Annotated in this window: 35 protein-coding genes (1 of these 35 cut by a window edge); 26 read left to right on the top strand and 9 right to left on the bottom strand. The window is 71.9% G+C overall.

Annotated features, from left to right (window positions below; translation table 11 throughout):
* Positions 1-140: 140 nt before the first annotated feature.
* Positions 141-422 (bottom strand): antitoxin, encoded by a 282-nt coding sequence (locus AC069T_RS13990; protein WP_478782958.1) that lies wholly within the window; start codon positions 420-422, stop codon positions 141-143.
* A gap of 25 nt (positions 423-447) precedes the next feature.
* Positions 448-708 (bottom strand): hypothetical protein, encoded by a 261-nt coding sequence (locus AC069T_RS13985; protein ID WP_478782957.1) that lies wholly within the window; start codon positions 706-708, stop codon positions 448-450.
* Between the two features lie 182 nt (positions 709-890).
* Between AC069T_RS13985 and miaA the strand changes: the two genes are divergently transcribed.
* The 6 genes from miaA to hflX all read left to right on the top strand — a co-directional run bounded on the left by miaA (position 891) and on the right by hflX (position 9,071).
* The gene (miaA, locus tag AC069T_RS13980) at positions 891-1,829 is read left to right on the top strand and encodes a tRNA (adenosine(37)-N6)-dimethylallyltransferase MiaA (protein ID WP_478782956.1); all 939 of its coding nucleotides are present in this window, start codon (positions 891-893) and stop codon (positions 1,827-1,829) included.
* Between the two features lie 107 nt (positions 1,830-1,936).
* Positions 1,937-2,476, top strand: coding sequence for a hypothetical protein (locus tag AC069T_RS13975; RefSeq protein WP_478782995.1), 540 nt, complete (start codon positions 1,937-1,939; stop codon positions 2,474-2,476).
* Between the two features lie 65 nt (positions 2,477-2,541).
* Positions 2,542-3,435 carry a diaminopimelate epimerase gene (gene dapF / locus AC069T_RS13970; RefSeq protein ID WP_478782955.1) on the top strand — a complete coding sequence of 298 codons (894 nt, stop codon included), beginning with the start codon at positions 2,542-2,544 and terminating at the stop codon, positions 3,433-3,435.
* Between the two features lie 217 nt (positions 3,436-3,652).
* Complete coding sequence (locus AC069T_RS13965; protein ID WP_478782954.1) at positions 3,653-5,815, top strand: RelA/SpoT family protein; 2,163 nt, start codon at positions 3,653-3,655, stop codon at positions 5,813-5,815.
* 106 nt (positions 5,816-5,921) lie between these two features.
* The gene (locus AC069T_RS13960; protein WP_478782953.1) at positions 5,922-7,406 is read left to right on the top strand and encodes a M1 family metallopeptidase; all 1,485 of its coding nucleotides are present in this window, start codon (positions 5,922-5,924) and stop codon (positions 7,404-7,406) included.
* Positions 7,407-7,574: 168 nt separating this feature from the next.
* Positions 7,575-9,071: a GTPase HflX gene (hflX, locus tag AC069T_RS13955; protein WP_358851449.1), complete on the top strand. Its 1,497-nt coding sequence runs from the start codon at positions 7,575-7,577 to the stop codon at positions 9,069-9,071.
* A 121-nt stretch (positions 9,072-9,192) separates the two neighbouring features.
* Here the strand turns inward: hflX and AC069T_RS13950 are convergent, their stop codons facing one another.
* Both AC069T_RS13950 and AC069T_RS13945 read right to left on the bottom strand, forming a co-directional pair.
* Positions 9,193-10,392 carry a trypsin-like serine peptidase gene (locus AC069T_RS13950; RefSeq protein ID WP_478782952.1) on the bottom strand — a complete coding sequence of 400 codons (1,200 nt, stop codon included), beginning with the start codon at positions 10,390-10,392 and terminating at the stop codon, positions 9,193-9,195.
* Positions 10,393-10,616: 224 nt separating this feature from the next.
* Positions 10,617-11,846, bottom strand: a complete 1,230-nt coding sequence (locus tag AC069T_RS13945) for a trypsin-like serine peptidase (RefSeq protein WP_478782951.1) — start codon at positions 11,844-11,846, stop codon at positions 10,617-10,619.
* A gap of 370 nt (positions 11,847-12,216) precedes the next feature.
* Here AC069T_RS13945 and AC069T_RS13940 point away from each other — a divergent pair, with 370 nt between their 5' ends.
* From AC069T_RS13940 to AC069T_RS13925, 4 genes are all read left to right on the top strand, one after another.
* On the top strand, positions 12,217-13,755 hold the full coding sequence (locus AC069T_RS13940; RefSeq protein WP_478782950.1) for a diaminobutyrate--2-oxoglutarate transaminase family protein: 1,539 nt from the start codon (positions 12,217-12,219) through the stop codon (positions 13,753-13,755).
* A 554-nt stretch (positions 13,756-14,309) separates the two neighbouring features.
* Positions 14,310-16,334, top strand: coding sequence for an IucA/IucC family protein (locus AC069T_RS13935; RefSeq protein WP_478782949.1), 2,025 nt, complete (start codon positions 14,310-14,312; stop codon positions 16,332-16,334).
* Between the two features lie 30 nt (positions 16,335-16,364).
* Positions 16,365-17,144: a GNAT family N-acetyltransferase gene (locus AC069T_RS13930; RefSeq protein ID WP_478782948.1), complete on the top strand. Its 780-nt coding sequence runs from the start codon at positions 16,365-16,367 to the stop codon at positions 17,142-17,144.
* Between the two features lie 94 nt (positions 17,145-17,238).
* Positions 17,239-19,278 carry an ATP-dependent DNA helicase gene (locus tag AC069T_RS13925; RefSeq protein ID WP_478782947.1) on the top strand — a complete coding sequence of 680 codons (2,040 nt, stop codon included), beginning with the start codon at positions 17,239-17,241 and terminating at the stop codon, positions 19,276-19,278.
* Between the two features lie 151 nt (positions 19,279-19,429).
* On the opposite strand, the gene lexA is transcribed toward AC069T_RS13925, so the two are convergent.
* Positions 19,430-20,206, bottom strand: coding sequence for a transcriptional repressor LexA (gene lexA, locus AC069T_RS13920; protein WP_478782946.1), 777 nt, complete (start codon positions 20,204-20,206; stop codon positions 19,430-19,432).
* A 517-nt stretch (positions 20,207-20,723) separates the two neighbouring features.
* Between lexA and nrdR the strand changes: the two genes are divergently transcribed.
* Entirely contained in the window at positions 20,724-21,275 is a 552-nt protein-coding gene (nrdR, locus tag AC069T_RS13915; RefSeq protein WP_478782945.1) for a transcriptional regulator NrdR, read from the top strand.
* A gap of 164 nt (positions 21,276-21,439) precedes the next feature.
* Positions 21,440-24,334, top strand: coding sequence for a vitamin B12-dependent ribonucleotide reductase (locus tag AC069T_RS13910; protein WP_478782944.1), 2,895 nt, complete (start codon positions 21,440-21,442; stop codon positions 24,332-24,334).
* A 170-nt stretch (positions 24,335-24,504) separates the two neighbouring features.
* On the opposite strand, the gene AC069T_RS13905 is transcribed toward AC069T_RS13910, so the two are convergent.
* Positions 24,505-25,080 carry a TerD family protein gene (locus tag AC069T_RS13905; RefSeq protein WP_478782943.1) on the bottom strand — a complete coding sequence of 192 codons (576 nt, stop codon included), beginning with the start codon at positions 25,078-25,080 and terminating at the stop codon, positions 24,505-24,507.
* A gap of 114 nt (positions 25,081-25,194) precedes the next feature.
* On the opposite strand from AC069T_RS13905, the gene AC069T_RS13900 reads away from it, so the two are divergent.
* From AC069T_RS13900 to AC069T_RS13885, 4 genes are all read left to right on the top strand, one after another.
* Complete coding sequence (locus tag AC069T_RS13900; RefSeq protein WP_478782942.1) at positions 25,195-25,800, top strand: YdbC family protein; 606 nt, start codon at positions 25,195-25,197, stop codon at positions 25,798-25,800.
* 127 nt (positions 25,801-25,927) lie between these two features.
* A complete protein-coding gene (locus tag AC069T_RS13895; protein ID WP_358851460.1) occupies positions 25,928-26,587 on the top strand; it encodes a histidine phosphatase family protein in 660 nt (219 codons plus the stop codon).
* Positions 26,588-26,599: 12 nt separating this feature from the next.
* Positions 26,600-27,505, top strand: coding sequence for an ADP-ribosylglycohydrolase family protein (locus AC069T_RS13890; RefSeq protein ID WP_478782941.1), 906 nt, complete (start codon positions 26,600-26,602; stop codon positions 27,503-27,505).
* 837 nt (positions 27,506-28,342) lie between these two features.
* A complete protein-coding gene (locus tag AC069T_RS13885; RefSeq protein ID WP_478782994.1) occupies positions 28,343-29,824 on the top strand; it encodes a DUF4153 domain-containing protein in 1,482 nt (493 codons plus the stop codon).
* 105 nt (positions 29,825-29,929) lie between these two features.
* On the opposite strand, the gene AC069T_RS13880 is transcribed toward AC069T_RS13885, so the two are convergent.
* Entirely contained in the window at positions 29,930-31,477 is a 1,548-nt protein-coding gene (locus tag AC069T_RS13880; RefSeq protein WP_478782940.1) for an MFS transporter, read from the bottom strand.
* Positions 31,478-31,651: 174 nt separating this feature from the next.
* Between AC069T_RS13880 and AC069T_RS13875 the strand changes: the two genes are divergently transcribed.
* From AC069T_RS13875 to AC069T_RS13865, 3 genes are all read left to right on the top strand, one after another.
* Positions 31,652-32,275, top strand: coding sequence for a TetR/AcrR family transcriptional regulator (locus AC069T_RS13875; RefSeq protein ID WP_478782939.1), 624 nt, complete (start codon positions 31,652-31,654; stop codon positions 32,273-32,275).
* 93 nt (positions 32,276-32,368) lie between these two features.
* The gene (locus AC069T_RS13870; RefSeq protein ID WP_478782938.1) at positions 32,369-33,070 is read left to right on the top strand and encodes a ribonuclease HII; all 702 of its coding nucleotides are present in this window, start codon (positions 32,369-32,371) and stop codon (positions 33,068-33,070) included.
* 68 nt (positions 33,071-33,138) lie between these two features.
* Entirely contained in the window at positions 33,139-33,765 is a 627-nt protein-coding gene (locus tag AC069T_RS13865) for a hypothetical protein (RefSeq protein ID WP_478782937.1), read from the top strand.
* A gap of 420 nt (positions 33,766-34,185) precedes the next feature.
* Here AC069T_RS13865 and AC069T_RS13860 read toward each other — a convergent pair whose 3' ends face one another.
* Complete coding sequence (locus AC069T_RS13860; protein WP_358851467.1) at positions 34,186-34,821, bottom strand: hypothetical protein; 636 nt, start codon at positions 34,819-34,821, stop codon at positions 34,186-34,188.
* Positions 34,822-35,045: 224 nt separating this feature from the next.
* Positions 35,046-37,226 carry a RecQ family ATP-dependent DNA helicase gene (locus AC069T_RS13855; protein ID WP_478782936.1) on the bottom strand — a complete coding sequence of 727 codons (2,181 nt, stop codon included), beginning with the start codon at positions 37,224-37,226 and terminating at the stop codon, positions 35,046-35,048.
* Between the two features lie 643 nt (positions 37,227-37,869).
* Here AC069T_RS13855 and AC069T_RS13850 point away from each other — a divergent pair.
* The 7 genes from AC069T_RS13850 to AC069T_RS13820 all read left to right on the top strand — a co-directional run.
* On the top strand, positions 37,870-39,372 hold the full coding sequence (locus AC069T_RS13850) for a DUF4192 domain-containing protein (RefSeq protein ID WP_478782935.1): 1,503 nt from the start codon (positions 37,870-37,872) through the stop codon (positions 39,370-39,372).
* 688 nt (positions 39,373-40,060) lie between these two features.
* Positions 40,061-40,339: a hypothetical protein gene (locus AC069T_RS13845; RefSeq protein ID WP_478782934.1), complete on the top strand. Its 279-nt coding sequence runs from the start codon at positions 40,061-40,063 to the stop codon at positions 40,337-40,339.
* 130 nt (positions 40,340-40,469) lie between these two features.
* Entirely contained in the window at positions 40,470-41,228 is a 759-nt protein-coding gene (locus tag AC069T_RS13840; protein ID WP_478782933.1) for an NUDIX hydrolase, read from the top strand.
* Positions 41,229-41,366: 138 nt separating this feature from the next.
* Positions 41,367-43,124, top strand: a complete 1,758-nt coding sequence (locus AC069T_RS13835; protein ID WP_478782932.1) for an ABC transporter ATP-binding protein — start codon at positions 41,367-41,369, stop codon at positions 43,122-43,124.
* Positions 43,125-43,286: 162 nt separating this feature from the next.
* Positions 43,287-44,174: a FadR/GntR family transcriptional regulator gene (locus AC069T_RS13830; RefSeq protein ID WP_478782931.1), complete on the top strand. Its 888-nt coding sequence runs from the start codon at positions 43,287-43,289 to the stop codon at positions 44,172-44,174.
* 404 nt (positions 44,175-44,578) lie between these two features.
* On the top strand, positions 44,579-46,120 hold the full coding sequence (locus AC069T_RS13825; RefSeq protein WP_478782930.1) for an RNA polymerase sigma factor: 1,542 nt from the start codon (positions 44,579-44,581) through the stop codon (positions 46,118-46,120).
* 132 nt (positions 46,121-46,252) lie between these two features.
* On the top strand, positions 46,253-46,693 hold the 5' portion of the coding sequence (locus tag AC069T_RS13820) for a S1 family serine peptidase (RefSeq protein WP_478782929.1). It continues 378 nt past the right edge of the window; 441 of the gene's 819 nt are visible here — the first part of the coding sequence; its start codon is at positions 46,253-46,255; its stop codon lies beyond the right edge, outside the window.

Here is a 46,693-nt window from a genome sequence, read left to right as displayed (position 1 = left end):
GGAGGGGGACAAAGGAGAGGCGGAAGCAAAGGGGGAGAACAAACGAGGGGGGGTTCGTGCTGGGGGGGGGAGCGCCTAGCAGCTGGGGGGGGGGGGGGGGGCGCGGCCGCCCCCCCCCCCCCCCCCCGGTGCGCCGAGTCTCAGGAAGCCGGAGGATGCGCGGGTGTCTTGTCCGGCGGAGGCGTCGCTCCGCGCTCGTCCCGGTGCGCGAGCCGGTCCATGGCGTCCTCGGCCTGGCCCGTACCCGTCCGGCCCGTACCCGTCCGGATCCGGTCGCTGGACTCGTCCTTGGTCGTCTCGCCGGCCACGCTCGCGGCCCTGTCCAGACCGTGCCGGATCGTGTCACCGTGCCGGTTCGCGAGGTCCGGGACCTGGTCCCCGGCCGGGACGGGCCTGGAACTCAGCTTGTCCGGAAGACCCACGGTCCGCCTTCTCGCGCGGGTGCGGTCACTTGCGGGCGCCCTCGCCGGCCTCGCTGTCGGCGGCCTCGTCGGCGGACTGCTGCTTGGGGATCTCCACGCCGTCGGACGCGGTGGCCTCCAAGGACTCCTCCGGAGCGGCCCCGCCCCCGCCCCCGGTCCCGGGCGATTCCTTCGCCCCCTCCGCCGCGTCCGCGTCGGCTCCGGCCGTCACCGTGCCGGCCGCCTCGGCGGCCGACGTCTCCTCCGTGGCCTTCGACCTCCGAAGAAGTCGTGCAAAAACGCCCATATTCACTCCATGCGCTACTCGTGCGGGGGAAATCCCGCGCTGACCGGTGTGCCTGTTCGCGCCGCCCGGGCAACCGGCTCTCGAAATCGGCGGCCGAAACCACGCAACAGGCAACGACCCCGGACCGGTGGCGTCACGTAGCTCGTTCGAGGAGTGGTCCCGGGGTTTGCGAGACTGGGGCGGTGAGCAGCGCACCCCCCGCCCCCCGCGTCATCGCCGTCGTCGGCCCCACCGCGGCAGGAAAGTCCGATCTCGGCGTCTTCCTGGCCCAGCGCCTCGGCGGTGAGGTCGTCAACGCCGACTCCATGCAGCTCTACCGAGGGATGGACATCGGCACCGCCAAGCTGACGCGCGAGGAGCGCGGTGACGTCCCGCACCACCTCCTGGACATCTGGGACGTGACGGTCACCGCGAGCGTCGCCGAGTACCAGCGGCTCGCCCGCGCCCGCATCGACGCGCTGCTCGCCGAGGGCCGCTGGCCGATCCTCGTGGGCGGCTCCGGGCTCTACGTCCGCGGGGCGGTCGACCACCTGGAGTTCCCCGGCACCGACCCCGACGTGCGCGCCCGGCTGGAGGAGGAGCTGACGCTCCGCGGCTCCGGCGCGCTGCACGCCCGGCTGGCCGCCGCCGACCCCGGCGCTGCCCAGGCGATCCTGCCCAGCAACGGCCGCCGGATCGTCCGCGCCCTCGAGGTCATCGAGATCACCGGCAAGCCCTTCACCGCCAACCTGCCCGGCCACGACTCCGTCTACGACACCGTCCAGATCGGCGTCGACGTCGCCCGTCCCGAACTCGACGAGCGCATCGCCCGCCGGGTGGACCGGATGTGGGACGCGGGGCTCGTCGACGAGGTGCGCGCACTTGCGGCGCAGGGGTTGCGCGAGGGGCGTACGGCGTCCCGGGCGCTCGGCTACCAGCAGGTACTCGCCATGCTCGCGGGGGAGTGCACCGAGGACGCGGCACGTGCCGAGACCGTGCGCGCCACCAAACGCTTCGCGCGCCGCCAGGATTCCTGGTTCAGACGCGACCCCCGGGTGCACTGGCTCAGTGGGGCTGCGGCGGATCTCACAGAACTCCCCGGGCTCGCACTGGCGTTGCTCGAACGACCGGTCACAGCCTGATCACGTCATGGCATCGGGACGCTCAGGCCGTCATCCCGGCCTCCGGCGCCGTGCCATCATCGAGCTTCGATCGACCAGTGAAGTCCGAGTTGGGAGGGCGCGTGGCGATGGAGGCCGGCCCTCGTGACACCGCACGTGACGCTGAGCACGACGCCGATCCGGACGGACCCCGTCCGGGCCTCGGTCCGGACGGAGCGAGCCTGGGCACCGACCCGGACGCGGAGCGTCTGAGCGCCGACGGGCCCGAGGACATCCTGGACGGGGTGACCGCCGACGGCCCGACCCCGGACGAGCTGTCCGCCCAGGCCGAGGTCGAGGTGGTCGAGCTGCGCCCGCAGCGCCGGCTGCGGATCTGGCAGCTCGCGCCCATCGTGGCGCTGGCGGCCGTCGGCTCGCTGATGTTCGCGTTCCCGCTCGCCTTCGAGTTCGGTGACGGCGGAGCCGTGGTCGCCATGCTCGGTCTGCTGATCTGCGCCTGCTCCGCCGGCTGGGGCATGATGGCCGCCCGCCGGGTCGGCCACACCTGGCCCGGCCTGCCGCAGCGCGGCTCCGGACGGCGGCCCGACTGGCGCGTGGTCATCGCGTACGTGGTCGTCGTCGCCGCGGTGGCGGTGCTCGCCGTGTGGCGCGTGGCCCGACTGCGCTGACCGGGACGGTTCCGCCCCGTGGACCGACGCCGACCGCTGTCGTACGCACCCCGTACGATCGAGGGATGAGCACGCGGATCGCCTTCCTCAAGGGTCACGGGACCGAGAACGACTTCGTGATCCTCCCGGACCCGGAGAACGCCCTCGACCTGCCCCCGGCCGCCGTCGCCGCCCTGTGCGACCGCCGCGCGGGCATCGGCGGTGACGGCCTGCTGCACGTCGTCCGGTCCGCCGCGCACCCCGAGGCCCGGGAGATGGCGGCCGAGGCGGAGTGGTTCATGGACTACCGCAACGGCGACGGATCCGTCGCCGAGATGTGCGGCAACGGCGTGCGCGTGTTCGCCCGCTACCTCCAGCGGGCCGGACTGGTGACCGAGGGGGACCTCGCGGTCGCCACGCGCGGGGGCGTGAAGAGCGTCCACATCGCCAAGGCGGGATCCCCCGGCGGCTCCGCCGCGGGTGACATCACCGTCGGCATGGGCAGGGCCGTGTTCCCCGCGGGCGACGTCACCGTGAGCGTCGGCGAGCGCAGCTGGCCCGCGCGCCACGTGAACATGGGCAACCCGCACGCGGTCGCCTTCGTGGACGATCTCGCACACGCCGGCGACCTGTTCACCCCGCCGCCCTTCAGCCCGGCGTCCGCCTACCCGGACGGGGTGAACGTGGAGTTCGTCGCCGACCGCGGCCCCCGGCACGTCGCCGTGCGCGTGCACGAGCGCGGCGCGGGCGAGACCCGATCCTGCGGCACGGGCGCCTGCGCCGTGGCCGTCGCCGCCGCCCGGCGGGACGGCGCCGACCCGGCCGGGACCGGCACCCCGGTGACGTACACCGTGGACGTGCCCGGCGGCACGCTCGTGATCACCGAGCGCCCGGACGGCGAGATCGAGATGACGGGCCCCGCGGTGATCGTCGCCGAGGGAGAGATCGACGCGGAGTGGTTCGGCGCCGGGCGCGCCTGACCGGCCGTGCCGTCCCGCCTCGCGCAGATCCGAACCGTAAACCCGAAAACCTTCGCTCGAATGGGTGATCCGTTTCACGCTCGGCGGGAGGCGGTCAGCCGGGCGTGGTGGGCTCGGTAGCATCAAGCACCGGCCCGGACGGGGGAACGACATCAGCCCCTGAGCCGTGTACGCCCTGGGGCACCCCGTCCACCGGTCTACGCAGCCGGAGGTGCCCATGAGTGCGGAGGCGACGAATCCCGCGACGCCAGGCCCAGCGCAGCCGTCCCCCGAGCCCGCGCTCCCGCTCGGGCGCGAGGCGGCCCCGGCACACCGCAGGAAGGGCCGTCCGCGGATCGACCTGCGCCGCCTGGGCCGGGCCGCACTGCTTGGACCCGCGGCCCGGGACCGGCTGCCCGACGCGATCGGCCACGTGGCCGAGGCCCACCGCGCCCACCACCCCGACGCCGACCTGGAACCGCTGCGCCGGGCGTACGTGCTCGCCGAGTCCTCGCACCGCGGCCAGATGCGCAAGAGCGGCGAGCCCTACATCACGCACCCGCTGGCGGTCACCCTCATCCTCGCCGAACTGGGCGCGGAGACCACGACGTTGACCGCCTCCCTGCTCCACGACACCGTCGAGGACACGGACGTGACGCTCGATCAGGTGCGCGCGGAGTTCGGCGAGGAGGTCTGTTACCTCGTCGACGGCGTCACGAAACTGGAGAAGGTCGACTACGGGGCCGCCGCCGAGCCCGAGACGTTCCGCAAGATGCTCGTCGCCACCGGCAACGACGTCCGGGTCATGTCGATCAAACTCGCCGACCGGCTGCACAACATGCGCACCCTGGGCGTCATGCGCCCCGAGAAACAGGAACGCATCGCCAAGGTGACGCGGGACGTGCTCATCCCGCTCGCCGAACGGCTCGGCGTGCAGGCGCTCAAGACCGAGCTGGAGGACCTGGTCTTCTCGATCCTGCACCCCGAGGAGTACGAGCACACCAGGGAACTGATCGACGACAACGCGGCCCGCCGCGACGACCCGCTCGGGGAGATCGCCGAGGAGGTGCGCACCGTCCTGCGCGAGGCGGGGATCCCGGCCGAAGTCGTCATCCGGCCACGGCACTTCGTCTCCGTGCACCGGGTGTCGCGCAAACGCGGGCGGATGCGCGGCTCCGACTTCGGGCGGCTCCTGGTGCTCGTCAACGAGGACGCCGACTGCTACGGCGTCCTCGGCGAGCTGCACACCTGCCTCACCCCGGTGGTCTCGGAGTTCAAGGACTTCATCGCCGTACCGAAGTTCAACCTGTACCAGTCGCTGCACACGGCGGTCGCCCGCGGGGACGGCGAGATCGCCGAAGTCCTCATCCGCACGCACCAGATGCACAAGGTGGCCGAGGCCGGAGTCATCGCCCTGGGCAACCCCTACGCCACTCCCGCCGACGAGCAGACGGACGGCGCGGGGGAGCGCTCCTTCGACGGCGAGCGCGCCGACCCCACCCGGCCCGGCTGGCTCTCCCGACTCCTCGACTGGCAGGAGGCCGCCACCGACACCGACACGTTCTGGTCCACCCTGCGCGAGGACCTCGCCCAGGACCGCGAGATCACCGTCTTCCGGGCCGACGGCGGCTCGCTGGGCCTGCCCGACGGCGCCAGTTGCGTGGACGCCGCCTACGCCCAGTACGGCGAGGACGCGCACGCCTGCATCGGCGCGCGCGTCAACGGCCGTCTGGCGACGCTGAGCACGGTCCTGCGGGACGGTGACACCGTGCAGCTGCTGATGGGCCAGGACGCCGCCTCCGAGCCCTCCCGGGAGTGGCTGGAGCACGCGCACACGCCCGCCGCCCGCATCGCCATCCAGCGCTGGATCGCCACTCACCCCGCACCGCGTGCCACGCAGACCCCCGAGGCGCCCGCCGCGGCTCCGAGGCCCGCCGCCGAAGGGCCCCCCGCGCGGCCGGGCGCCGCCAACGCCGTCGTCGACCAGCCCGGCGCGTCCGTGCGCCTCGCCGGCTGCTGCACCCCCGTACCGCCCGACGAGGTGACCGGCTTCGCCGTACGCGGGGGAGTGGTGACCGTCCACCGGCTCGAATGCCCCGCCGTGGAGCGCATGAAGGGCGTGGGGCGCGCGGAGGTCGGCGTGCGCTGGGGCGACACCACCGAGTGCCGCGTCACCCTCGTCGCCGAGTCCTTCGGGCGGCCCCATCTGCTCGCCGACCTCACCGAGGCCATCGCCCTGGAGGGCGTCGCGATCGTCTCGGCCACCGTCGAACCGCCGAGCCAGCAGCGGGTACGGCACACGTACACCCTCCAACTCCCGGACGCCGCACACCTCCCCGCCCTGATGCGGGCCATGCGCGACGTGCCGGGCGTCTTCGACGTCAACCGCGCGCAGCACTAGGCGGCCGCCGCCCAGTGACCGCCGAGGGCGCCCGGCGGGTACCCGTTCGGGTGGGCCCGGTGCGCGCCGTCACCGCGGAGGGGGTGCGCGCTGGTAGCGGTGGTTCATGCTGCTCACCCCCCGCCCCGGGAGGCGGCGCGTCACGACGGCGCTGCTCGCCTCCGCCGTGTCCGTCTGCCTCCTCGCCGCGAGCGCCCCCTCACCGGCCGTCCCGCTCGGCGTCGGCGACCGCCTCTTCCCGCACCTGGGCAACCCCGGCTACGACGTCACGTCGTACGACCTCGACTTCACCTACGCCGGCGCGAACGACAAACCGCTCACTGCCGTCACCACCGTCGCCGCCCGGACCACGAGCCCGCTGGAGCGGATCAACCTCGACTTCGCGCACGGCACCGTGCGGGAGGTCGAGGTGAACGGCGTACCGGCGACGTTCACGAGCGCGGGCGAGGACCTGGTGGTCACCCCGCCGGCGCCGGTCCCGGCCGGCACGGCCCTGCGGGTCACCGTGCGGCACACCAGCGACCCGGTGTCCGCCCAGGGCCGGGACGGCGGCTGGGTGCGGACCAGGGACGGCCTCGCCATGGCCAACCAGGCCGACGCCGCCCACCTGGTCTTCCCGTGCAACGACCACCCCTTCGACAAGGCGATGTTCACCATCCGTGTGACCGCGCCCGAGGGGTACACGGCGGTCGCCAACGGACTGCCCGCGGGAACGGACCGGCGGGCCGGCGCCACCACCTGGACGTACCGCACCGAGCACCCCATGGCCACCGAACTGGCCCAGGTGTCCATCGGGCGCTCCACGGTGGTGCACCGCGGCGGCCCGCACGGGCTTCCCGTCCGCGACGTCGTGCCCACCAAGGACCGGGACCGCCTGGAACCGTGGCTCGCGAAGACGCCGGGCCAGATCGCCTGGATGGAGGAGAAGGTCGGCCGGTACCCCTTCGAGACGTACGGGCTGCTGATGGCCGAGGCGCAGACCGGTTTCGAGCTGGAGACCCAGACCCTCTCCCTGTTCGAGAAGGACATCTTCACCGAACCCGCGTACCCGAAGTGGCTCGTCGAGTCGGTCATGGTCCACGAGCTGTCCCACCAGTGGTTCGGCGACAGCGTCAGCCCGCGCACCTGGTCCGACCTGTGGCTCAACGAGGGGCACGCCACCTGGTACGAGGCCCTGTACTCGGAGGAGAAGGCCGGCCGGCGCATGGAGACGCGGATGAAGGCGGCCTACCGCGCCTCCGACTCCTGGCGGGCCGCGGGCGGGCCGCCCGCCGCGCCCAAGGCGCCCGATCCGGGTCAGAAGATCAGCATCTTCCGGCCCAACGTCTACGACGGCGCCGCGCTGGTGCTGTACGCGCTCAGGCAGGAGATCGGGCGCCCGGCCTTCGAACGCCTGGAGCGGACCTGGGTTGCCCTCCACCAGGACGGCACGGCGACGACGGCCGACTTCGTGGACCTCGCGTCGACCCTGTCCGGGCGCGACCTGACCGGGTTCTTCAAGGCGTGGCTCCACGGGGAGAGGACTCCGCCCATGCCGGGGCACCCGGACTGGAGGAGCGACGCCCCCAAGGCGCGCGGAGGCAAGGGTTAACTCGCGTGACGAGACGGGGCGTGCCGTGCGACCATCTTTCTGGTCGGCGGCACGGCCTCCCGGGGCACGTGCGGCGGACGCCGGGAATCTCCCGGCGCCCCCGGGCGTTGTCCACCATGACGGGCGACGTCCGTTGCCGCATCGCATTCCCATCGACGTAAGGATCCAATGACCTCCTCTTCTTCCCCTTCCCAGGACGCGCAGAGCGTCGCGGCGCAGAACTACCCCGAAGGTCTTCGGGCCGATGCCCTGATGGAAGAGGACGTCGCCTGGAGCCACGAGATCGACGGAGAGCGGGACGGCGAGCAGTTCGACCGCTCCGAGCGGGCCGCCCTGCGCCGTGTCGCGGGTCTGTCCACCGAGCTCGAGGACGTCACCGAGGTCGAGTACCGGCAGCTCCGCCTGGAGCGCGTCGTACTCGTCGGGGTGTGGACCACGGGCAGCATGACCGACGCGGAGAATTCGCTGGCCGAGCTGGCCGCCCTCGCGGAGACCGCGGGTGCGCTCGTGCTCGACGGCGTCGTGCAGCGCCGCGACAAGCCCGACGCGGCCACGTACATCGGATCCGGCAAGGCCAACGAGCTGCGGGACATCGTCCTGGAGACCGGCGCCGACACCGTGATCTGCGACGGTGAGCTGAGCCCCGGCCAGCTGATCCACCTCGAGGACGTCGTCAAGGTCAAGGTGATCGACCGGACCGCCCTGATCCTGGACATCTTCGCCCAGCACGCCAAGTCCCGAGAGGGCAAGGCGCAGGTCGCGCTCGCGCAGATGCAGTACATGCTGCCGCGACTGCGCGGCTGGGGTCAGTCGCTGTCCCGTCAGATGGGCGGCGGCAAGGGCGGCGGCCTCGCCACCCGTGGTCCCGGTGAGACCAAGATCGAGACGGACCGGCGGCGGATCCGCGAGAAGATGGCGAAGATGCGCCGTGAGATCGCGGACATGAAGACCGGCCGCGAGATCAAGCGTCAGGAGCGCCGACGCCACAAGGTGCCCTCGGTCGCCATCGCGGGCTACACCAACGCGGGCAAGTCCTCGCTGCTCAACCGCCTCACGGGCGCGGGCGTGCTCGTCGAGAACGCGCTGTTCGCGACCCTCGACCCGACCGTCCGCCGGGCCGAGACCCCGAGCGGCCGGCTGTACACGCTGGCCGACACGGTCGGTTTCGTCCGGCACCTGCCGCACCACCTGGTCGAGGCGTTCCGCTCCACGATGGAGGAGGTCGGCGACTCCGACCTGATCCTGCACGTGGTGGACGGTTCGCATCCGGCCCCGGAGGAGCAGCTGGCCGCCGTGCGCGAGGTCATCCGCGACGTGGGTGCCACGAAGGTGCCCGAGATCGTGGTGATCAACAAGGCGGACGCCGCCGACCCGCTGGTCCTTCAGCGGCTGATGCGGATCGAGAAGCGGTCCATCGCGATCTCCGCCCGCACCGGCCGGGGCATCGCCGAGCTGCGCGCGCTCATCGACAACGAGCTGCCGCGTCCCTCGGTCGAGATCGAGGCGCTCGTGCCGTACACGCAGGGCCAGCTGATCGCCCGGGCGCACGACGAGGGCGACGTCATCTCCGAGGAGCACACCCCGGAGGGCACCCTGCTCAAGGCGCGGGTGCACGAGGAACTGGCGGCGGATCTCGCGCCGTACGTCCCCGCGCCGCTCGCCTGATCCCGGGCGCCGCACCGCAGGCGCAGGACCGGCGGCGAGCCGGACCGTACGGCGGCCGAAGTCCCGCTCCCCTCGCAGGGGGCGGGACTTCGCCGTGTGCCGTGGCGGAGCGCTGCTGTGCCTACCGGCCGCCGTACTTCTTGCTCATGCTCCGGTAGAGCGCCTCGGCGCCCGCACCGAGCTGCGGTCCGGCGAGCCAGGTGTGGTCGGACGGGCCGATCGACGTGTTCGACACCAGCTTGGTCCTGCCGTCGACGACACGGAACCAGCCGCCGCCGGACGAGCCGCCCGTCATCGTGCAGCCGATGCGGTACATCGTCGGCAGACCCGGGCTGAGCGAGAGCCGCCCCGGCCGGTCGACGCACTTGAACATGCTCAGACCGTTGTACGGCGGCGCGGCGGGGTAGCCCCAGGCACCCATGGCGCCGGCACTCCGCGCGGAGGGCGCGGAGAAGTCCACGTCCAGCGCGTTGCCGACCGTCTCCTCCAGGGACTTGGCGCCCCGCTCCGGCTTCACGTGCAGCACGGCGTAGTCGTACGGGGCGCCGGCACCGCCCGTCTCGTCACCGCCGGAGATCCACTCGCGGGAGGTCGAGGCCCAGTCGGCCCACCACTGGCCGTACGGTGCCATCTCCGCGGCGGTGGCACCGCTCAGCTGCGCCTCGGACTTGTCCAGGTCGTTGTAGGACGGGACGAAGGCGATGTTGCGGTACCAGCCGCCGCTGCCGCCCGCGTGCACGCAGTGGCCGGCGGTCCACACCAGGTTGGACCTGCCGGGGTGGTTGACGTCCCTGACGACCGTGCCGGAGCAGACCATCGACCCCTTGGGCGAGTCGAAGAAGACCTTGCCGACCGGGGCCGCGTTCCGGTGGTACGGCGTCTTCTCCGCCGTGGCCCTGACCGGCTCCGGTGCGGGGTCGCTGACGCCCTGGTCGGCGGACGCGTCCTTCGCCGCGATCGTCTTGTCCGGGTCCTCGGCGGACTTCATCCGCTCCGGCTTCCACAGCCCCTTGATCACCGGGTTGACGAAGTCCTTGGCGTCACTGAGCCACTTGTCCTTGTCCCAGTTCTTCCAGCCGCCGTCCTTCCACCGGTCGACGTCGATGCCGTGCTCCTTGAGCCGGTCGGCGAGGTCGCCGGGAATCCGGGCCTTGTCCTCGCCCGCCCCCTGGGACGTGCCGGCCGCGGGCTTGTCGCTCGCCCTGTCGTCGCCCGAGCCGCAGGCGCTGGCGGTGAGCGACAGGGCCGCGACGATCCCCGCGGCCACGAGAACGCCGGGTCTGCCGCGCCGGGGTGCGACGGACGTACGTATGGAACGCATGTGGTGGGAACCCCCGTTGAAGCGCTTATGTCATGTGCTGGTCAGGTGCGGAGTCGGTCCTCGGCGGACCCGCTCGAACGCGACACCCCACTATGCCCGGGTGGTTGCGGGGGAACGCTGGTGGGGTGGTGAAGCTTTCCCCGCGCGCTGTCCGTGCGCCGTCCGTGGGCCGTCCGTTGTGCCACCCCGCCACCGTCCGTCCGCGCCCGGTCAGGCCGGGCGGGTCACTGTCCGGCGAACTTCCCACTGACCGAGTCGTACACACCCTTGGCCTCGGCCCCCAGGTGCGGGCCCGCCAGCCAGCCCGAACTCACCGGACCGATCGAGGTGTTGGAGACCAGAGCGGGCTTGCCGTCCGCCCCCTTCGCCACCCAGCCGCCGCCGGACGAACCGCCGGTCATGGTGCAGCCGATGCGGTACATCGTCGGGTCGGACTTCACGATCGACAGCCGCCCCGGCTCGTCCGTGCACTGGAACAGCTTCTGCCCGTCGTAGGGCGCCGCCGCCGGGTAGCCGGTCGCGGTGATGCTCGACACCTCCGGTACGGCCGGCGCGTTGAAGTCCACCGGCAGTGCCGAACCGACCGTCTCCTCCAGGGACTTGCCGTCGCTGCCCTTCTCCGGGGTCACATGCAGCACGGCGAAGTCGTACGGCGCACCCTCGCCGCCCGTGGCGCCACCCTGCTCGATCCACTGGTCCGAGGTCTGCGCCCAGTCGCTCCACCACACGCCGTAGGGAGCGATCTCCGCCTTGGCGGCGCTCTGCAACTGGGACGCGTTCTTGCCGGCGTTGTTGTAGGCCGGTACGAAGGCGATGTTGCGGTACCAGCCGCCCTTCTTGCCCGCGTGCACGCAGTGGCCCGCCGTCCACACCAGGTTCGACTTGCCCGGGTGGGCCGGGTCCTTCACCACGGTCGCCGAGCAGACCATCGTGCCCTCGGGGGAGTCGAAGAACACCTTGCCGGCCTCGGGCACGCGCTCGTGGTAGGCGGCCTGCACCGACCGGGCGGGCACGGGAGCCGGGGTCGCGTCGGTGACGCCCTGGTCGCCGGAGATGTCGTTCTCGTCGACGCCCTTGTCCTGGTCCGGGTCGTCCGCGTCACGCATCCGGTCCGGGTCCCACAGGTCCTTGATGATGGGGTTGACGAACTCGTCCGCCTCGCGCAGCCAGTCGTCCCTGTCCCAGTTCTTCCAGGCGCCGTTCTTCCACTTGTCGATGTCGAAGCCGTGCTCTTTGAGCTTGTCCTTGACGTCCTGCGGGATCTTGATCTTGCCGTCGCCGCTCCCGGCCGCGGAGGCGGACGCCTCGGCGTTCGTCTGCTCGTCGCCCGAGCCGCACGCGGTGGCGGTGAGCGCCAGCGTCGCGGTGAGGCCGACGGCGACCAGGACGGGGGAGGTTCTGCGGCGCGTGCTCCCCCCTCGGCGAGCGGTGAAGGGCGGGCGTATGGATCGCATGGTGTGAACTCCCCCTGGACGTGAGAAATGTCTGCGCTGCCTCGGCGGCGGCCGTACCTGTGCACTTCCGTACGGAGCCGCCCCTCCGGACCCCTTCGGCAGGGGGCCGGGCGGTGCCGATCGGGCGGCCGGGCCGGTGACCCGCCCGCACTTCTGAACGGCACCACACACTATGCGGTCGCTGTGGGGGAGTTCCGACGGAACGGCAACGGTTCCGTCACGGCAAGGATCTTCACCTCACCCGCTTCCCCGTGCCTGCCTCGTCGTTGGTACGTACGGGGGAGCTGCCGCCTGCGTTCGGAAACCCCCGCCAACTCGCCTCTGAGCAGCGGGAGGACCTGTAGTCGTGGCCGTGACGGAGTCTGCGGTGATGGGGCGTGAGCCCGTGAGGGTACGGGAGGAGAGCGGGTCGGGGGAGGCGCACGCGGCGCACGAGGGAATGCTGCGGCGCCAGTCGGCGCGCGAGTCCGCGGCGCGCACCTACGCGCGCGCCCTGCCGATCGTGCCCGTCCGCGCGCGGGGGCTGACGATCGAGGGTGCCGACGGACGCCGGTATCTCGACTGTCTCTCCGGGGCCGGGGCCCTGGCTCTCGGGCACAACCACCCGGTGGTCCTCGAGGCGATCAGGAGCGTCCTCGACTCGGGGGCGCCGCTGCACGCCCTCGACCTCGCCACCCCCGTCAAGGACGCCTTCACGACCGAGCTGTTCCGCACGCTGCCGCCCGCGTTCGCCGAGCGGGCCCGGGTGCGGTTCTGCGGTCCGGCCGGCACGGACGCCGTCGAGACCGCGTTCAGGCTGGTGCGTGCCGCGACCGGGCGCACCACGATGCTGGCCTTCACCGGCGCCTGCCACGGGATGACCGCGGGGGCGCTCGAAGCGTCCGGAGGCGCGTCCGGAGTACGGATGGCACGGCTGCCGTATCCGCAGGACTACCGCTGTCCCTTCGGGGTCGGCGGTGACCGCGGGGCCGAGCTCGCGGCCCGCTGGACCGAGTCGGTCCTCGACGACGTCAAGTCGGGTGTGCCGCACCCCGCCGGCATGATCCTCGAACCGGTCCAGGGCGAGGGCGGGGTGACCCCCGCGCCGGACGACTGGATGCGGCGCATGCGGGAGATCACCCGCGCCCGGTCCATCCCGCTGATCGCCGACGAGGTTCACACGGGGGTCGGCCGCACCGGTGCCTTCTGGGCCGTCGAGCACAGCGGCGTCACGCCCGACGTGATGGTCCTGTCCAAGGCCATCGGCGGCAGTCTCCCGCTGGCCGTCGTCGTCTACCGCGACGAACTCGACGTGTGGGAATCCGGTGCCCACGCGGGCACGTTCCGCGGGAACCAGCTCGCCATGGCCGCGGGCACGGCGACCCTCCGCCACGTGCGCGAGAACCGCCTCGCCGAGCGTGCCGCCGCGCTGGGGGCGCGCATGCTCGGACAACTCCGGTCACTGTCCGCGGAGTTCGCCTGCATCGGGGACGTGCGCGGCCGGGGACTGATGATCGGCCTGGAGCTGGTGCACCCGGACGGCGCCGGCACGGACCCGCCGCCCGCCGCACCCGACCTGGCCTCCGCGGTCCAGCGGGAGTGCCTGCGGCGCGGTCTGATCGTCGAACTCGGCGGCCGCCGGGACAGCGTCGTCCGCCTGCTCCCACCCCTGACGATCACCGACGAACAGGCGAACGCCGTACTGGAACGGCTGGCGGACGCGGTGGCGGCGGTGGCGCGGGGGGTTCCGGACGCGAAACCGGACGAGCGGGGGCCGGACGAGCGGGGGCCGGGCGAGCGGGGGCCGGACGAGCGGGGGCCGGGCGCTCGGGCGTCTGCCGAGCGGGGGCCGGGCGCTCGGGCGTCTGCCGAGCGGGGGCCGGGCGCTCGGGCGTCTGCCGAGCGGGGGCCTGCCGCGGGAGCCGGGTAGGGCTCCGGTACGGGTGCGGAGGCGGCGGTGATGTCGCGCAGGGCTGTGCCGAGGGACGTACTGGGGCGGGGGCGGGACTCGGGTTCCGTCAGCGGCGATCGGTGACCGGTGACCGGCGGCAGTCGGCGGCGGGCGGTCGGACAGCCGGCGGCGACTGTGACCGGCATCCCGTCCCCGGTGGGGACCGATGGCGCGGGAGCGCCGCGCGCGACCCGTCGACCGCCCGCGGACCCCCCGCCACCGGTCGACGACCGGAGTCCGGAGACCGGGCACCCGCCACCGCCCGACTCGGCCCGCCCCGACGACGCCCTCGCAGCCGCATCACCCAGCCCGCACATCCCCGCGCACGCCCACACCCCGGCCCCGTCCTCGACGTACACCCCGATGGACAAGCCCGACGTACACGCGGACGGACACCCGGACGGACAAGCCCGACGTACACCCCGATGGACAAGCCCGACGTACACGCGGACGGACACCCCGACGGACAAGCCCCAACGATCAAGCCCCGACGAATTTGCCCCGCGCCACCCCGGACCCCGCAAGGAACGCCCGTGAACCCCACCCCCGCATCCGACGACCTTCCGCTCGGGCCCGAGCGCGAGCCCCGCGGCGGCCAGGCCGCGCCCGTGCCGCACGCTGCCTCGGTCCCGAGGCAGAAGGACGGGACATCGGCGGCCCCGAGGCCGCCGGCACACGAGACCCCGGACCTGCTCGACCATCCGGACCCGCATACCGCGGCCCAGGCGGCGGCCGTCGAGAACCTGCTGCGCTGCTGGGTGCGCGAGAACGATCTCCGGGCTCCCGACGACGGCATCCTCCGCATCCCCCTCCCCGCAACCGGCGCCGCCCTCCTCGCTCCGGTGCACCACTGGTCCCCGGCCGGCTGGCACCGCTTCGGGCTTCCCCGCGTCGAGGGCACCCCGCAAGGGGCACCTCCCGCCGACGCCGTCACCGTGGCGGCCCTGCTCGCCCGGGAGACGGCTGACGCGGGAGCCGGGCCACGCGGGACCACGGCCGAGCCTACGGACACCCACGCCGTCGACGCCTCCGGCCTCGCGGGAAGCGCGCCCGGAGCCGCCTCGCCGGGTACCGCGCGGCCCGGCGGAATCAGCGACGTGAACGACCTGGTCGGACGGGTCGCCGACTCGGTCCGCCGGACCGCCGCCTTCATCGGCGAGCGCCGCGAACGCCCCGGTGACGGACCCGACCGCTTCCTCGCCGCCGAGCAGGCGCTGCTCCTCGGACACCCTCTGCATCCGACGCCCAAGAGCCGCGAGGGACTCTCCGACGCGGAGGCCCGGCAGTACTCGCCCGAGCTGCGCGGTGCCTTTCCCCTGCACTGGCTGGCGGTCGCGCCCTCCGTGCTCGCGGCCGACTCGGCGTGGACGGAACGCGGTCGCCCCGTCGCCGCCGGGCAGCTGACCGCGCGACTCGCCGGTACCGGACTGGCGCTGCCCGACGGACACACGGCCCTGCCGCTGCACCCCTGGCAGGCCCACGAGATCCGGCACCGCCCGGACACCGACGCCCTGTTCACCGCCGGGCTGCTCCGCGACCTCGGCCCGTACGGCGCTCCGTGGCATCCCACCTCCTCCGTCCGCACCCTCTACCGCTCCGGCGCCCCCGCGATGCTCAAGACCTCGCTCGGCCTGCGCATCACCAACTCCCGCCGTGAGAACCTCCGCAAGGAACTCCACCGCGGCGTCGAGGTCCACCGCCTGCTGCGTGCCGGTCTGTCCAAGCAGTGGCAGGCCGCCCACCCGGGGTTCGGCATCGTCCGCGATCCGGCATGGCTCGCCGTCGACGGCCTCGACGGCAGGCCCGTGCGGGGCCTCGACGTGGTGATCCGCCACAACCCCTTCGGACCGACGGACGACGTCTCCTGCGTGGCCGGGTTCCTCTCCCTCCGGCCCCACGCCCGGGCCGACGGCCGTCCCCACCCCGTCATGAGGTCCCGGCTCGCCGAAGTCGTCACCCGCCTCGCCGACCGGACCGGGCGCTCCCGGGGTGCCGTGTCCGCCGAGTGGTTCCTGCGCTACCTGGAACAGGTCGTGCGCCCGGTGCTCTGGCTGGACAGCGAGGCCGGGATCGCCCTGGAGGCACACCAGCAGAACACCCTGCTCCTGCTGGACCCCGAGGGCTGGCCCGCGGGCGGCCGCTACCGCGACAACCAGGGCTACTACTTCCGCGCCTCACGGCGGGCGGCACTCGACGCCCGGCTGCCGGGCATCGGCGAGCACAGCGACACGTTCGTCTCCGACGAGGTCACCGACGAGCGCTTCGCCTACTACCTCGCCATCAACAACGTGCTCGGTCTCGTCGGCGCCTTCGGCTCCCAACGCCTCGCCGGCGAGGAGCTGTTGCTCGCCGCGTTCCGCCGCTTCCTCGCGGACGTGGCCACCGGTCCCGACCGGTTGCGTTCGTCCCTGCCCGCGTACCTGCTGGACTCCTCCGTCCTGCGCTGCAAGGCCAACCTGCTGACCCGGCTGCACGGCCTCGACGAACTCGTCGGCCCGGTCGACACCCAGTCCGTCTACGTCACCCTCACCAACCCCCTTCGTCCCTGCGGGAAGTGACCCACCCCGTCTCCTGAGAGGAGCGTCGCCGTGCCTTCCACCGATGCGAGCGCCGACGCCGCGACCGCCCCCGACACCGATGCCGGTGCCGGTGCCGGTGCCGACCGGGCCGCCGGCCCGGACTCGGAAGGCCAGGACACCCTGGACCTGCGCCTGCCCGACGAACTCATCGCCCTCCTCGCCGAGGAAGCAGGCAATGGAGAGGGGGAGCCGGCGGACAGCACCGCCCCGGCGGGTGACGACCTGCTCGACCACGTCGGTACCTGGGGGCCCACAGCCACCCCCGTAGGTGTCTTCCAGCTCGTCCCCGTCCGGCTCCGGCGCGATCTGACGCTCGTCGCCCGGTGGATGAACGACCCCGCCGTCGCCGCGTTCTGGGAACTCGCCGGACCCGAAACGGTGACCGAGCGGCACCTGCGGGACCAGCTCGCCGGGGACGGACGCAGCGTGCCCTGCCTCGGCGTGCTGGACGGCACCCCGATGAGCTACTGGGAGATCTACCGGGCCGACCTCGACCCGCTCGCACGCCATTACCCGGCCCGCCCGCACGACACCGGCATCCACCTCCTCATCGGCGGTGTCGCCGGACGCGGGCGAGGTCTCGGTTCCGCCCTGCTCCGCGCCGTCGCCGACCTCGTGTGCGAGAAGCGCCCGTCGTGCGGGCGCGTCGTCGCCGAACCCGATCTGCGTAACACTCCGTCCGTCTCGGCGTTCCTGAGCGCCGGCTTCCGGTTCTCCGCCGAGGTGGACCTGCCAGGCAAACGCGCCGCCCTCCTGGTCAGGGACCGGGGCCTGCGCGATGTGCTGTGACGCCACCGTGCGCCCCCGCATCCGTCCTGATCACGCCCCTCGCCCTCGGCGTGACCACCCGGTTGTCAGTCCCGCCCCGTAGGGTGGTCGCGCTATGACGAAGCCCTCACTCCCCGAACTCCTGCACGCTGCCGTCACCGCCGTCGGCGGTACGGAGCGTCCCGGCCAGGTGACCATGGCCGAAGCCGTCGCGGAAGCGATCGACGACGGATCGCACCTGCTGGTCCAGGCCGGCACCGGCACCGGTAAATCGCTCGGCTACCTGGTGCCCGCACTCGCGCACGGGGAGCGCGTCGTCGTGGCGACGGCCACCCTCGCGCTCCAGCGGCAGCTCGCCGAGCGGGACCTCCCGCGGACCGTCGACTCGCTGCATCCGCTGCTGCGCCGCCGTCCCTCCTTCGCGATGCTCAAGGGCCGGTCGAACTACCTGTGCCTGCACCGTCTGCACGAGGGCATGCCGCAGGACGAGGAGGAGGGCCTCTTCGACCAGTTCGAGGCGGCAGCACCCACCAGCAAGCTCGGACAGGACCTGGTGCGGCTGCGCGACTGGTCCGACGAGACGGAGACCGGGGACCGTGACAATCTGACGCCCGGCGTCTCCGACCGTGCCTGGGCGCAGATCTCCGTCTCGTCCCGTGAGTGCCTGGGCGCCACGAAGTGCGCGTACGGCGCCGAGTGCTTCGCCGAGATGGCACGGGAGCGCGCCAAGCTCGCGGACGTCGTCGTCACCAACCACGCACTGCTCGCGATCGACGCCATCGAGGGCGCTCCGGTGCTCCCGCAGCACGAGGTCCTGATCGTGGACGAGGCTCACGAGCTGGTCTCCCGGGTCACCGGAGTCGCGACCGGCGAGCTCACGCCGGGCCAGGTCAACCGCGCCGTGCGCCGTGCCGCGAAGCTGGTCAACGAGAAGGCCGCCGACCAGCTCCAGACCGCCGCCGAGGGCTTCGAGCGGCTCATGGAGCTGGCTCTGCCCGGCCGGCTGGAGGAGATCCCCGAGGACCTCGGCTATGCCCTGATGGCGCTCCGCGACGCCGCTCGTACGGTGATCTCGGGGATCGGCGCCACCCGCGACAAGTCCGTCCAGGACGAGGACGCGGTGCGCAAGCAGGCCCTCGCCTCGGTGGAGGCCGTGCACGACGTGGCGGAGCGCATCACGAACGGCTCCGAGTGGGACGTCGTCTGGTACGAGCGGCACGACCGGTTCGGTGCCTCGCTGCGGGTCGCGCCCATGTCGGTGTCGGGCCTCCTCCGGGAGAAGCTGTTCGCGGACCGGTCGGTCGTCCTGACCTCCGCGACGCTGAAGCTGGGCGGCGACTTCAACGGCGTCGGGGCCTCGCTGGGCCTCGGCCCGGAGGGCGCCGAGGACGAGGACCTGCCGCAGTGGAAGGGCGTCGACGTCGGATCGCCCTTCGACTACCCCAAGCAGGGCATCCTGTACGTCGCCAAGCACCTGACGCGCCCCGCGCGTGACGGCGACCGCGCAGACATGCTGGACGAGCTGACCGAGTTGATCCAGTCGGCCGGCGGCCGGACGCTCGGCCTGTTCTCCTCCATGCGGGCCGCCCAGCTGGCTGCCGAGGAACTGCGCACGCGTATTCCCGAGTTCCCCATCCTGCTGCAGGGTGAGGAGACGCTCGGTGAGCTGATCAAGAACTTCGCCGCAGACCCCCGGACGTGCCTGTTCGGCACGCTGTCCCTCTGGCAGGGCGTCGACGTGCCGGGGCCGAGCTGTCAGCTGGTCGTCATGGACAAGATCCCGTTCCCGCGTCCCGACGACCCGCTGATGAGCGCCCGCCAGAAAGCGGTCGAGGAAGCGGGAGGCAACGGCTTCATGGCCGTGGCCGCCACCCACGCGGCTCTCCTGATGGCGCAGGGCGCCGGTCGTCTCGTACGGGCGTCCGGGGACCGGGGGGTGGTCGCCGTACTGGACCAGCGGCTGGCGACGGCGCGTTACGGCAGCTATCTCAAGGCCTCGCTGCCTGATTTCTGGTACACGACGGACCGCAACCAGGTCCGCAGGTCGCTGGCCGCGATCGACGAGGCGGCGCGCAGGACGGAGGACGCCTCAAGCGCGGCAGAGGGAGCCACCGGCGAGGCACAGGACGCGGCTGGCACGACGGAGGACGCCTAGGCATGGCCGCGGGCCCGACCCTCGGAGGAGGACGGGCCCGAAGCGCGCCGCCGGCCCGGTGCCCGGGCAGAGCAGGGCCCCGGAACCGGCGCAGGTGGTCCCGGGGCCCGGTCGGGGGCGGGCGCGGAGTGAGGGCGCCCGCCGCGGCGTGTCACACCCGCCGCAGTACGGCGACCACCTTGCCCAGGATGGTCGTTTCGTCACCGGGGATCGGCTGGTACGCGGAGTTGTGCGGCAGCAGCCACACGTGGCCGTCCTCGCGCTTGAACCGCTTGACCGTGGCCTCGCCGTCCAGCATGGCGGCCACGATGTCGCCGTTCTCCGCGACCGGCTGACGGCGGACCGTCACCCAGTCCCCGTCACAGATGGCCGCCTCGATCATCGAGTCACCGACGACCTTCAGGACGAACAGCTCACCGTCGCCGACCAGCTGCCGGGGGAGAGGGAACACGTCCTCGACCGATTCCTCGGCGAGGATCGGACCACCGGCGGCGATGCGTCCGACGAGCGGGACGTACGACGCGGCGGGCTTGCCCGCGGTGTCCGTGGGCTGCACGGAGGACTGGTCGGAGCCGCGGACCTCGTACGCGCGAGGGCGGTGCGGGTCGCGGCGCAGGAAACCCTTGCGCTCCAGCGCCATCAGCTGATGGGCGACGGACGACGTGCTGGACAGGCCGACCGCCTGACCGATCTCCCGCATCGACGGCGGGTAACCCCGCCGCTGCACGGAATCCCTGATGACCTCGATCACCCGGCGCTGTCGGTCCGTGAGCCCGGAACTGTCCGCCCGGATGCCTGGAGGTCGGCCGGGCAGGGACCGCTTGGGTCCCTCATGATTCATGGCTTCGTTCATCGCATGCACCGGCTCGAGTCGGCTCTGGGAGCGGTCCTGGGCAGTGATGGTGGCACTGTCTGCGGTGGTGGTCACGTCGGCCCCTCTCGATGGTCTCCCTGCTGGACAACGGTAGTGGCTTTCGAAAGGTTGCGCCAAACACACGTTCGAGTGAAAAAGCGGGAATTCACTGACGCGATCATGTGTCTGGGTGTATGGCTGACGCTGCGTCCCGCGGACAAAACGGCGGATTGCTGTACCCTTCACGGCCGGGCGCTCAGTGCACCCGCAGCCGCCGAGGCGCCGCCCAGTCTGCCATCACGTGCACCCGGGGCCGGGGACCGGTCCCTTCCGTGCGTCGCTCACGGTGTCGCGTCAGGCCCGCGCCCCGGTATGACCGCGCGGCACCCCGCCGATACGTGTGCGACACGCGCGCCTCGTGTGGATTTACGTGCCTGCCACCACATGTAGTGGTTGGATTGCGGCGGCATCCCAGAAGTTGTGGTCCCCCGGGTCTTCCGACCCCAGGGCATCGCCTATGCTGGGGGCTGCTTCGAGGGGCCCGAGAGGTCCCTGAGGTCCATGAGTCGTGCCGTGAGGGAGGGTTGGAGCCATGCACTGCCCCTTCTGCAGGCACCCCGACAGCCGTGTCGTCGACAGTCGTACGACCGACGACGGCACGTCGATCCGCAGGCGCCGCCAGTGCCCCGACTGCTCCCGCCGTTTCACGACGGTGGAGACGTGTTCGCTGATGGTGGTCAAGCGGTCCGGCGTCACCGAGCCCTTCAGCCGCACCAAGGTCATCAACGGCGTGCGCAAGGCGTGCCAGGGGCGGCCTGTCACCGAGGACGCACTCGCCCAGCTCGGCCAGCGGGTCGAAGAGGCGGTGCGCGCCACCGGAAGCGCCGAACTGACCACCCACGACGTGGGGCTGGCCATACTCGGCCCGCTGCGGGAGCTCGACCTCGTCGCCTATCTGCGGTTCGCGTCCGTGTACCGGGCGTTCGACTCGCTCGAGGACTTCGAGGCCGCCATCGTGGAACTCAGGGAAGGCAGGCAGCGCCCCGCCGCGGACAGTGACGTCGCGGACGCGGAGCGCCAGGTGACCGACCGCGGGTCCGGAGGGACCGTCCAGGTCCCCGTGCCCGCGAACGCCGCCGACTGACCGGCGGGCCGGACCCGGACGAGACGTCCGGCCCCGGTCGACCGGCGGCAGACGAAGACCTGCTGCGCGGACCGCCGACGCGGCTCGCGCAGTACCAGACACACAACGTGCCATGGGAAGAACGTGGCACTTCAGGGCGTTTTAGCCTGAAACAGGGAGGCGGCATGACAGAGACGGCGAGCGGTCCGGCACGGAGTTCCCGCGCCAAGGGCACCAAGGCGAGCAAGGGACTGCGTGTCGAGCGCATCCACACCACCCCCGGCGTGCACCCGTACGACGAGGTCGAGTGGGCCAGCCGTGACGTCGTCATGACCAACTGGCGCGACGGCTCGGTCAACTTCGAGCAGCGTGGCGTCGAGTTCCCCGACTTCTGGTCGGTGAACGCGGTCAACATCGTCACCAGCAAGTACTTCCGCGGCGCTGTGGGCACCCCGCAGCGTGAGGTGAGCCTCAGGCAGCTCATCGACCGGATCGTGAAGACGTACCGGAAGGCCGGCGAGGACTACCGGTACTTCGCCTCCCCCGCCGACGCCGAGATCTTCGAGCACGAGCTGGCCTACGCCCTCCTGCACCAGATCTTCAGCTTCAACTCGCCGGTCTGGTTCAACGTCGGTACGCCGCAGCCCCAGCAGGTCTCCGCCTGCTTCATCCTGTCCGTCGACGACTCCATGGAGTCGATCCTCGACTGGTACAAGGAAGAGGGCATGATCTTCAAGGGCGGCTCCGGTGCCGGCCTGAACCTCTCCCGGATCCGCTCCTCCAAGGAGCTGCTCTCCTCGGGCGGCAACGCCTCGGGTCCCGTCTCCTTCATGCGCGGCGCCGACGCCTCCGCGGGAACGATCAAGTCGGGTGGCGCCACGCGCCGCGCCGCCAAGATGGTCATCCTGGACGTCGACCACCCCGACATCGAGGACTTCATCGAGACCAAGGTGAAGGAGGAGGAGAAGATCCGCGCCCTGCGTGACGCGGGCTTCGACATGGACCTGGGCGGCGACGACATCACGTCCGTCCAGTACCAGAACGCCAACAACTCGGTCCGGGTGAACGACGCGTTCATGAAGGCCGTCGAGGCGGGCGACAAGTTCGGCCTGACGTCGCGCATGACCGGCGAGGTCATCGAGGAGGTCGACGCCAAGTCGCTCTTCCGCAAGATGGCCGAGGCCGCCTGGGCCTGCGCCGACCCGGGCATCCAGTACGACGACACGATCAACCACTGGCACACGTGCCCGGAGTCCGGCCGTATCAACGGCTCGAACCCGTGCAGCGAGTACATGCACCTGGACAACACGTCCTGCAACCTCGCCTCGCTGAACCTGATGAAGTTCCTGAAGGACGACAGCAAGGGCCACCAGTCCTTCGACGTCGAGCGCTTCGCGAAGGTCGTCGAGCTGGTCATCACCGCGATGGACATCTCCATCTGCTTCGCGGACTTCCCGACCCAGAAGATCGGCGAGAACACCCGCGCCTTCCGCCAGCTGGGCATCGGCTACGCCAACCTCGGCGCCCTCCTCATGGCGACCGGCCACGCGTACGACTCCGACGGCGGCCGCGCCCTCGCCGGCGCCATCACCTCGCTGATGACGGGTACGTCGTACCGGCGTTCCGCCGAACTCGCCGCGGTCGTCGGCCCGTACGACGGCTACGCCCGCAACGCCCAGCCGCACCAGCGCGTCATGAAGCAGCACTCCGACGCCAACGCCGTGGCCGTCCGCGTGGACGACCTGGACACGCCGATCTGGGCCGCCGCCACGGAGGCCTGGCAGGACGTCCTCCACCTCGGCGAGAAGAACGGCTTCCGCAACGCGCAGGCCTCCGTCATCGCCCCGACCGGCACCATCGGTCTCGCGATGTCCTGCGACACCACCGGCCTCGAGCCCGACCTCGCCCTGGTCAAGTTCAAGAAGCTGGTCGGCGGCGGTTCGATGCAGATCGTCAACGGCACCGTCCCGCAGGCCCTGCGCCGCCTGGGTTACCAGGAGGAGCAGATCGAGGCGATCGTCGCCCACATCGCCGAGAACGGCAATGTGATCGACGCGCCGAGCCTCAAGCAGGAGCACTACGAGGTCTTCGACTGCGCCATGGGCGAGCGCTCCATCTCCGCGATGGGCCACGTCCGCATGATGGCCGCGATCCAGCCGTGGATCTCCGGCGCGCTCTCCAAGACGGTCAACCTGCCGGAGACGGCGACCGTCGAGGACGTCGAGGAGGTCTACTTCGAGGCGTGGAAGATGGGCGTCAAGGCGCTCGCCATCTACCGCGACAACTGCAAGGTCGGCCAGCCCCTCTCCGCGAAGACCAAGGAGAAGGAGAAGGCGGAGGTCACCGCGACGGCCGAGGAGACCATCCGTACCGCGATCGAGAAGGTCGTCGAGTACCGCCCGGTCCGCAAGCGCCTCCCCAAGGGCCGGCCCGGCATCACCACTTCCTTCACGGTGGGCGGCGCCGAGGGCTACATGACCGCGAACTCCTACCCCGACGACGGTCTCGGCGAGGTCTTCCTGAAGATGTCGAAGCAGGGCTCGACCCTCGCGGGCATGATGGACGCCTTCTCCATCGCCGTCTCGGTGGGTCTGCAGTACGGGGTGCCGCTGGAGACGTACGTCTCGAAGTTCACGAACATGCGCTTCGAGCCGGCCGGCATGACCGACGACCCGGACGTGCGGATGGCGCAGTCGATCGTCGACTACATCTTCCGTCGTCTCGCGCTCGACTTCCTCCCCTTCGAGACGCGCTCCGCGCTCGGCATCCACTCGGCCGAGGAGCGTCAGCGTCACCTGGAGACCGGTTCGTACGAGCCGACCGACGAGGAGATGGACGTCGAGGGCCTGGCCCAGTCCGCGCCCCGCGCGCAGGAACTGAAGGCCGTCGCCACTCCGAAGGCCGAGGTCGAGGCGGTCAAGCCCGTCCCGCAGCAGGCGCACACCAGTGCCGAACTGGTGGAGATGCAGCTGGGCATCCAGGCGGACGCCCCCCTGTGCTTCTCCTGCGGTACGAAGATGCAGCGGGCCGGTTCCTGCTACATCTGCGAGGGCTGCGGCTCGACCAGCGGTTGCAGCTGACCGGAAGCGGCCGTCAGGCCTGAAGTACACGGTGTGAGCGGGGAGCCGGCGAGTCGCCGGCTCCCCGCTCGCGTCCCGGGGCCGGCCGCCGGACGCGGCCGGCCCGGCCGGTCACGGTGCCGGGGACTCCCGGGCCTTCGTGGCGACCTGCTTCTCCCGCAGCGGCGCGATCAGGCGTCGCGGCGCCTGCCCATGAGCCTGGTGAACTCCCCGGGGTCCGTGTCGTAGCCGTCGATGCCGGGGTGGAAGGTCCACTCCCCGGAGCCGTCGCGCACGAACTCCCCGACGGTCGCCGCCGTCGCCTGCGGCACACCGCTGAAGTCGTCCTCGGCCAGGACGGTGTACCCCTCGCGCATGCGCAGACCGGGGTTCATGACCTCCCCGAACGTCCTGCGGCCGGAACGCTGCTGGATGACGACGCCCACGACCACGCGCGTGTAGCGGTCGTCGAGCCGGTTCAGCTCCAGGGTCATGACCTCGTCCCAACCGAAGCCCTTGCCGTCCTTGCTGTCCCGGTCGAGGTAGATGGTGCCGTCCGGGGAGCGGCTGTCGAAGTGCACGACGTAGTCGGCACTTCCGTGCGGGTCGTCCGCCAGGTAGGTCCCGGCGACGATGTCGAGATCGGTGTTCGGCTCGCCGGCGGGACTCGGGTCCCACTTCACCGACAACTCGACCTTGTTGATGCCCTTGCTGAGACCGTTCACCATGATCTTCCCTCCCCGTGTCCGACTGTCCGTCTGCCCCAACTGTGCTGTTACAAGGGCTGGTTGCACATCGTGTCACGAGCGCGGGGGCGCTTGCCCGGGTGCACTCCTCCGGAGCGTGACCGGCGCCACGTCCCTTGGCCTTACGATGGCGCGGTGCTGGTCAAGTGGATTCGCTGCACCGTGGTGGACCGCCGCGGTTTCGAGCGGGGGCAGCGAAAGTGGGCGGGGCTTCTGGGCGAGCCTGGTTTCCGGGGGCAGGGCGGGGGCTGGAGCCGGGGACGGCCGGGTGTGGCGCACCTCTTCGCCTTCTGGGAGAGCCGCGCCTTCTACGACTCCTTCATGGCCCGCTCCCACGACCGGCTCGCGGCCGCGCAGTCGGGCACCTACAAGGACCTCCAGGCGAAGCTGTTCGACCACCGTTTCGACGTGAAGACCGGCTTCGAGCCGAGGTTCACGGACGCCGACCTGGTGCGGGTGGCGCACTGCCGGGTCCACGAGGAGCGTGCCGAGCACTTCGCCCTCATGCAGGAGAAGGTGTGGAACCCCGCCATGGCCGGCTCGCCGGGCATGATCCGCGGGTTGTTCGGTGAGGCGCCGGGTCAGGAGTTCCTGATTCTCTCCATGTGGCAGTCGGCCGCCGAGCACGGAAAGTACCGGGACGAGCGGGTCGAGCGTCTCGCCCTGCGAGCCCAGACCGAGGCGGACGTGGCCGCCCTCGCCGGCGACATAGTCCAGCTGGAGCCGTCCTGGATCGTCTGAGGCGGGAGGGCGCGCCCGGGGCGGGAAAGCGTCCCTGACCCCTCTGGCGAGGTCGATTTGTGTGATCTACGCCGTATGGAGCCCGTACGAGTGCTCGATCGGGCGTCGGCCGATCTAGGGTTTCGGCATGGCACGACCGCGGCGCATCGTTCTTGTCCGGCACGGCGAGTCGGCGGGCAACGCCGACGACACCGTGTACGAACGCGAGCCCGACCACGCTCTGGCGCTCACCGACGCCGGGTGGCGGCAGGCGGAGGAGCGGGGCAAACAGCTTCGCGAGCTCTTCGGACGGGAGCGCGTAAGCGTTTACGTCTCCCCGTACCGCCGTACGCACGAGACGTTCCGGGCCTTCCATCTCGACCCCGAGCTGGTGCGGGTGCGCGAGGAGCCCCGGCTGCGCGAGCAGGACTGGGGCAACTGGCAGGACCGGGACGACGTACGTCTGCAGAAGGCGTACCGGGACGCGTACGGCCACTTCTTCTACCGCTTCGCCCAGGGGGAGTCCGGCGCCGACGTGTACGACCGGGTCGGCAACTTCCTGGAGAGCCTCTACCGGAGCTTCGAGGCCCCGGACCACCCGCCGAACGTGCTCCTGGTCACGCACGGCCTCGCCATGCGGCTGTTCTGCATGCGCTGGTTCCACTGGACGGTCGCGGAATTCGAGTCGCTGTCGAATCCCGGGAACGCGGAGATGCGGATGCTCGTTCTCGGGGACGACGGCAGGTACACACTTGACCGGCCTTTCGAACGCTGGCGTGATCCGGAATCGTACGGAGTCACCGGATAGAGTGGCAGGGCGATGACCGCTGACTCCTCTCCCGACGGGCGCTTGGCCCGCGCCCTGTCCAGCCTGCGCGGACTCGCGGTGGGAGACGCGCTGGGCTCGCAGTTCTTCCTGCCCGTGAACCTCCCGCTGCTCAAGAGCCGCGAGCTGCCGGCCGGCCCGTGGCGGTGGACCGACGACACCGCGATGGCGTCCTCCGTGGTGGCCGTGCTGGCCGAACGCCACCGCATCGACCAGGACGAGCTGGCTCTCTCCTTCGCCGAGCACCACGACGTCGAGCGGGGTTACGGGCCCGCTGTCGACCGCCTGCTGCGGCAGATCCGCGACGGCGGCGACTGGCGCGAGCTGTCCTCCGCGCTCTTCAAGGGACAGGGCTCCTGGGGGAACGGCGCAGCGATGCGGATCGCTCCCCTCGGCGCCTGGTACGCGGACGACCCGGAGCAGGCGACGCACCAGGCCGAGATCTCGGCCTACCCCACGCATCAGCACCGTGAGGCCGTCGTCGGCGCCATGGCCGTCGCCGCGGCCGCCGCCCTGGCGGCCGACCCGGCGGGCCCGCCCGGAGCCGAGACGCTGCTGGACGGCGTCATCGCGCTCGTACCGCGCAGCGCGGTCGGCGCGGGCCTGCGACGCGCCCGGGACATGCTCGACTACGGCGACACCGCGACGGTCGCCGCCGTGCTGGGCTGCGGACGGCGTACGACGGCACACGACACGGTGCCGTTCGCGCTCTGGTCGGCGGCCCGGGCCCTCGGTGGTTACGAGGAGGCGTTCTGGTCGACCGCCCAGGTGGGCGGAGACATGGACACCACCTGCGCCATCGTGGGCGGTGTCGTCGCCTCGGGGAAGACCGGTGCCCCGCCGCACACGTGGCTGGAGCGGACGGAGCCGCTGCCGGAGTGGGTGGCGGTCCCGGCGTGAGCCGGCGGACCCGACCGGGCGCCTGAGCTGCCGCGGTCCGACGCCTTGCCGTGGCTCCCGCCGGGCGGGCCTGACGTGTCCCACCGCCCTCGTCGGTCACACACGCCTCGTCTGTCACAGGCCTGCTACAGCGCGGCCGCCCGCGGCCCGGGCCCGACACCCGTGGATAACGTGGGCCGCCACGCCGCCTGTTGATCATGCCGGGCGCGCGCCGACGAGACATCGGTCCCCAGCCCTGCCGCCGCTTCGGCGCGCCCCGGGCTGTGCGTGGACCGGCTGGGAGGGGGTCCCGTGTCCGACACACCGTCCACGTCCGAGCCAGGAGAAACGGCACCGAAGCCGGAGAAGTCCGGGGGAGTCCACCGGGCCCGGAACGGCGGGGCCGTTCCGGCGTCCGGCGCACGGGGCGACGCCGGTCCCCGGACCGCAGCGGAGAAGGCGTCCAGCGACACCGTGCCGAAGACCGGCGCGCGGGACGGCGCCGTCCCGGGCGACGCAGTCCCGGACGACGCCGCGGTCGGCGAGGGCGCCGACCGCGAGGAGGACGGCGACGCACACGGCGCGCTCGCTGACGCTCACGCGGACGGCGACGCACACGGCGCGCCCGCTGACGCTCACGCGGACGGCGAACAAGCCGATGCCGACGAGGACGGCGAGCACGCTAACGAGGACGAGGACGAGGGCGAGGACGAGGGCGAGGACGAGGAGGGCGTGCGCGACGAGGACGAGGACGTTGATCGCGCCGACGACGGGGCGGAGGACGAAGGACGGGCCGATGACGAGCGCGCCGACGACGAGGCGGAGGACGGCGACTGGGCCGCCCCGTCGCCCCCTCCCGTGTCCTGGCTCGCCGGGCTCCGGGTCGAAACGCCGGCACCCATCCGTACGGCCACCCTGTGGGCGGTGCTCGCCACCGGACTGCTGAGCATGCTGCTCCTGGGCGACGGCCTGGCGCTCAACCTCCTGCTCGTCGCGCTGCCGGCCGCCCTCGCCGGCTACTTCGCCGCGCAGGCCGCGGGACGGCGCACGCGCGCGTGGACACTCGGATGGGGCATCGGCGGACTGGCCCTGCTGGCGGTACCGGCACTGCGCGACGCCGACTGGCCGTCCTTCCTGGCCGTCGCCGCCGCGGTGGGGACGGGCTCGCTCGCCCTGAACGGCGGCCGGAGCTGGCTCGCCGTGCTGCTCAGCCCGCTGGGGGTGTTCAACTCGGTCGTCACCGGTCCCGTCTGGGGCTGGCAGGGACTGCGTGAACGCGCGGGCGGCGCCCGGGGGCGCGTCGGTCCCGCCCTGCGCGCCCTGGCGGTGACCGCGGTCCTGCTGCTGGTCTTCGGCGCGCTGTTCGCGGGGGCCGACGCGGCCTTCGCGGACCTGCTCGGCGGCCTGTTGCCGGACGCGTCCGTCTCCGGCGGCCCCTGGCATCTCCTGCTCCTGGCGTTCGGACTGGTCCTCGGCCTCGCGGCCGCCCATACGGCGGCGGCGCCCGTCCACTGGGACCGCGCCCGGATACCCGAGGGCCGCGCCCGCGGCCGTGTCGAGTGGGCGCTCCCGCTGACCGTGCTCGTCGTGCTCTTCGCCGCCTTCAACGCCGTCCAGCTGGCGGTGCTCTTCGGCGGATACGACGCCGTACTGGAGCAGACGGGCCAGACCTACGCCGAGTACGCGCGACAGGGTTTCTGGCAGCTGCTGACGGTCACCCTGCTGACGCTGCTCGTCATCGTCCTCGCCCTGCGCTGGGCGCCCCGCGACGGCGCCCGTGACCGCACGCTGGTGCGTGGTGTCCTGGGAACTCTGTGTGCGCTGGCGCTCGTTGTCGTGGCGTCGGCGGTGCGGCGTATGGACATGTATGTGGAGGCGTACGGGCTGACGCGTCTGAGGGTCTCGGTGGTGGCGATGGAGCTCTGGCTCGGGCTCGTCATCGCGCTCATCATGGCGGCCGGGGTGTGGGGAGCGCGCCGGCTGCCCCGCGCCGTCGCCGCCAGTGCCGCCGCCGCGGTGCTCGCGTTCGGACTGCTGTCACCGGACGCGGTGATCGCCGAGCGCAACGTCCAGCGGTACGAGGACACGGGCAGGATCGACCTCGACTACGCGCGCGGCCTGTCCGCCGACGCCGTACCGGCACTGGACAAGCTGGAGGAGCCGCTGCGCAGCTGCGCGCTGCGGCTCGTCGCCGACGACCTGGCCGACGGCGACGAGTCCTGGTACGCGACCAGCTGGGGTGAGGCGCGCGCCCGGGAGATTCTCGCCGGGCGACCGCTGTCGAAAAGCGCGGACTGGACCGTGTGCAGCGGTCTCGGGGACGAGAGCGCGTACCGCTGAGGTCCTGCCGGTTCCCGGTGGTTCGCGGAGTGCTGCTGCCGCAGAAGGCCGGGCGACGTCCTGGCCGCCGGTTTCCGGGCGCGGCCGGCCTCCTCGGCATGCTGTTCAGCCTCCGGCCGGCCCTGCCGTCCCTGCCAGTGCGTCCAGGTCGCTCTTGCGGACCTTGATCACCAGCGACGCGACGATCAGCGCGAGCACGGCCATCGCGGCGGCCGGGACGAAGGCGGCCGCGATGCCCTCGGCGAGCACCTCATGGCCCCACGGGGAGGGCAGTTGGCGGGTCTTGGCGAACTCGGCCTTCTGCTCGGCCGAGGCCTCGGCGAGGAAGTTCGGCAGCTGCTTCTCCGCCTCGTCCCGGCCGGCCGAACCGAAGACCGTGGTGAGGATGGAGAGGCCGAGCGAACCGCCCACCTGCTGCGTGGCGTTGAGCAGGCCCGACGCCGCGCCCGCCTCGTGCGAGGAGACACCGGAGACCGCGGTGAGTGTCAGGGTCACGAAGTTCAGCCCCATGCCGAAGCCGAAGAGCAGCATGGGGCCGAGGATCCCGCCGGCGTATGAGCTGTCCGGGCTGATGAAGGTCAGCCAGCCCAGCCCGAGGGCGACGAGCGACGAGCCCACCACCATGAACGGCTTGGGGCCGAGCACGGGCAGGAACCTCTGCGACAGTCCCGCGCCGGTGACGATCGCGACGGTCACGGGGAGGAAGGCCACGCCTGCCGAGATCGGGCTGTACCCCAGCACGTTCTGCACGAAGAGCACGATGTAGAAGAACATGCCGAACATGGCCGCGGCCAGGCTGAGCATGATCACGTACGTGCCCGAGCGGTTCCGGTCGACGAACATCCGCAGCGGAGTGATCGGCTCCTTGGCCCGCATCTCGACGAACCCGAAGGCCAGCAGCAGGACCACCGCGGCGCCGAAGGACCCGACGGTGAGGCTGTCCCGCCAGCCCTCCTCCGCGGCCCGGATGAAGCCGTAGACCAGGGACGCCATGCCGAGCGTCGAGGTGAGTGCTCCCGCGACGTCGAAGCGGCCCGGGTGGCGTTCGGACTCGGTGATGTACATCGGTGCGAGCGCGGCGATCAGCAGGCCGATGGGCACGTTCACGAAGAGCACCCAGCGCCAGTCGAGCCACTCCGTGAGCATGCCGCCCGCGAGGAGCCCGACGGCGCCGCCGCCCGCGGAGACCGCGGCGAAGACCCCGAACGCCCGGTTGCGCTCCGGGCCTTCCGGGAAGGTGGTGGTGATCAGAGCCAGTGAAGTGGGCGACGCGATCGCGCCACCCACTCCCTGGAGCGCGCGCGCCGCCATCAGCTGCCACGGCTCCTGGGCCAGGCCGCCCAGCAGCGAGGCGGCCGTGAACAGCAGGATTCCGGTCATGAAGACCCGGCGCCGGCCGAGGATGTCACCGGCCCGCCCGCCGAGGAGCAGCAGCCCGCCGAAGGTGAGGGTGTAGGCGCTGACCACCCAGGTCAGGTCGGTCGTGCTGAATTCGAGTGCGTCTTGAATGTGCGGGAGCGCGATGTTCACAATCGTCGCGTCGAGTACCACCATGAGTTGGCAGGCCGCGATGACCGCGAGTGCGATGCTGGGATGTCCCTCCCGGCGGGCCGCTCCGGGTTTTCTTTCGGGTATCAACTGAGAGGTCGTCACTATGGGTCCCCCACAAGTACGTTAGTGAACGCTCGCGTTCACTGTCGCGAGCAACGGTAGTGACTCCCCAACAGTGAACGCAAGCGTTCACTGAAGACTCTGCCGTTTTTCGCCAGGTGCTCGCTCGTCCCCACCGGGAATCCCCGATTCCTCATGCTCAACGGAGAGACACTGATGGCTACTTCGCACTGCACGGCCGCCCCCGCTCGGGCGGCCTCCCCGCGTCGGCGCGGCGCCGTGCTCGAACGGGCGATCCTCGAAGCCGCCCTGGAACAGCTCGGCACGGTCGGCTGGAGCGGCCTCACCATGGAGGGTGTCGCCGCGGGAGCCCAGACGGGGAAGGCGGCGGTCTACCGCCGGTGGCCGTCCAAGGAGGACCTCGTCGCGGACGCCCTGGCGGCCGGGCTGCCGCGCTTCGCGGAGGCGCCCGACCTCGGCGGTGTCCGCGAGGACCTGCTGGAGCTGTGCCGGCGGGTGCGTGAGGCGATGTTCTCGCGCCCGGGCCTCGCGCTGCGTTCGGTCCTTCACGAATGCGACGCCCCGCAGGCCGAACGTTTCCACGGCGTGATCCTCGACGGAGTCGTCGAGCCGACCATGCGGCTGCTCCAAGAGGTCATCCGCCGTGGCATCGGGCGGGGCGACGTGCGAGCCGACGCCGCGAACGCCTACGTGTTCGACGCCATCCCGGCGATGATGATGTACCGGTCGAAGGTGTGCGCCAGCGAATGGAGCCAGACCGATCTGGAAGAGATGATCGATCAGCTCATGATGCCGCTGCTGCGTCCGGACGCCGCGTGACCGAGGCGATTCCCGTCGCCTCCGCGCACCGGAGGCGGGCCGGGGAAGCCTGGGTGTCGCCGCGGGTTCCGGGCGGCGTACGCTAAGGGCGCCATGCCGTACGAACCTCCCACCCACACCGTCGAGCGCTCCCTCCGCGCCACGACCGGAGCGAAGGTCATTGCCGGTGTCGACGAGGTGGGGCGCGGTGCTTGGGCCGGCCCCGTCACCGTCTGCGCGGCGATCACCGGACTGCGCCGGCCGCCCGAGGGCCTCACCGACTCCAAGCTCCTCACCCTCAAGCGCCGTACCGCCCTCGCGGAGGAACTGCGCACCTGGGTGACGTCGTACGCCCTCGGTCACGCCTCCCCGGAGGAGATCGACGACATGGGCATGACGGCCGCGCTGCGGCTCGCGGCGGGACGGGCCCTGGAGACCCTGCCGGTCCGCCCCGACGCGGTCATCCTCGACGGGAAGCACGACTACCTCGGCTCTCCCTGGCAGGTCCGCACCGTGATCAAGGGTGACCAGTCCTGCGTGGCCGTCGCCGCGGCCTCGGTGATCGCCAAGGTGCAGCGCGACAAAATGATGGCCGAACTGGGTGCCGACCATGCAGACTTCGGTTTTGCGGCCAACGCCGGGTATCCGTCCCCGGTGCACAAGGCCGCGCTGGCGGAGCGGGGCCCCACCCCGTACCACCGGCTGACGTGGGCGTATCTTGATGCGCTGCCCCGGTGGCGGCACCTCAAGAAGGCCCGCGCCTGGGCGGACGGAAACGTTCCGGAGATCGAGGGCCAGCTCGGATTCGATTTCTGACGGTCCCGCTCGCACGTATGTGCCACCCGCTGACGCGTGTCGCACCGGCGTTTGATAAATATCAGCTCATGCCTCTCCCTCCCGAGGAGCCTCAGATTCACGAGAGTGCCCAGGGTCCCCGCGCCACCTCGGCCAGTGGCCGCGTCGCGCCGACCCCCCGCCCCGTACCCGGCCCCCGTCCCGCGGCCCCGCCGCGTCCCGGCCGTCCGGGTCCTGTCCGGCCCGTGCCGGTCCAACGCACGTCGCGCGAACCGGCCGTGGCCAAGCCCGCGCCTTCGGTCCCGGCGGCCGCACAGGCCGGTTCCCACCCGCAGATCCAGCTGATCCCGGCGTCGGCCGAGGGTGCGCTGGACGCGGCGGAAGAAGCCGTCGACCTGCTGCTCGAGTCGGGCCGCGCCCCGGGTGAGGTGCTGGTGATCACCACCGGCGATCCGCACCCGTGGGCCGCGCACGAACTCTCCTTCGGCGAGACCGCCTACTGGGGTCTGCACGACGCGGGCGACGACGTCTTCTACGCCGACGCCTCCGTCGCGGGCCGGGCCGCGTCCCGACCCGTGGTCGTGGTCGCCGTCAACGGCGGTCCCGCCGCCGCCGTCGCCTCCGCCCTGCCGCTGGCCCTCGGCCGGGCCGGTGCCGTGCTGATCGTCTGCGGTGACCCGCAGCAGATCAACGCGGTGCTGGGCGCGGGGGTCTGAGCCTGTTCCGGACGCTCGTCCGGAACCGTTCGGCGCCCGCCCCTGGCCGCCCTTCCGACGGCAGACGGCAGACGGCAGACGGCAGGGTCTACGCTGCCGTCTGCCGTCTGCCGTCTGCCGTCTGCCGACGGCCTGAAGGCGCAGGGCGTTCAGCGCTCCCGCGGCCATCCTGTCCGATGGGGCCAAGATGCCGTTTGCCGTCAGCGGCAGTCGATCGCTTGCGCTGCTACGGCCCTCGGTGGGGGCGCCTCTTGAGAGGTCGTCCCCTTCGGCGGACGGCACGCCTCACTTGGCGGACCGCAGGACTCCTTCGGTGCCAGGCAGCTGCATGGCGAGCGACGCCCCAGCAGGCGGAAGCGGCTCCTCACCGGGTGGAGGCAACCGGGTGGAGGCAGCTTCCCAGTGGCTGGAAGGGACTCCTCAGCGGGCGGCGGCTCGTCGCAACAGCTCCGAAGCGGCGCCCCCGGTGCGCGGCGGCGGGGGCGGCGCGTCGGCCGTGGCGAAGGGCTCCGGTTCCGAGTCCGCGCTGGGACGGCGCCCGCCGCGTCCCTCGCCGAGAACCTGCCAGCCGTCACGCGTCAGCGTGATGTACGCCCCGCAGCGCAGGCCGTGCAACGTGCAGGCGTCCCGCAACCCCCACATCCACGCCCCGTCCTCCTCCGTCCAGCGCGCGTCGCCGTCACGGCAGTAGATCAGGACAGCCGTACGAATCGGGGTGCGGCGGCGGAGGTCGTGCGGGATGACCCGGCGCAGCTGCTCCAGCAGCACGTTGCGGAAGAGCCATCCGTCGGCCGGCGCGGGCCGGCGCGTGAACGAGGCGCTTGCCCGCAGCCGTTCGTCCGGGTCGAGGACGGCCACGATCACCGTCGCGGCGCCGGGGCGGTGCCGGGAGTGCAGCCCGCTGACGACCTCGCGCGGGTCACGCAGCAGGGGGATCCCCGCGGCGGCCCATTCGGCCGGCTCGAGCATTCGGGTCAGTGGATTGGCGGAAGCGGCGGACAGGTCGGCAGACGTCGACATGGATGCCGCCGAGGACGGAGCGAATCCGAAGGTCACGGTCCTCCCTTCGGCTACGCGCCCACACTTCGGGCGAGGGTCGGACTTGGGGGAGCGCGCACCGCAACAGAGCCCTACCGGACCACGGACGGGCCGTGCGGGGAGCGGAGTTCAATTCTTCCTGGCGAACTTGGTTGCGGCAACGAGCAATTGGGGCCACAGACGGTTTTGCGGCGATAGGCCGCCTATATCCCTGCCCGCTGTCCTCCTCGGCGGCGCATGGGTCACGCTTGCACGGCGAGGACCAGCGGCAACACCCCCTGTGCTCCGGCCCGTCGCAGGAGTCGCGCGGCCACCGCCAACGTCCAGCCCGTCTCCGTCGCGTCGTCCACGAGCAGCACTGGTCCGTCCGCCTCCCTGAGCGCGGCGGCCAGCTCGGGCGGCACGGTCAGCGCGCCGTCGAGTGCCTTCAGCCGCTGTGCGCTGTTGCTCCGGGAGGCGTGCGAGAGCTCACCCGTGTACTCGACGGATCCCAGCAGCGGCAGTCGGCCGATTTCGGCGATCCCCGCGCCGAGCGACTGGATCAGCTGAGGACGCGTGCGTGAGGCCATGGTGACGACACCGGCGGGGCGTGGTTGCGCGTCGGCCTGGCCCGAGGCCCATCCGCCGGGTCCCTTTGCCCAGTCGGCCAGGACACCGACCACGGCCTGTGCGACGTCGTCCGGCACCGGCCCGTCGGGAGCCTGGGGCGCGAGCATCGGCCGCAGCCGGTTCCCCCAGCCGATGTCCGAAAGTCTGCCCAGCGCCCGCCCCGGCGAGAACTGCTCCCCGGCGGGGATCCGGCCCTTCAGATCGACGCCGACCGCCGGCAGACCGGTGGGCCACATCTTCCGGGGCTCGACCTCGACGCCCGCGCGACCGAGCTCGCCACGCGCGGCCTCCAGCGAGGGGGCGGAGACCGAGTCGGTGAACCGGGGCCCCGCGCAGTTGTCACACCGCCCGCACGGCGTGGCACCCTCGTCGTCCAGCTGCCGGCGCAGGAACTCCATCCGGCAGCCCGTCGTCGTGACGTAGTCCCGCATCGCCTGCTGCTCGGCGGCCCGCTGCCTGGCGACCCAGGCGTAGCGCTCGCCGTCGTACGTCCACGGAACTCCCGTGGAGATCCAGCCGCCCTGCACCCGCCGCACCGCCCCGTCCACGTCGAGGACCTTGAGCATCGTCTCCAGCCGGGAGCGGCGCAGCTCCACCAGAGGTTCGAGTGCGGGCAGCGACAACGGCCTGCCGCCCCCGGCGAGCACGTCGAGGGTGCGGCGGACCTGCTCCTCCGGCGGGAACGCGATCGACGCGAAGTACTGCCAGATCGCCTGGTCCTCCTTGCCCGGCAGGAGGAGCACCTCGGCGTGCTCCACACCTCGGCCGGCGCGCCCCACCTGCTGGTAGTACGCGATCGGGGACGAGGGTGAGCCGAGGTGCACCACGAAACCCAGGTCCGGCTTGTCGAAGCCCATGCCCAGCGCGGAAGTCGCGACGAGGGCCTTCACACGGTTGGCGAGCAGATCCTCCTCGGCCTGCTGACGGTCCGCGTTCTCCGTCTTGCCCGTGTACGACGTCACCGTGTGCCCGCACTGCCGCAGGAACGCGGTGACCTCCTCCGCGGCGGCCACCGTGAGCGTGTAGATGATTCCCGACCCGGGCAGGTCAACGAGGTGCTCGGCCAGCCAGGCCATGCGGTTCGCCGCGTCCGGCAGCTGCAGCACTCCGAGACTCAGGCTCTCCCGGTCCAGCGGCCCTCGCAGCACGAGCGCGTCCGTACCGCCGCCCGTACCGAGCTGCTCGGCCACGTCGGCCGTCACGCGCGCGTTGGCTGTCGCCGTGGTGGCCAGCACGGGTACGCCGGGCGGGAGGTCGGCGAGCATCGTGCGCAGCCTGCGGTAGTCCGGCCGGAAGTCGTGGCCCCAGTCGGAGATGCAGTGCGCCTCGTCCACCACGAGCAGGCCCGTCGCGGCGGACAGCTTCGGGAGGACCTGGTCGCGGAAGTCGGGATTGTTGAGCCGCTCCGGGCTCACCAGCAGCACGTCGACCTCACTCGCCGCCACCTCGGCCTGGATGGTGTCCCACTCCTCCGTGTTGGACGAGTTGATCGTGCGAGCGCGGATGCCGGCGCGGGCGGCCGCCTCCACCTGGTTGCGCATCAGCGCGAGCAGGGGGGACACGATGACCGTGGGCCCGGCTCCCCGTTCCCGCAGCAACGCGGTCGCGACGAAGTACACCGCGGACTTGCCCCAGCCGGTGCGCTGCACCACCAGGGCTCTGCGCTTGTCGGCGACCAGGGCCTCGATGGCGCGCCACTGGTCCTCGCGGAGCCGGGCCTCGCCCGCGGGCGCACCGACCAGCCGGGCGAGTACGGCATCGGCCGCGGTGCGCAGGTCTTCGTCGGTCCGAGGGCGCTGGTCTTCGTTGCTCATGGCTCCATGCAACCCGATGGGTCGGACAAAGCGCGAACGAGCGGACCAGACTGTGGACAACTCGTGTCGTGTCCATGTTCGTGGTTATCCACAGGTCGCAGCGGAGATTTCGGTTTCGCGGGATGGTCACGGCATGACGAATCACAGCGAAACGACCGGCACCTCCAGCGAAGACGACATCAACGCGCGGGCGGACCGCCGCGGGGACCGGGGTCGGATCGATCACGGAGGCCCGGGACGGGCCGATCACCGGGATGCGGGGTGGGCGGAGCGCCCGGAGGCGCGCGCCCACGCCGGGGATGAGAGGACTCTCGGGCTCGTGGACCTCGGATCATGCACCGCGGAGGTCGAGAGTGTGTCCCCGCCATGCGTGGGCGGGAGCGAGCCAACCGCGTCCGTTGAAGAGAGCGCCGCGGCGGACGACGCGGGCGAGAGGACGCTGGAGGACGGCGACGGCGCGAGCGTGGGTGTCCCGACGGAGCACCCGACCCCGGGGGAGTCCGTCGGAGAACCGGGATGCGATGAAGCACGGGATCCGGGACTTGATGAAGCACGCGATCGGGAACTCGGCGAGCCCGGAGGCGGGGCGGCTGACGCTGCCGCAGTCGCTGGAGGTGCGACTCCCTCGGAACCGCTCGCATTCGTGGGGCACGCCGAGGTCCCGGGCCTCTCCGGCCAGCAGCAGGTCACGCTGCGAACACCGGCGGAGCTCGCCGACGCGCTCCCGTATCTCCTCGGCTACCGCCCCGAGGACAGCATCGTGCTCGTCGCCCTCCACGACCGGGAGCGGAGCGGTCGGTTCGGCGGACGGGCGCGGCTCGGCATCCCCGCCCAGACGGACGACTGGCCCTCCGTGGCCGGACAGCTGGCCCGGGGACTGGTGACGGGAAGCGAGCGCAGGGGCGGCCGGCCGGAGACCATGGTCGCCTACCTCTGCCAGGAGCCGCGCAGCGGCGAGACGGGGCGGGACGTCATGGAACGCCTGCGGCCACTCGCCCAGCTGCTGCGCACGGCCTGCGGCAGCTTCGACGTACCGGTCGTCGAGGCCCTGTGCATCTCGGACGGCCGTTTCTGGTCGTACTGCTGCCCCGGCGAGGCCTGTTGCCCGCCGCAGGGCCAGCCGATGGGGCTTCCCGGCACGTCCGTCCTCGCTGCCGCGGCGACCTACGCCGGACTGCAAGTGCGCGGCAGCCTGAGGGAGTTCCGGGCCAGGCTCACTCCGTGGGAGACCAGGGCGCGCCTGGAGCAGGAAGCCGCCCTCGACGCCGCGAGCATGGCCCTGGTCCCCAGAATCCTGGACGACGTGAGCCGCGCGGAGGTCGCGGAGGAAACCCTGGATCTGGCCCGAAAGGTGATGGGACGCCTTGCCGACGCCCGTCCGATGTCCCGCACACTCGAGGCCGACCTCCGCGACGACGGGCTTCTCGGACACGACGAGGCGGCCACCCTCATCCTCGGCATCCAGGACCGCACGACCCGCGACCGTGCGGCGCAGTGGATGGAGGGCGCTGAGGCGGGCCCTGCGCTGCGCCTCTGGCGCGCACTGGCGCGCCGTTGTGTCGGCCCGTACGGCGAGCACGCGGCCGCGCCCCTCACCCTCGCCGGATGGGTCGCATGGTCGTCCGGCGACGAGCTGGAGGCCCGAGAGGCTCTGGCCATGGCACTCGGAGCCGACTCCGACTACCTCTTCGCCCGCCTCCTGCACCAGGCGTGCAACGAAGGCCTGGACCCGGAGTCGATCCGCCGCTGTCTGCGCGCGGAGCGCGGCGACGGCGCGGCGTCCACCGGACCCGCGGAGAATCCGGACTCCTCCGACCCCGCGGAGCCGCTGTCGTGTGCCGGGCGGCCCGCCGAAGCGGTGCGGGCATCGGCGACCGTTCGCCGCCGTCGTCGCCGGGTGCGTTCGGCGGCGGGCGGCGGCACGCACCCGAGCAACCGTGCCCCCGGGGCAGCCTCCGCTCGCCACCGTCGCCCCGACGACACCCGGTCCGGCGCTCGCTCCCTGGACGGCAACCGCTCCGCGGGCGACGAGGCCGTTGCGGCAGATGATGCTGATGATGCCGGGAGTCGGACGGGTGACGGCCCGAAGGTCCTGCCGAAGGTCGGCCGCCGGGTCGGCCGTCGGGGGCTGGGGGAGGACACATGAGGGCGCTGTCTGCACGCCAGGACGGTGGGGAGTGCGGTCGACGCGCCACAGCGAACCGTCCGACGGCACCCCGTCCCTGCGCGTCGAACCCCCACACGGGCTACCGCACGCCCACCTGGCCGCCGGCGTTCACGCCTCCGGTCTGCGCAGGCCCAGCCCCGGCAGCCACTCGGCGGCAGTCACCCGAACCCGTCGCCCACCGACGCGCTCGCTTCCGCCGGCCTGCTGCGCCGGGAACTGGAACGGCCGCTCGGCGGCACCTGGACCCCGCAGCTCCGCATGCGTCCGGACGGCTCAGGGTTCGGCTTCGGGTTCGGGTTCGGGTTCGGGTTCGGGTTCGGCAGAACGGTGGCGCGTGGTCCGCAGAGTCCTCTGGCCGGGGCGGGGGCCGGGGCCAGCGCCAGAACCAGGGCGGCGTCACCGTCGACGGCCCCATGACCCAGCCCCCTCTGGACACCCGCGTCGAGGACATCGAGGCCCTGCTGATGCGCCGTCCCGCGCATCCCTCCGACGCGCTCCTCGCCGCAGGAGCCCCCTGGCGCTGCGGCATGGCTCCTGCCGACGCGCTCGTCTCGGCACGAATGACACCGACACTCGCACACGGCTCGCCGCGGGCAGAGGACCCCCGCACGCACCCAACTCGCCGACCGCGGAACGCAGTCCGGAATGATCCCGGGACCCCGCCGGGGTGCCGGCCCCCACCTGCCGCCGGGCTGCACCGCCACGGAGGCGACCCTGCTGTTCCCCACGCTCCCTGGCGGAGGCCCGACGCCGGGGTCTCCCGGACCGGGAGACCGAGGAGCTGCTGCCTGCCACCGAGCGCCGCCTCCAGTGGCTGCGGGAGACCGTCGGCGACAGCATCTGTCTGCCCGACCCGCACCCCGGCGGACCGCTGCGCTGCGAGATGCAGGCGCACGCCCACCGCGCGGTGCTCCTGGGAGCCGACCGGCTGCAGTTGAGGACGTGAGCTGGTGCGACGCGGCCGGGGGAGAGCGACCGGCCGGGGCCCGGACGACGTGCCGGGCGCAAGCGGATCAGCCACGGATGCGACCGAGGAAGGGAGTGTTTATCGTCAGGCAGACGACTATGATCGCCGCATGCCCTACGACCCGTCGGCCTTCCCGCCCTTCGCCGTGACCGTGGACCTGGTCGTGCTGACCGTGCGCCGCCATGCCCTGTGCGCGCTCGCGGTAAGGAGGGGCGAGCAGCCGTTCCAGGGCCGCTGGGCGCTGCCGGGCGGCTTCGTACGGCCCGACGAGGATCTGGCGCAGGCGGCGGCGCGTGAGCTGGTCGAGGAGACGGGACTGTGCGCTCACGACCCGTCGGTCCCGGCGCAGGACAACGGCGCGCATCTGGAGCAGCTCGCGACCTACGGCGATCCCGAGCGCGACCCGCGGATGCGGGTGGTCAGCGTCGCCCATCTCGCCCTGGCTCCCGATCTGCCGGCCCCCAGGGCGGGGGGCGACGCCAACAGCGCACGCTGGGCACCCGTCGAAGAGCTGTTGCAGCAGGGTGGCTACGCCCGCGACGGCGAGCAGGCCGCGCCGCTCGCGTTCGACCACGCGCAGATCCTGTCGGACGGTGTGGAGCGCGCCCGTTCCAAGATCGAGTACTCGTCGCTGGCCACTGCCTTCTGCCCGACCGAGTTCACCGTCGGAGAGCTGCGCCGGGTGTACGAGGCCGTGTGGGGCGTGGCGCTCGACCCGCGCAACTTCCATCGCAAGGTCACGGGCACACCGGGCTTCCTCGTCCCCACGGGCGGTACGACCACCCGGCAGGGGGGCCGCCCCGCACAGCTCTTCCGCGCCGGGGGCGCCACACTCCTCAACCCGCCGATGCTGCGTCCCGAGGTCTGACACCGTGCAGTGACCACGGCCGCGCAGGGACCGGCCGGAGGCAACTGCGAGCCCCGGAGCCGGGAACGGTGCGAAGCCGGCTCGAAGTCTGCCCCAATATGCCCGAAAAAGGGCAAGTGTCGCGCTATCTTGCATCAGGTGATCCAGGCCATCGGACTGACCAGCAACCCTCGCAAGGAGCTGCCGCCCGCCCTCGACGACGTCTCCTTCGAGGCACACGCGGGCCGTGTCACCGCACTGCTCGCAGCGCCGGGCGCAGGCAAGACGACGGCGCTGAGGCTCATGCTCGAACTCCAACAGGGCCGCGGCATCACCTACTTCAGGGGAAGGCCGCTGCACCGCATCGCCCATCCGTCCCGCGAAGTGGGAGTTCTCCTCGGCGAGGTGCCCGGCCACCCGGCCCGTACCGTCCGCGGGCAACTCCGCATGCTGTGCGCCGCCGCGGGCGTGCCCGTGCGCCGCGCCGACGAGGTCCTCGAAGTCGTGGGCCTCGTCAGCCTGCGCGACGAACGCCTCGGCAACCTCTCACGCGGCATGGACCGACGCCTCGGCCTCGCGTGCGCACTCCTTGCCGATCCGCACACGCTCGTGCTCGACGAGCCCGCGACCGGGCTCGCGCCGCGCGAAGGGCGCTGGCTGCACGGGATCCTGCGCGCGCACGCCGCACAGGGCGGCACCGTGCTGTTCACCACCGACGACCCCAAAGAGGCGGCGGGAGCCGCGGACCGGGTCGTCACGCTGGCGGAGGGAAGGCTGCTCGCCGACCAGGACGCCGCCGACTTCGCCCGCACCCGGCTGCGCCCCAGGGTCGCTGTCCGCAGCCCCCACGCGGCCCGGCTCGGCACCCTGCTCGCCAAGGAGGCCAGGGCCGCCCGGCGCTCCGTCGAGGTCGTCCACGAGGACGGCAACCGGCTCTCCGTGTACGGCAGCGCATGCGCCGACGTCGGCGAGACCGCCTTCCGCCACGGCATCCTCGTCCACCAACTCGCCGACGAGGTAGGGGACATGGGACCCCGCGCCGCCTCGGCCCCCGATGGGGCCGAGAGCGAGGGGATGTCGCCGGCCGGGACGCTGAGCCCGGACGACGCCCCGTCCCTCCTGCCGACGCCCATCAGCGTCCGCCAGGCTCCCGGCCCACTGCGCCCGCTGCGCTACGAACTGCGTCGCGCCGGCGGAGTCGCCACCGGCTACCTCACGGCGGCCGCCGTACTCGTCACCTCCGTGCTCGTGTCCGTCCTGGCGGCGCGGATCGGGCACACCCCGCAGGCGCGTCTCCTCGCTGCATGGCCGAGGGAGCTTCCGCTGCCGCCCGCGGCGCTCGGCGCGGGGCTGCTCGGTGCGCTCGCCTTCGGTGAGGAGTTCCGTCATCCCGCCCTCGCGGCGGACCGGGGCACCGTGCCCCGAAGGCTCGGCCTGCTCGTCGCCAAGCTCCTGGTCGCCGGGGCCACGGCACTGATGCTGGCCGTCCTCACCGTGGCCTGCGATCAGGAGGTGCTCTATCTCGTCTACGGCCGCGAGCTCACCGGAGTTCCCCCTGAATGGCTTTCCCTCGGCGTGAGTTGGATCGCCGTCGTGGTGGCGTGCGCCTGGGCGGGGGTGCTGGCCGCGGGAATCTTCCGGTCCACGACGGCGGGGCTCGCCGCCGTGCTCACCGTGCCGGTCCTCGTCGTACCGCTCGTACAGAAGGCCGTCGAGAGTCCGCACGTGCGGACGACGGCCGGATTCTCCGTGCGGCTGCGGGAGCACCTGCTGTCGCAGTGGCCGTTCGGCGGGGAGCGCGTTCTGGCCGCCGGAGCGAAGGCGGTGGCTCAACCCGTCGGCGGCGCGCTGACGTTGTCGCTGGCCGCCCTGCTCTGCGCATATCTGCTCACGAGCGTGCGGGGCAGGGTCCGATGACGGCCATCCGCGCCCTTCCCGTCCGCCGCTGCACACAACTCCCCGGGGAACGCCCATTTCTTTCCGATAAGGCGTCAATTGCGACGGGGTGAGCGATCACCCTTTCGTGTGCTTTTCACCAAAGACCTCAAGGGAGTTGAACGGGGCGCCGACAAAGGATCCGTGAGTACCCTTGCGCACACCATGATGACCGCCGCCCGCTCCGCAGACTCCGGCCTGGCCGGCCCGGGCGATCTCGACCGCTATCCCTACGCCGAAACCCCCGGTGTCGGCCGCGTGGGCATTCCCGCCTGGGAGCACTCGGACCCGGAGCTGGGCCGCGTGGGACGGCGGGCCGGCGGCAGCCGCGGCCGCGGACTGCACGGCCAACTCGTTCAGCAGCTGGGCCAGATGATCGTCTCCGGCGACCTGGGCGCGGACCGCCCGCTCGTGCCCGAGGAAATCGGCCAGCGGTTCGAGGTCTCCCGTACCGTCGTCCGCGAGTCGCTCCGCGTCCTCGAGGCGAAGGGCCTCGTGAGCGCGCGGCCCAACGTCGGCACGCGCGTGCGTCCCGTCAGCGACTGGAACCTGCTCGACCCGGACATCATCGAGTGGCGGGCTTACGGGCCGCAGCGCGACGACCAGCGCCGTGAGCTCAGCGAGCTGCGCTGGACGATCGAACCGCTCGCGGCACGCCTGGCGGCCGGCCACGGACGCGAGGAGGTGCAGCAGCGACTCGGCGACATGATCGAGATCATGGGTCACGCCATGGCGCAGGGTGACGCGCTGACCTTCTCCCGGGCCGACGGGGAGTTCCATTCCCTCCTCATCCAGGTCGCCGGGAACCGCATGCTGGAGCACCTCTCCGGGATCGTCTCCGCGGCGCTCCAGGTCGCCGGCAACCCCGTCACCGGCTGCGACCGGCCGACCGAGGCGTCGCTGTCGTGCCATGCCCGGATCGTCGACGCCCTCGCGGCGAGCGACGGAGCGGCGGCCGAGGCCGCGATGCGTCAGCTGCTCACCGTGCACCCCGAGGTGGAGCGTGTGGTGCCCGCACCGCGCGAGCACTGACGCGCATCGAGGGTGGCGCGGTCGCGGACGGTTGCCCGCGAGTGGCATCGCGCGAACGGCCCGTCGTTTTCCGCCGGACCTCGTTGGATCTTCCGGGATCGGCGGGGTCCGGTGGTGCGAGGGGCCACACAGCCCGCAGAATGAGCACCTCTGACATTATTCGACCGCTTCTGTGTGCTTACGGGGTGTGACTCGGGCCACGCAGATTGGGCGTAACGCTCCTCGGAACCACGCGATGACCTAAGAGGTGACTGCCGAGGAAGGAATACGGACGCCGTTGACGGCGCTGTTCAACTTCCCGGCCCCCGCCCGCGCCGTCGACCCATCCCCAGTCGGCGGTCGTCGGCTCCTGTCCGCACCGGACGGGGCCGGAAGCCGTTTTCCAACGTTCCGAGAGGTTGTTCGTGTCGGCCAGCACATCCCGTACGCTCCCGCCGGAGATCGCCGAGTCCGTCTCTGTCATGGCGCTCATCGAGCGGGGAAAGGCTGAGGGGCAGATCGCCGGCGATGACGTGCGTCGGGCCTTCGAAGCTGACCAGATTCCGGCCACTCAGTGGAAGAACGTACTGCGCAGCCTCAACCAGATCCTCGAGGAAGAGGGTGTGACGCTGATGGTCAGTGCCGCGGAGCCCAAGCGCACCCGAAAGAGCGTCGCAGCGAAGAGTCCGGCGAAGCGCACCGCGACCAAGACCGTCGCGGCGAAGACGGTGACGGCCAAGAAGGCCACCGCCACCGCTGCCCCGGCCGCGCCCGCAGCGGACGATCCGGCTGAGGACCCGTCCGTGAAGCAGGTCGCCGCCAAGAAGGCGACCGCCAAGAAGACTGTCGCGAAGAAGAGCGTCGCCAAGAAGACGGCGGCCAAGAAGACCACCTCCAAGAAGGACGACGCCGAGCTGGTCGACGACGAGGCGGTCGAGGAGACCGCCGGCGCCGTCAAGCCCGGTGAAGAGGAGGAGGAGGGTGGCGAGAGCAAGGGCTTCGTCCTCTCCGACGACGACGAGGACGACGCGCCGGCCCAGCAGGTCGCCGTCGCCGGTGCCACCGCCGACCCCGTCAAGGACTACCTCAAGCAGATCGGCAAGGTCCCGCTGCTCAACGCCGAGCAGGAGGTGGAGCTCGCCAAGCGCATCGAGGCCGGTCTCTTCGCCGAGGACAAGCTGGCGAACGCCGACAAGCTCGCCCCCAAGCTCAAGCGCGAGCTGGAGATCATCGCCGAGGACGGCCGCCGCGCCAAGAACCACCTCCTGGAGGCCAACCTCCGTCTGGTGGTCTCCCTGGCCAAGCGCTACACCGGCCGCGGCATGCTCTTCCTGGACCTCATCCAGGAGGGCAACCTCGGTCTGATCCGCGCCGTGGAGAAGTTCGACTACACCAAGGGCTACAAGTTCTCCACGTACGCCACCTGGTGGATCCGTCAGGCGATCACCCGCGCGATGGCCGACCAGGCCCGCACCATCCGTATCCCGGTGCACATGGTCGAGGTCATCAACAAGCTCGCGCGCGTGCAGCGCCAGATGCTCCAGGACCTGGGCCGCGAGCCCACCCCGGAGGAGCTGGCCAAGGAACTCGACATGACCCCCGAGAAGGTCATCGAGGTCCAGAAGTACGGTCGTGAGCCCATCTCGCTGCACACCCCCCTGGGTGAGGACGGCGACAGCGAGTTCGGTGACCTCATCGAGGACTCCGAGGCCGTGGTCCCGGCGGACGCGGTCAGCTTCACGCTTCTGCAGGAGCAGCTGCACTCCGTCCTGGACACGCTCTCCGAGCGCGAGGCGGGTGTCGTGTCCATGCGTTTCGGTCTCACCGACGGTCAGCCGAAGACCCTCGACGAGATCGGCAAGGTCTACGGCGTGACGCGTGAGCGGATCCGTCAGATCGAGTCCAAGACCATGTCGAAGCTGCGTCACCCGTCGCGCTCGCAGGTGCTGCGCGACTACCTGGACTAGGCCCCGGCCGTACGTCGTCGAGGGCCCGGCTCCCGCGGGGGAGCCGGGCCCTCGACGCATGTGCGGCGTGCGCACCGGCCGCCGCTGGATCACTCTGGGTCTTCCACGACCACCCCTGAGTGAGGAGCGTGCATGCGTCGTCCCTACGCCCGAATCCTGGCCCTCGCGGCCACGACGGCCGTGATACCGCTGGCGTCCCCCGCCCCTGTGGCGGCCGACAGCGTCGTCATCGGCGGCTATCCGGTCGAGATCTCCCAGAGTCCGTGGACGGTGGCGCTGGCCAGCCGTGACCGGTTCGGGGGTACGCGGGCGGGGCAGTTCTGCGGAGGTGTGGTGATCGGCAGGTCGACGGTCCTGACCGCCGCTCACTGTCTGAGCGAGGACGTACTCGGGGCGCCCTCGCAGCAGGTGCGGGACCTGAGGGTCATCGCGGGCCGGGCGCAGCTGACGTCGGACTCCGGCCGGGAGATCCAGGTGCGCGACACCTGGGTGAACCCCGCGTACGACACCCGGACGAAGGCCGGGGACTTCGGGGTCATCACCCTCGCCGCTCCGCTTCCCGAGAGCTACGTC

It is taken from the genome of Streptomyces sp. NPDC043867, from assembly GCF_056435845.1.
This window is presented reverse-complemented; position numbering and strand designations above follow the sequence as displayed.

Bases quoted from the DNA above. Each gene is read 5' to 3' on its own strand.
- AC069T_RS13975 (WP_478782995.1), top strand. From the start codon at position 1,937: ATGGAGGCCGGCCCTCGTGACACCGCACGTGACGCTGAGCACGACGCC.
- AC069T_RS13950 (WP_478782952.1), bottom strand. From the start codon at position 10,392: ATGCGTTCCATACGTACGTCCGTCGCACCCCGGCGCGGCAGACCCGGC.
- AC069T_RS13925 (WP_478782947.1), top strand. From the start codon at position 17,239: ATGACGAAGCCCTCACTCCCCGAACTCCTGCACGCTGCCGTCACCGCC.
- hflX (WP_358851449.1), top strand. From the start codon at position 7,575: ATGACCTCCTCTTCTTCCCCTTCCCAGGACGCGCAGAGCGTCGCGGCG.
- nrdR (WP_478782945.1), top strand. From the start codon at position 20,724: ATGCACTGCCCCTTCTGCAGGCACCCCGACAGCCGTGTCGTCGACAGT.
- AC069T_RS13865 (WP_478782937.1), top strand. From the start codon at position 33,139: ATGCCTCTCCCTCCCGAGGAGCCTCAGATTCACGAGAGTGCCCAGGGT.
- AC069T_RS13985 (WP_478782957.1), bottom strand. From the start codon at position 708: ATGGGCGTTTTTGCACGACTTCTTCGGAGGTCGAAGGCCACGGAGGAG.
- dapF (WP_478782955.1), top strand. From the start codon at position 2,542: ATGAGCACGCGGATCGCCTTCCTCAAGGGTCACGGGACCGAGAACGAC.
- AC069T_RS13910 (WP_478782944.1), top strand. From the start codon at position 21,440: ATGACAGAGACGGCGAGCGGTCCGGCACGGAGTTCCCGCGCCAAGGGC.
- AC069T_RS13895 (WP_358851460.1), top strand. From the start codon at position 25,928: ATGGCACGACCGCGGCGCATCGTTCTTGTCCGGCACGGCGAGTCGGCG.
- AC069T_RS13945 (WP_478782951.1), bottom strand. From the start codon at position 11,846: ATGCGATCCATACGCCCGCCCTTCACCGCTCGCCGAGGGGGGAGCACG.
- AC069T_RS13870 (WP_478782938.1), top strand. From the start codon at position 32,369: ATGCCGTACGAACCTCCCACCCACACCGTCGAGCGCTCCCTCCGCGCC.
- AC069T_RS13890 (WP_478782941.1), top strand. From the start codon at position 26,600: ATGACCGCTGACTCCTCTCCCGACGGGCGCTTGGCCCGCGCCCTGTCC.
- AC069T_RS13960 (WP_478782953.1), top strand. From the start codon at position 5,922: ATGCTGCTCACCCCCCGCCCCGGGAGGCGGCGCGTCACGACGGCGCTG.
- AC069T_RS13875 (WP_478782939.1), top strand. From the start codon at position 31,652: ATGGCTACTTCGCACTGCACGGCCGCCCCCGCTCGGGCGGCCTCCCCG.
- AC069T_RS13855 (WP_478782936.1), bottom strand. From the start codon at position 37,226: ATGAGCAACGAAGACCAGCGCCCTCGGACCGACGAAGACCTGCGCACC.
- AC069T_RS13940 (WP_478782950.1), top strand. From the start codon at position 12,217: ATGGGGCGTGAGCCCGTGAGGGTACGGGAGGAGAGCGGGTCGGGGGAG.
- AC069T_RS13965 (WP_478782954.1), top strand. From the start codon at position 3,653: ATGAGTGCGGAGGCGACGAATCCCGCGACGCCAGGCCCAGCGCAGCCG.
- AC069T_RS13840 (WP_478782933.1), top strand. From the start codon at position 40,470: ATGCCCTACGACCCGTCGGCCTTCCCGCCCTTCGCCGTGACCGTGGAC.